This window comes from Sphingorhabdus sp., from assembly GCF_046596595.1.
Lineage (GTDB): Bacteria > Pseudomonadota > Alphaproteobacteria > Sphingomonadales > Sphingomonadaceae > Sphingorhabdus_B.
This window is the reverse complement of the sequence record NZ_JBKJMB010000052.1, coordinates 1-55,926: the sequence shown is the minus strand read 5'-3', so window position 1 is coordinate 55,926 and position 55,926 is coordinate 1. Positions and strand designations below refer to the sequence as shown.

The 55,926-nt window shown below is 55.7% G+C and carries 59 protein-coding genes, 1 pseudogene and 1 riboswitch (1 of these 61 only partly in view); of the genes and pseudogenes, 27 read left to right on the top strand and 33 right to left on the bottom strand.

All coding sequences use genetic code 11. The annotated features are described in order from the left end of the window. A protein-coding gene (locus ACLL9E_RS05120) for a TonB-dependent receptor (RefSeq protein WP_411290661.1) crosses the window boundary here: on the bottom strand, positions 1-1,640 show its 5' portion. The gene continues 634 nt to the left of window position 1, outside the view; only the first 1,640 of its 2,274 coding nucleotides appear in the window; the start codon lies at positions 1,638-1,640; the stop codon falls past the left edge of the window. 220 nt (positions 1,641-1,860) lie between these two features. Here ACLL9E_RS05120 and ACLL9E_RS05115 point away from each other — a divergent pair. Beyond that, positions 1,861-2,019 (top strand): annotated as a pseudogene (locus ACLL9E_RS05115) (DUF2171 domain-containing protein); the annotation flags it as partial. On the opposite strand, the gene polA reads toward ACLL9E_RS05115, so the two are convergent. The 3 genes from polA to ACLL9E_RS05100 form a co-directional block, all read right to left on the bottom strand. Then, positions 1,955-4,948, bottom strand: coding sequence for a DNA polymerase I (gene polA, locus ACLL9E_RS05110; protein WP_411290660.1), 2,994 nt, complete (start codon positions 4,946-4,948; stop codon positions 1,955-1,957). The pseudogene ACLL9E_RS05115 and the gene polA sit on opposite strands and share 65 nt — an antisense overlap. Before the next feature lie 63 nt (positions 4,949-5,011). Further along, positions 5,012-5,311: a hypothetical protein gene (locus ACLL9E_RS05105; protein ID WP_411290659.1), complete on the bottom strand. Its 300-nt coding sequence runs from the start codon at positions 5,309-5,311 to the stop codon at positions 5,012-5,014. Between the two features lie 85 nt (positions 5,312-5,396). Continuing rightward, positions 5,397-6,278, bottom strand: coding sequence for a DMT family transporter (locus ACLL9E_RS05100; protein WP_411290658.1), 882 nt, complete (start codon positions 6,276-6,278; stop codon positions 5,397-5,399). Between the two features lie 162 nt (positions 6,279-6,440). On the opposite strand from ACLL9E_RS05100, the gene ACLL9E_RS05095 reads away from it, so the two are divergent. Next, the gene (locus ACLL9E_RS05095; protein ID WP_411290657.1) at positions 6,441-7,988 is read left to right on the top strand and encodes a CpaF family protein; all 1,548 of its coding nucleotides are present in this window, start codon (positions 6,441-6,443) and stop codon (positions 7,986-7,988) included. Here the strand turns inward: ACLL9E_RS05095 and ACLL9E_RS05090 are convergent. Beyond that, positions 7,985-8,200, bottom strand: coding sequence for a hypothetical protein (locus ACLL9E_RS05090; RefSeq protein WP_411290656.1), 216 nt, complete (start codon positions 8,198-8,200; stop codon positions 7,985-7,987). The two genes, ACLL9E_RS05095 and ACLL9E_RS05090, sit on opposite strands and share 4 nt — an antisense overlap. 20 nt (positions 8,201-8,220) lie before the next feature. Beyond that, positions 8,221-9,045 carry a carbon-nitrogen hydrolase family protein gene (locus ACLL9E_RS05085; protein ID WP_411290655.1) on the bottom strand — a complete coding sequence of 275 codons (825 nt, stop codon included), beginning with the start codon at positions 9,043-9,045 and terminating at the stop codon, positions 8,221-8,223. A 209-nt stretch (positions 9,046-9,254) separates the two neighbouring features. Here ACLL9E_RS05085 and ACLL9E_RS05080 point away from each other — a divergent pair, with 209 nt between their 5' ends. The 4 genes from ACLL9E_RS05080 (at position 9,255) to hslU (ending at position 12,590) form a co-directional block, all read left to right on the top strand. Next, positions 9,255-9,512 carry a hypothetical protein gene (locus ACLL9E_RS05080; RefSeq protein WP_411290654.1) on the top strand — a complete coding sequence of 86 codons (258 nt, stop codon included), beginning with the start codon at positions 9,255-9,257 and terminating at the stop codon, positions 9,510-9,512. A 113-nt stretch (positions 9,513-9,625) separates the two neighbouring features. Further along, a complete protein-coding gene (galE, locus tag ACLL9E_RS05075) occupies positions 9,626-10,630 on the top strand; it encodes a UDP-glucose 4-epimerase GalE (RefSeq protein ID WP_411290653.1) in 1,005 nt (334 codons plus the stop codon). A 53-nt stretch (positions 10,631-10,683) separates the two neighbouring features. Beyond that, a complete protein-coding gene (gene hslV, locus ACLL9E_RS05070; RefSeq protein WP_411290652.1) occupies positions 10,684-11,241 on the top strand; it encodes an ATP-dependent protease subunit HslV in 558 nt (185 codons plus the stop codon). A gap of 47 nt (positions 11,242-11,288) precedes the next feature. Next, a complete protein-coding gene (gene hslU / locus ACLL9E_RS05065; RefSeq protein ID WP_411290651.1) occupies positions 11,289-12,590 on the top strand; it encodes an ATP-dependent protease ATPase subunit HslU in 1,302 nt (433 codons plus the stop codon). A 14-nt stretch (positions 12,591-12,604) separates the two neighbouring features. Here hslU and ACLL9E_RS05060 read toward each other — a convergent pair whose 3' ends face one another. Together ACLL9E_RS05060 and ACLL9E_RS05055 are read right to left on the bottom strand one after the other, a co-directional pair. Further along, entirely contained in the window at positions 12,605-15,478 is a 2,874-nt protein-coding gene (locus ACLL9E_RS05060) for a M16 family metallopeptidase (protein ID WP_411290650.1), read from the bottom strand. Between the two features lie 60 nt (positions 15,479-15,538). Then, entirely contained in the window at positions 15,539-16,297 is a 759-nt protein-coding gene (locus ACLL9E_RS05055) for a competence/damage-inducible protein A (RefSeq protein ID WP_411290649.1), read from the bottom strand. 62 nt (positions 16,298-16,359) lie between these two features. Between ACLL9E_RS05055 and map the strand changes: the two genes are divergently transcribed. After that, positions 16,360-17,187: a type I methionyl aminopeptidase gene (gene map / locus ACLL9E_RS05050; RefSeq protein WP_411290674.1), complete on the top strand. Its 828-nt coding sequence runs from the start codon at positions 16,360-16,362 to the stop codon at positions 17,185-17,187. Positions 17,188-17,314: 127 nt separating this feature from the next. On the opposite strand, the gene argC is transcribed toward map, so the two are convergent. The 3 genes from argC to ACLL9E_RS05035 all read right to left on the bottom strand — a co-directional run bounded on the left by argC (position 17,315) and on the right by ACLL9E_RS05035 (position 20,835). Next, positions 17,315-18,253, bottom strand: a complete 939-nt coding sequence (gene argC, locus ACLL9E_RS05045; protein ID WP_411290648.1) for an N-acetyl-gamma-glutamyl-phosphate reductase — start codon at positions 18,251-18,253, stop codon at positions 17,315-17,317. 160 nt (positions 18,254-18,413) lie between these two features. After that, positions 18,414-19,316 (bottom strand): NlpC/P60 family protein, encoded by a 903-nt coding sequence (locus ACLL9E_RS05040; protein ID WP_411290647.1) that lies wholly within the window; start codon positions 19,314-19,316, stop codon positions 18,414-18,416. Between the two features lie 130 nt (positions 19,317-19,446). Then, positions 19,447-20,835 carry a leucyl aminopeptidase family protein gene (locus ACLL9E_RS05035; RefSeq protein WP_411290646.1) on the bottom strand — a complete coding sequence of 463 codons (1,389 nt, stop codon included), beginning with the start codon at positions 20,833-20,835 and terminating at the stop codon, positions 19,447-19,449. Positions 20,836-20,883: 48 nt separating this feature from the next. On the opposite strand from ACLL9E_RS05035, the gene ACLL9E_RS05030 reads away from it, so the two are divergent. Then, positions 20,884-21,483: a hypothetical protein gene (locus tag ACLL9E_RS05030; RefSeq protein WP_411290645.1), complete on the top strand. Its 600-nt coding sequence runs from the start codon at positions 20,884-20,886 to the stop codon at positions 21,481-21,483. 30 nt (positions 21,484-21,513) lie between these two features. Here ACLL9E_RS05030 and ACLL9E_RS05025 read toward each other — a convergent pair whose 3' ends face one another. Beyond that, a complete protein-coding gene (locus ACLL9E_RS05025) occupies positions 21,514-23,031 on the bottom strand; it encodes a flavin-containing monooxygenase (RefSeq protein ID WP_411290644.1) in 1,518 nt (505 codons plus the stop codon). Positions 23,032-23,143: 112 nt separating this feature from the next. Between ACLL9E_RS05025 and ACLL9E_RS05020 the strand changes: the two genes are divergently transcribed. The 4 genes from ACLL9E_RS05020 to ACLL9E_RS05005 all read left to right on the top strand — a co-directional run bounded on the left by ACLL9E_RS05020 (position 23,144) and on the right by ACLL9E_RS05005 (position 24,499). Next, positions 23,144-23,455, top strand: coding sequence for an alkylphosphonate utilization protein (locus ACLL9E_RS05020; protein WP_411290643.1), 312 nt, complete (start codon positions 23,144-23,146; stop codon positions 23,453-23,455). After that, entirely contained in the window at positions 23,455-23,847 is a 393-nt protein-coding gene (locus ACLL9E_RS05015; protein WP_411290673.1) for a DoxX family protein, read from the top strand. Before ACLL9E_RS05020 ends, ACLL9E_RS05015 begins: the two co-directional genes overlap by 1 nt. A gap of 66 nt (positions 23,848-23,913) precedes the next feature. Beyond that, positions 23,914-24,066, top strand: coding sequence for a hypothetical protein (locus ACLL9E_RS05010; protein WP_411290642.1), 153 nt, complete (start codon positions 23,914-23,916; stop codon positions 24,064-24,066). A gap of 121 nt (positions 24,067-24,187) precedes the next feature. Continuing rightward, on the top strand, positions 24,188-24,499 hold the full coding sequence (locus ACLL9E_RS05005; protein ID WP_411290641.1) for a zf-TFIIB domain-containing protein: 312 nt from the start codon (positions 24,188-24,190) through the stop codon (positions 24,497-24,499). 66 nt (positions 24,500-24,565) lie between these two features. On the opposite strand, the gene ACLL9E_RS05000 is transcribed toward ACLL9E_RS05005, so the two are convergent. From ACLL9E_RS05000 to ACLL9E_RS04990, 3 genes are all read right to left on the bottom strand, one after another. Beyond that, positions 24,566-24,775, bottom strand: a complete 210-nt coding sequence (locus tag ACLL9E_RS05000; protein ID WP_295446162.1) for a cold-shock protein — start codon at positions 24,773-24,775, stop codon at positions 24,566-24,568. A gap of 198 nt (positions 24,776-24,973) precedes the next feature. Then, a complete protein-coding gene (locus tag ACLL9E_RS04995) occupies positions 24,974-25,450 on the bottom strand; it encodes a hemerythrin domain-containing protein (RefSeq protein ID WP_411290640.1) in 477 nt (158 codons plus the stop codon). 69 nt (positions 25,451-25,519) lie between these two features. After that, positions 25,520-25,897, bottom strand: a complete 378-nt coding sequence (locus ACLL9E_RS04990; RefSeq protein WP_411290639.1) for a VOC family protein — start codon at positions 25,895-25,897, stop codon at positions 25,520-25,522. Positions 25,898-26,086: 189 nt separating this feature from the next. On the opposite strand from ACLL9E_RS04990, the gene ACLL9E_RS04985 reads away from it, so the two are divergent. Beyond that, complete coding sequence (locus tag ACLL9E_RS04985; protein WP_411290638.1) at positions 26,087-26,245, top strand: hypothetical protein; 159 nt, start codon at positions 26,087-26,089, stop codon at positions 26,243-26,245. Between the two features lie 32 nt (positions 26,246-26,277). Here the strand turns inward: ACLL9E_RS04985 and ACLL9E_RS04980 are convergent, their stop codons facing one another. The 3 genes from ACLL9E_RS04980 to ACLL9E_RS04970 are packed head-to-tail and all read right to left on the bottom strand — an operon-like array spanning position 26,278 to position 27,734. Next, entirely contained in the window at positions 26,278-26,874 is a 597-nt protein-coding gene (locus tag ACLL9E_RS04980; protein WP_411290637.1) for a hypothetical protein, read from the bottom strand. 5 nt (positions 26,875-26,879) lie between these two features. Then, a complete protein-coding gene (locus ACLL9E_RS04975; protein ID WP_411290636.1) occupies positions 26,880-27,221 on the bottom strand; it encodes a hypothetical protein in 342 nt (113 codons plus the stop codon). A 54-nt stretch (positions 27,222-27,275) separates the two neighbouring features. Continuing rightward, the gene (locus ACLL9E_RS04970) at positions 27,276-27,734 is read right to left on the bottom strand and encodes a hypothetical protein (protein WP_411290635.1); all 459 of its coding nucleotides are present in this window, start codon (positions 27,732-27,734) and stop codon (positions 27,276-27,278) included. A gap of 180 nt (positions 27,735-27,914) precedes the next feature. Between ACLL9E_RS04970 and ACLL9E_RS04965 the strand changes: the two genes are divergently transcribed. From ACLL9E_RS04965 to ACLL9E_RS04940, 6 genes are all read left to right on the top strand, one after another. Continuing rightward, entirely contained in the window at positions 27,915-28,406 is a 492-nt protein-coding gene (locus ACLL9E_RS04965; RefSeq protein ID WP_411290634.1) for a hypothetical protein, read from the top strand. Between the two features lie 139 nt (positions 28,407-28,545). Next, positions 28,546-28,923: a hypothetical protein gene (locus ACLL9E_RS04960; RefSeq protein ID WP_411290633.1), complete on the top strand. Its 378-nt coding sequence runs from the start codon at positions 28,546-28,548 to the stop codon at positions 28,921-28,923. A gap of 203 nt (positions 28,924-29,126) precedes the next feature. Continuing rightward, complete coding sequence (locus tag ACLL9E_RS04955; protein WP_411290632.1) at positions 29,127-30,098, top strand: Stealth CR1 domain-containing protein; 972 nt, start codon at positions 29,127-29,129, stop codon at positions 30,096-30,098. Beyond that, the gene (locus tag ACLL9E_RS04950; protein WP_411290631.1) at positions 30,095-30,412 is read left to right on the top strand and encodes a GCN5-related N-acetyltransferase; all 318 of its coding nucleotides are present in this window, start codon (positions 30,095-30,097) and stop codon (positions 30,410-30,412) included. Before ACLL9E_RS04955 ends, ACLL9E_RS04950 begins: the two co-directional genes overlap by 4 nt. A 61-nt stretch (positions 30,413-30,473) precedes the next feature. Then, positions 30,474-30,941: a YaiI/YqxD family protein gene (locus ACLL9E_RS04945; RefSeq protein ID WP_411290630.1), complete on the top strand. Its 468-nt coding sequence runs from the start codon at positions 30,474-30,476 to the stop codon at positions 30,939-30,941. Positions 30,942-31,118: 177 nt separating this feature from the next. Beyond that, positions 31,119-32,897 (top strand): hypothetical protein, encoded by a 1,779-nt coding sequence (locus tag ACLL9E_RS04940; protein ID WP_411290629.1) that lies wholly within the window; start codon positions 31,119-31,121, stop codon positions 32,895-32,897. A gap of 341 nt (positions 32,898-33,238) precedes the next feature. Here the strand turns inward: ACLL9E_RS04940 and thiC are convergent, their stop codons facing one another. Together thiC and ACLL9E_RS04930 are read right to left on the bottom strand one after the other, a co-directional pair. Next, positions 33,239-35,194 carry a phosphomethylpyrimidine synthase ThiC gene (gene thiC / locus ACLL9E_RS04935; protein WP_411290628.1) on the bottom strand — a complete coding sequence of 652 codons (1,956 nt, stop codon included), beginning with the start codon at positions 35,192-35,194 and terminating at the stop codon, positions 33,239-33,241. A 1-nt stretch (position 35,195) separates the two neighbouring features. Then, a complete protein-coding gene (locus ACLL9E_RS04930; protein WP_411290627.1) occupies positions 35,196-35,375 on the bottom strand; it encodes a hypothetical protein in 180 nt (59 codons plus the stop codon). Positions 35,376-35,448: 73 nt separating this feature from the next. After that, positions 35,449-35,555: riboswitch (TPP riboswitch) on the bottom strand. A 79-nt stretch (positions 35,556-35,634) separates the two neighbouring features. Between ACLL9E_RS04930 and ACLL9E_RS04925 the strand changes: the two genes are divergently transcribed. From ACLL9E_RS04925 to ACLL9E_RS04915, 3 genes are all read left to right on the top strand, one after another. Beyond that, positions 35,635-36,333, top strand: coding sequence for a DUF6445 family protein (locus tag ACLL9E_RS04925; protein ID WP_411290626.1), 699 nt, complete (start codon positions 35,635-35,637; stop codon positions 36,331-36,333). Positions 36,334-36,497: 164 nt separating this feature from the next. Next, on the top strand, positions 36,498-37,133 hold the full coding sequence (locus tag ACLL9E_RS04920; protein WP_411290625.1) for a YqiJ family protein: 636 nt from the start codon (positions 36,498-36,500) through the stop codon (positions 37,131-37,133). A gap of 6 nt (positions 37,134-37,139) precedes the next feature. Next, complete coding sequence (locus ACLL9E_RS04915; protein WP_411290624.1) at positions 37,140-38,882, top strand: flotillin family protein; 1,743 nt, start codon at positions 37,140-37,142, stop codon at positions 38,880-38,882. 24 nt (positions 38,883-38,906) lie between these two features. On the opposite strand, the gene ACLL9E_RS04910 is transcribed toward ACLL9E_RS04915, so the two are convergent. The 5 genes from ACLL9E_RS04910 to ACLL9E_RS04890 form a co-directional block, all read right to left on the bottom strand. Then, positions 38,907-39,302: a hypothetical protein gene (locus ACLL9E_RS04910; RefSeq protein ID WP_411290623.1), complete on the bottom strand. Its 396-nt coding sequence runs from the start codon at positions 39,300-39,302 to the stop codon at positions 38,907-38,909. Positions 39,303-39,371: 69 nt separating this feature from the next. After that, positions 39,372-40,241, bottom strand: a complete 870-nt coding sequence (locus ACLL9E_RS04905) for a MipA/OmpV family protein (RefSeq protein ID WP_411290622.1) — start codon at positions 40,239-40,241, stop codon at positions 39,372-39,374. A 76-nt stretch (positions 40,242-40,317) separates the two neighbouring features. Further along, complete coding sequence (locus ACLL9E_RS04900) at positions 40,318-40,746, bottom strand: DUF2141 domain-containing protein (protein WP_411290621.1); 429 nt, start codon at positions 40,744-40,746, stop codon at positions 40,318-40,320. After that, a complete protein-coding gene (locus tag ACLL9E_RS04895; RefSeq protein ID WP_411290620.1) occupies positions 40,703-41,446 on the bottom strand; it encodes a sterol desaturase family protein in 744 nt (247 codons plus the stop codon). Before ACLL9E_RS04895 ends, ACLL9E_RS04900 begins: the two co-directional genes overlap by 44 nt. A gap of 24 nt (positions 41,447-41,470) precedes the next feature. Next, entirely contained in the window at positions 41,471-42,529 is a 1,059-nt protein-coding gene (locus ACLL9E_RS04890) for an MBL fold metallo-hydrolase (protein WP_411290619.1), read from the bottom strand. Between the two features lie 174 nt (positions 42,530-42,703). Here ACLL9E_RS04890 and crtY point away from each other — a divergent pair, with 174 nt between their 5' ends. The 4 genes from crtY to ACLL9E_RS04870 all read left to right on the top strand — a co-directional run bounded on the left by crtY (position 42,704) and on the right by ACLL9E_RS04870 (position 47,046). Beyond that, positions 42,704-43,870, top strand: a complete 1,167-nt coding sequence (gene crtY / locus ACLL9E_RS04885) for a lycopene beta-cyclase CrtY (protein ID WP_411290618.1) — start codon at positions 42,704-42,706, stop codon at positions 43,868-43,870. A 109-nt stretch (positions 43,871-43,979) separates the two neighbouring features. Continuing rightward, the gene (locus tag ACLL9E_RS04880) at positions 43,980-45,464 is read left to right on the top strand and encodes a phytoene desaturase (RefSeq protein WP_411290617.1); all 1,485 of its coding nucleotides are present in this window, start codon (positions 43,980-43,982) and stop codon (positions 45,462-45,464) included. Beyond that, complete coding sequence (locus ACLL9E_RS04875) at positions 45,464-46,045, top strand: TIGR00730 family Rossman fold protein (RefSeq protein ID WP_411290616.1); 582 nt, start codon at positions 45,464-45,466, stop codon at positions 46,043-46,045. The genes ACLL9E_RS04880 and ACLL9E_RS04875 overlap by 1 nt, the downstream gene beginning before the upstream one ends. A gap of 65 nt (positions 46,046-46,110) precedes the next feature. Then, on the top strand, positions 46,111-47,046 hold the full coding sequence (locus tag ACLL9E_RS04870) for a phytoene/squalene synthase family protein (RefSeq protein WP_411290615.1): 936 nt from the start codon (positions 46,111-46,113) through the stop codon (positions 47,044-47,046). 163 nt (positions 47,047-47,209) lie between these two features. Here the strand turns inward: ACLL9E_RS04870 and ACLL9E_RS04865 are convergent, their stop codons facing one another. The 7 genes from ACLL9E_RS04865 to ACLL9E_RS04835 all read right to left on the bottom strand — a co-directional run bounded on the left by ACLL9E_RS04865 (position 47,210) and on the right by ACLL9E_RS04835 (position 53,229). After that, entirely contained in the window at positions 47,210-48,010 is an 801-nt protein-coding gene (locus tag ACLL9E_RS04865) for a 3'(2'),5'-bisphosphate nucleotidase CysQ (RefSeq protein ID WP_411290614.1), read from the bottom strand. Then, entirely contained in the window at positions 48,003-49,349 is a 1,347-nt protein-coding gene (locus ACLL9E_RS04860; protein WP_411290613.1) for a TldD/PmbA family protein, read from the bottom strand. The genes ACLL9E_RS04865 and ACLL9E_RS04860 overlap by 8 nt, the downstream gene beginning before the upstream one ends. A gap of 46 nt (positions 49,350-49,395) precedes the next feature. Further along, positions 49,396-49,743, bottom strand: coding sequence for a hypothetical protein (locus ACLL9E_RS04855; protein ID WP_411290612.1), 348 nt, complete (start codon positions 49,741-49,743; stop codon positions 49,396-49,398). Between the two features lie 71 nt (positions 49,744-49,814). Next, a complete protein-coding gene (queE, locus tag ACLL9E_RS04850; protein WP_411290611.1) occupies positions 49,815-50,453 on the bottom strand; it encodes a 7-carboxy-7-deazaguanine synthase in 639 nt (212 codons plus the stop codon). Then, entirely contained in the window at positions 50,450-51,133 is a 684-nt protein-coding gene (gene queC, locus ACLL9E_RS04845; RefSeq protein ID WP_411290672.1) for a 7-cyano-7-deazaguanine synthase QueC, read from the bottom strand. Before queC ends, queE begins: the two co-directional genes overlap by 4 nt. A 445-nt stretch (positions 51,134-51,578) precedes the next feature. After that, positions 51,579-52,076 (bottom strand): DUF4411 family protein, encoded by a 498-nt coding sequence (locus ACLL9E_RS04840; protein WP_411290610.1) that lies wholly within the window; start codon positions 52,074-52,076, stop codon positions 51,579-51,581. 1 nt (position 52,077) lies between these two features. Next, entirely contained in the window at positions 52,078-53,229 is a 1,152-nt protein-coding gene (locus ACLL9E_RS04835; protein ID WP_411290609.1) for an ImmA/IrrE family metallo-endopeptidase, read from the bottom strand. Positions 53,230-53,549: 320 nt separating this feature from the next. Between ACLL9E_RS04835 and ACLL9E_RS04830 the strand changes: the two genes are divergently transcribed. Then, a complete protein-coding gene (locus tag ACLL9E_RS04830) occupies positions 53,550-54,182 on the top strand; it encodes a tyrosine-type recombinase/integrase (RefSeq protein ID WP_411290671.1) in 633 nt (210 codons plus the stop codon). A gap of 697 nt (positions 54,183-54,879) precedes the next feature. On the opposite strand, the gene ACLL9E_RS04825 is transcribed toward ACLL9E_RS04830, so the two are convergent. After that, on the bottom strand, positions 54,880-55,422 hold the full coding sequence (locus ACLL9E_RS04825) for a PEPxxWA-CTERM sorting domain-containing protein (RefSeq protein WP_411290608.1): 543 nt from the start codon (positions 55,420-55,422) through the stop codon (positions 54,880-54,882). Positions 55,423-55,926: the final 504 nt, after the last annotated feature.

The following is a 55,926-nucleotide window of genomic DNA, read 5'->3' as shown; positions in this document are numbered from 1 at the left end:
GGCGTGAAGTTTGCAACTGGACCAGCCGTAGTTGCACGCGCGCCAAGCTGAACAGTGGCAGAGCGGCGGCCCTTTGAAACCGTCGCATAGCCATTGAAGTTGTCCGAGAAACGGTAGAGCAAGTTGAAGCGCGGCAGAACAGCCTGGAAGCTATCCTCAGTGCGGAAAGTCTGGCCAGCAGTATCGACCTGCCCGGGGATAAGCGAAGCGCCTCCCGTCAGCGCGGAGCGGGGAACGCGGGCAAAGAATCCCGACCGCCGCTTTTCGATCAAGACGCGCGCGCCAGCGGTTAATTCAAGGCTTGGGGTTGGAATCCAGGTGCCGTCGGCAAACATTGAGTAGCTGTCATTACGTCCTTGGTTTTCGAACACCGAGCTGTAGGGCACTGGCGTCAACGCCTGCGCGGGGACGGTGCCATTTGGTGCAACACATTGCGCGCGCGTGGCTGCGGTGCTGGTTGCGCAAGCGAGGAACACGCGTTCGTTAGACGAGAAGGGTACGTTCTGAATGCTGTCTTCGTGAAAGAAATTGAACCCGAATGATCCACGGAATTTGTCGTCGGTGTAGGCAAAGCGTGTTTCATGATTAACCTGCTCGCCCTTGGCCAGTTCAGTGAATTCCAGATACCAAGCAGCCGACCCATCGGCGTCAAAGACTTCAAGCGAGTCAAACTTGCGGTAACCATTGACCATCGTAAGTGCCCAATTGTCCGCAAATTCGTAGTTCACGGTAAAATTCGCGTCATACACGTCGCGGGTCAACCCAAGCTTTTCCTGATACAGATCCTGCAACGAACGTGGCGAACCACCGAGGAACGCATCGCCGAACGGATTGCCTGGCCCCGTTGCTGTCGGCAATGCACGTGAGACAAATGCAGTCCCTGGATTTCGCTGACGGTCGTACGTCAGGATCAGGTCAGCGGTCAGCGCATCATCTGGTGTGAAGCGCAAAGAGCTGCGCACACCAAGCTGGTTCTGGCCGTTCAGGTCATCTTGACCCGGTGCCAGATTGTTTACGTAGCCGTCACGCTTTTTGAACGCGAACGCAACGCGTCCAGCCAGACTATCCGACCCGATGTTGACAAAGCCGCCGACCTGACGCTGGTCGAAATTGCCGATGCCCCCTGTCAACGCACCCGAAAAGCCGGGCTCGGGCCGCGCCGAGATGATGCTGATCGCGCCGACCGCAGATGCCGTGCCGAACAATGTCGCTTGCGGTCCCTTGATGACCTCAATCCGTTCAATGTCGTAAATGTCCTGATAGGAACCGCGCGACCGCGAAATGTCGACGCCATTATAGTATAATGTAACGCGCGCTGCCTGCTGCGCTGAACCAGAATCAGACGTGATACCGCGGATAACGACGCCCGGGTTGTTGGCGCTCTGCTCCTGAATGTTCAGGCCGGGGATATAATTGGCAAGCTCGTCAAGGTCACTTACGCCAAGCTCTTCGAGGCGCGCACCGCTGACAGCGCTGAGGGTCACGGGGACGTCAACCAGACGCTCTTCGCGTTTTTGCGCGGTGACGATGATTTCACCTTCGAAGGCCTGTTCTTCGCCTTCAGCCGTCTGCGCAAAAGCGGGCATCGCGGTGGATGCGCAAAGGATTGAAATAGCAACGGCGATATGTGGACGGCGCATAGCTTTAAACTCCGGTTGAACGAGAAGCCGCGCCTATGCGCAACGGAGGTGTCATTATTGCGAATGCACTGCGACAGTTTGAATAGGGTTATAAGAAAGTTTTGCGACAGTGACGGTCGCAGCGTCCTGTTGAGCGATGAAATTGCGATGCGAGGCCGAGGCGAGTGGACCTTCAACGCGGGTCGCGCGTTAACTACCCTCTCAATTAAAGGAACGAAATATGGCTGACCTATCGCAGATTCAGGAACATGCAGAAGTCATTGGCGCGGACGGCGTCCATGTTGGCACTGTCGACGGCGTTGAAGGCAACCGTATCAAGCTGACCAAAAAGGATTCGGGCGAAGGCACCCATGAAGGCCATCACCATTATATCGACGGTGGCCTTGTGGCGTCGGTCGAGGACGGCACCGTTCGTCTCTCAGCCAATGGCGACGTCGCGGTGACGTTTGAAACAGAAGAAGACGAAGCCTAATTTCAGGCGGGCGGCCACACCAGTGCGCCGCCCCCCAGCTTGGGCCAGTGCCGATCTCAATACCCAATGGCACAGTCAGCTTGACCAATGGTTCCGCTGCGTTCGCCATGACAGTCCGGATGATTTCGCTTGCAGCATCGACATCGGCCTCGGGCAATTCGAACACCAGTTCGTCGTGGACCTGAAGCAGCATTTTCACATGGCCCAAGCCAGCAGCGGCAAGCGCTGGCCCCATGTGCACCATTGCGCGTTTGATGATGTCGGCGCTCGTCCCCTGGATAGGCGCGTTGATTGCGGCGCGTTCGCTGCCCTGCCGTTCGGCCTGATTGGATGATTTGATGCGCGGAAACCACGTCTTGCGTCCGAATAAGGTGGTCGAATGGCCGCATTCGCGCACCGTGGCCATCGTTTCCTGAATATAATTGGAAATGCCGGGAAATCGTTTGAAATAAGCGTCAATGAGCGCCTGCGCTTCCTCTGCCGAGGATTCCAGCCGCTTCGAAAGTCCCCAACGCGAGATGCCGTATAGGATAGAGAAGTTTATCGTTTTTGCGCGCCCGCGCGTGTCGCGGTTGACTTCGCCGAACAGTTCAAGCGCGGTGCGGGCGTGAATATCCTCGCCCTTTTCGAATGCATCCCGCAACGGTTCGACATCGGCAAAATGCGCAGCGAGGCGAAGCTCAATCTGGCTATAGTCGGCCGACAATATAACATTGCCGGGCTCTGCGACGAATGCATCCCTGATTTGACGTCCAGTTTCGGTGCGGATTGGGATGTTCTGCAAATTCGGATCGGTCGACGACAGCCTTCCGGTCTGCGCACCCACGAGACTGTAGCTGGTGTGTACGCGGCCCGTTTTGGGGTCAATCTGCTGTTGCAGGCTATCGGTATAGGTCGACTTAAGCTTTGCCAATTGGCGCCAATCCAGCACTTTACGGGCGATGTCGATGCCTTGTCCCGCCAGATCCTCAAGTACCGTTACGTCGGTCGAATATTGGCCAGACTTGCCTTTCTTGCCGCCCTTATAGCCCATCTTACCAAATAATATGTCGCCAAGCTGTTGCGGGCTCCCAATTGTAAAAGGCTGCCCGGCAAGGCCATGAATTTCCTTTTCCAAAAGGTCCATCTGTGTGGCAAATTCAGCAGACAGTCGCGCGAGTACCGCACGGTCAACTTTGATTCCGGTGCACTCCATTTTTGAGAGCACAGGCACCAACGGGCGGTCTACCAGTTCGTAGACGCTGGTCGCCTTTTCGGGGCTCAACCGCAATTTAAGATGGTGCCAAAGGCGCAATGTTACATCAGCATCCTCGGCGGCGTAACACGTGGCATCGCTTAACGGGACGGCCGCAAAACCGATCTGGCTTTTGCCCGTGCCAGTGACACTTTTGTACGAAATGCACTCGTGCGAGAGATGCGCTTTTGACAGTTCGTCCATGCCATGCGCCTGGCGCCCTGCATCCAGAGCGAAGCTCATCACCATCGTGTCGTCATAAGGCGTGATGCGCACGTCATGCCGCGCGAGCACGGACATGTCATATTTCAGATTTTGGCCGATTTTCAGAACGCTTGAATCGCGCAACAATGGTCGCAACTTGGCCAGCGCCGCTTCCATCTCAATTTGCGCAGGCTTTTCGGCGAACATGTCAGTCCCACCGTGCGCCAACGGCACATAGCATGCTTCGCCTGGCGCAACGGCAAGGCTGAAGCCAACCAGATTGGCGCTCGCGGCCTGTAAGCTGTCGGTTTCGGTATCAAATCCAAGCGTGCCGGTTTCGTGTGCCCGCGTGATCCAATGGTCAAGCCGCGCAAGGTCAGTGACGCATTCGTAGACTGAAACGTCGATTGGGGGCATCGTTGCGGGAACGGCTGAGGCACCTGCGGGCGCGGCGCGCGCTGCCCCATCACCGGCATGCACAGCCTTTGGATTGCCTGCAATTGCCTTATTGGCAGCGGCTGTATTCGCGACATGCCCAATGCGCTTAAGCAGCGAGTTAAACCCGTGATGCTGCAAGAAATCTGCAAGCGGTTCTTCGGGAATCGCGCCCAGGGCCATATCTTCAATGGCGATCGGCAATGGGCAGTCCTCTCGCAACGTCACCAACACCTTCGAAAGCCGAGCCTTTTCGGCGTGTTCGATCAAATTGTCGCGCATTTTGGATGGCTTCATGTCTGGCGTTGCCGCCAATACGCTTTCGAGGTCGCCAAATTCCTGAATGAGTTTCGTCGCCGTCTTTGGGCCAACGCCCGGAACACCGGGGACATTGTCGACGCTGTCGCCCATCAATGCCAGCACATCGCCAACCTTGTCCGGGCCAACGCCGAATTTCTCGAACACTTCCTCAGTGCGGATACGTTCGTTTTTCATCGTGTCGAACATGTCGATGCATGGTTCGACCAACTGCATCAGGTCCTTGTCGCTACTGACGATCGTGACATGCCAGCCGGCGGCGCAAGCGGCCCTTGCATAGCTCGCAATCATGTCATCGGCCTCGACATCATCTTCTTCGATCAAGGGAAGCGAAAATGCGCGCGTCGCATCGCGTATCATCGGAAATTGCGGCTTCAAATCCTCCGGCGGGTCGGGCCGATGCGCTTTATATTGGTCGTAAATGCGGTTGCGGAATGTCTGGCTCGATTTGTCCAGCACCACGGCCATGTGCGTCGGGCCATCGGCTTGGTTCAGGTCATCCGCCAGTTTCCACAACATGGTTGTATAGCCATATACTGCACCAACAGGTTCGCCATGCTTGTTCGTAAGCGGTGGCAGGCGATGATATGCGCGAAAAATATAAGCGGAACCGTCAACGAGGTAGAGATGCTTTTGGTCAGACATTCCGATGCGATAGCAGCGGCACAGGCCTGCGCATACGGGGAAATTTGCCTTGATCAGCCCACTTTATTCGCCAGCCGCCGCTTTCGCCGCGATGCGCAACTTATACTCTGCATAAGCCTTGTTCAGGACTTTCATGCCGCGCTTGCAATAATATTGGTCATAACGCTTCGTGCTTCCACACAAATCACGCAACCGCGCCAACACCCTTGCGGCGCTGTAGCTTGGGTCGGCTCCATACGCCCATGACATGTTGCTGGTGCTGAAATCATATTGTGGTTGGGTAACAAAACCATTGTAGCTTTGGCCATAAGTTGGCGAAGACAGCAAAGCCCCGGCCGCTAACAGAAAAATTTTGACGCGCATCCAAAATCTCCTCGCTTTGACCCCATGGACGCTAATCAACTCCAGATGAGAACTGTTGTCAACGCGTTGTCGGCGTGAGCCGCTTCTACCGGCCTGATTTGCGCCACAACAAAAGGCCGCTTGCAATAATGATGCCCGACCCGGCAAGCGATGTCAGGTCCGGCCAGTCACCAAACAATATTATGCCCAGCGTCAGCGCAATCAACAATTGCACGTAAGTCATTGGCGCAATTTCTGCTGCGGAAGCGCGCGTTGTGCCCATGAATATCAACCAATGCGCAGAGCTTGCGGTGACAGCTACGGCAATGCAGCGCGCGACAATCGTCCAGTCTGGCACGCCGATCCGCAAAGCCGGAATACCGGAAAAATGCCCGAATGTTGCTGCTGTAAGGATGACCGGGACCGCTACCGAAGCCACCAGAAACTGCATGAGCAACGGCGTTCCGGCACCTGCCACCGCCCGGTTGCCGATCATGACAAAAGCCATGCTCAGTGCTGAGGCGAGCGGTAATATCGCCGCCCAACCCAGTTCTGCCACATTGGGCCGCATGATCAGCAATACGCCGCCAAAAGCTATAATCGTGGCGACCCATTTTGTCGCATTTGTGCGTTCGCGCAGAAAGATGGAGCTTAGGATCGCCGTGATCATCGGGCTGGTAAAGCCAATTGCGGTAGCCTCCGCCAGTGGCATCAAAAATATCGATGAAAAGAAACAAATGGTCGCGGTAGCAACAGCAAAACCTCTGAGCAGCTGCACTTTAGGCTTGGGTATCGCAAAGCCCTGCCATCCTTCCTGAATGAATAGCAATGTACCAAGCCCAATGGCGCCAACGGAATAGCGCAGTGCTGCAACCGCCGTGCCCGGCCAGGCACCGGCAATCGATTTGATAATTGCATCGCCGACGGACAACAAAGCGAAACCACAAAGCGCGTATAATAGGCCCGAACGAGCCGACGTTGATGTCACGTGATTACCCCGGTTGCTGCGCCCCCTTAATAAGCTTCGCCCGAAATAGAAAGCCGCAGATAGTTCAAGTCGAACACGCGCTCCATCGTTAGCATTACCTTTTTATTCACCATTTGTTTGTAGCAGGGCATTTGAAACAACAATGGTCCGGAGTTGGTTGGCGTGAGCGCATTTGGGAAAAAACCAGGCTTAACTGTAGGACGTCCATCTTTCGGCGTGGCCCGTCCAATGACTGGTGGGAGCTCATCCGCGGCCCAACAAGCCACAGCGCTGCAATCTCAAAAGGATTACATGCCACCAGCCGGTGGCGGCGAACAATTTCCATCTATTGATTCGGTTGATCTAACGGGCGCAAGTCTCCCCCAAACGCCGATGCAGGAGGCCATGTCTCGCCTGTCAGATCGCGCGAATAACGCTGCGCCTGTCGACGACGGCCCGCAAGGGTTCGAAGCCTCCGTTCACAAAATCAAAGAGCAGGTGCTTCCCCGCCTGCTTGAACGGGTGGACCCAGAGGCAGCAGCATCGCTGAATAAGGAAGAGTTGACCGAAGAATTCCGGCCAATCATTTTGGAAGTTCTGGCAGAGCTAAAACTTACGTTGAACCGGCGCGAGCAATTTGCGCTCGAAAAGGTACTGGTCGACGAACTGCTTGGTTTTGGCCCGCTGGAAGAATTGCTGAGTGACCCAGACATTACCGATATCATGGTCAATGGCCCATCGCAGACCTACATCGAAAAAAAGGGTAAGCTGATTATCGCGCCAATCCAGTTTCGCGATGAAGAGCATTTATTCCAGATAGCACAGCGGATCGTCAACCAGGTTGGCCGGCGCGTTGACCAAACCACACCGCTTGCCGATGCCCGCTTGAAAGACGGCAGCCGCGTCAACGTGATTGTACCGCCGCTGTCGTTACGCGGAACTGCCATTTCCATTCGTAAATTCTCCGAAAAGCCAATCACCATCGATATGCTCAAAGGCTTTGGATCCATGAGCGAGGCGATGGCGACCGCACTGAAGATTGCTGGTGCATGCCGGATGAATATCGTCATTTCGGGCGGTACTGGTTCGGGTAAAACCACCATGCTGAACGCTTTGTCCAAAATGATTGACCCGGGCGAGCGCGTTTTGACTATCGAAGATGCCGCCGAACTTCGGCTTCAACAACCGCATTGGTTGCCACTTGAAACGCGGCCACCGAATCTTGAAGGTGACGGCGCGATCACGATTGGTGACCTTGTGCGCAACGCTCTTCGTATGCGTCCGGACAGAATCATCCTGGGCGAAATTCGTGGCGCTGAATGCTTTGACCTGCTGGCCGCAATGAACACTGGCCATGACGGGTCGATGTGCACGCTCCACGCCAACAACCCGCGCGAATGCCTTGGCCGTATGGAAAACATGATTTTGATGGGCGACATCAAAATACCAAAGGAAGCTATCTCGCGGCAAATAGCCGAATCGGTGGACCTTATCGTCCAGGTGAAACGCTTGCGCGATGGTTCACGCCGCACAACTCAGATCACCGAAGTCATCGGCATGGAAGGCGACGTGATCGTCACGCAGGATCTTTTCAAGTTTGAATACCGCGACGAAGATGCCGACGGCAAAATCAATGGCGAATGGGTTGCTGGCGGCGTGCGGCCGTACACGCTCGAAAAAGCGCGTCAGTTTGGCTTTGATCAGCCATTTTTGGAAGCGTGCCTGGGCTAAAGCCCTTTTAAAGCCAGCGCCGCTGACAGCACGGTCCCGATTACTGAAAAAACGGTAATGAAAGTCCATGGCACAAAGCCGACATTGTTAATGTCAGCGCGCCTGTGACGGCGGCGGTCTGCAAAACTGCTGATCATCACCAGACCGGCGGACAGCAACGATACCGCAGTCCAGAAATGGTCCTGCCATAAAAATTTTTCGAACCACTCCATGGGTTCGCCCTAATGCTAAATCATTCGGCGACCAAGGGGGGTATGACGCGGCGATTTGCATGGACCGGAATTTGTTGGCGTATCTCGGCAATTTTATCGAGGCCCAGATCAACACACGCTAATCCCGGCGCTTCGCCCATGTCTAAAATGACTGTGCCCCACGGGTCGACCACCAGCGAATGGCCAAAGGTCTTACGGCCATCTTCGTGCAAACCGCATTGAGCCGCAGCGATGACAAAAGCTTCGCTTTCAATAGCCCGTGCCCGAAGCAAGCTGTGCCAGTGCGCCTCCCCCGTTGGAACAGTGAAAGCCGACGGAAGCGTGATGATATCCACGTTTGATTTGGCATAGACGCTGAATAGATCAGGGAAACGCATGTCATAACAGATGCCCAGTCCCATGAGGCCAAGCGGAGTCTGGACCACCACTGGCGTATTTCCCCCGGTATATGCGGACGATTCGCGCCATGATTCGCCTGAAGCCAGATCGATATCGAACAAATGCATTTTATCGTAGCGGGCTTTGACCTGACCGTCGGGCGCGATAACGATCGAACGGTTGGCAAGCTTGTCACCGTTTTCGTGGACAACCGGCACTGACCCAAGGTGTAGCCAGATGCCGTAGCGTGAAGCCTGTGCTGAAAAATGGCTCAAAGCGTCAGTTTGCGATTCGGATGCGAGCTGCAAGCGGGCGTGGGCGCGGTCGCGATCAAGTAAAATAGACATTTCAGGCGCAAAGTACATAATAGCGCCATCCGCAGCCGCTTTCGCAATCGCGGCGTCGATGTCCAAAACATTGCGCGCGAGATTCGTCCCACTCGTCATCTGGTGCAGCGCTATCCTCATGAAAAACCACGCGGATAGGCAATAGATGTAAATTTATGTCGAATTATCTTAGTCATTACAGAGAGCTCGCAGGTATGTAAGAATTTTGCAACACTCCGAAAAATAGTGAGAATTTCATACAATGTGGTAAGTGCGTGCTTGAAATGGTGACAGGAATGTGTAGGACACAACTCGGAGTGTAACGCACTTCATAATTAAGGAGCACAATAATGCGTTTCGGTAAGATCTCTCTCGCTGCTATCGCGGCCGCTTCACTTGTAAGCGCGCCTGTAATGGCTCAATCACTTTCGCCAGCAGCTAAGGCAGTTGGCGCTTCCAAGGTAAAGCGCGTAGGCGTTGCATCGAAGGAAGAAAGCAAGCTCGGTGGCGGAAGCGGCGTAATCGTTGCTGTCCTCGCTGCTGTTGCTGTCATCGGCGGTATCGTTATCGCAGCTGGCAACGACGACAACGGCCCAACCAGCCCCTGATTTGTTCAGGCATTAAGTTTAAAAAGGCGGCCTTTTGGTCGCCTTTTTTTTGGTATCATGCGTTGATAACTTGGAAGCTCCCCCGCTGGGCAGCATAAGAATTGGATTAGACAATGACACATAGGCTCAACGTTCTGGTCACAGGCGGTGCTGGATATATTGGTAGCCACGCCGTGCTGGCCTTGCTTGAGGCGGGTCATCACCCGGTCGTCATCGACAATCTCGTGACCGGTTTCCGTTGGGCAGTCGCCAAAGATGCTGTTTTTTATGAGGGTGATATCAGTGATACCGAACTCATCCAGCGGATTATCCATGAACAAGGTATCGATGCCATCATGCATTTTGCCGGCTCCGTTGTCGTGCCCGAATCCGTTCAAGACCCGCTAAAATATTACAACAACAACACTGTCAAAAGCCGGAGTTTGATCGAGTCTGCCATATCCCATGGTGTTCGGCATATGATCTTTTCATCAACCGCAGCGACTTATGGCATCCCTGAATCAAGCCCTGTGCGCGAGGATATGCCCACCATTCCCATCAACCCTTATGGTACATCCAAGTTGATGACGGAAATGATGCTGCGCGATGTCGCTGCCGCACATGATTTCAACTTTTGCGCATTACGCTACTTCAACGTTGCTGGCGCTGATCCGTTGTGCAGGACTGGTCAGTCAACAGTTGGTGCCACCCATTTGTTGAAAATTGCGGTGGAAGCAGCGTTAGGCAAACGCGCGAGTGTCAGCGTCTTCGGTACGGATTATGCCACGGCAGACGGCACCGGCGTCCGCGACTATATCCATGTAAGCGATCTTGCCTCGGCCCATGTCATTGCGCTTGAGGCGCTGGTTGCCGATCCGAAAACCAGCCACACGCTGAATTGCGGATACGGCCATGGCTACTCCGTGATGCAGGTACTGGACGCCGTCGACCGGGTGACGAACAACAAGCTTGAACGCAAAATGGAAGGCAGACGCGCCGGCGACCCTGATGCGCTTATTTCCGACAATAAAGCTATTAAAGCTACCTTTGGATGGGAACCGAAATATGATGATCTGGATCAGATTGTCCAACATGCGCTCGCGTGGGAACGGCGATTGACCGATATTCAGACAGCCTAGGCGCTACCTTGCCTTTTGACTGCGCGTTTCCCATATCGCCCTTCATGGAAACAATGTCTCACAATAACCCCGTCACGTGGTACGGCACCACCATCCTTTCCGTCCGCAAAAACGGCAAGGTCGTTATCGCTGGCGATGGTCAGGTGTCGATGGGCCAGACGGTCATGAAACCCAATGCCAAAAAGGTGCGGCAATTGCACGATGGCTCCGTCATCGGGGGCTTTGCGGGTGCTACCGCCGATGCATTCACCTTGTTTGAGCGGTTGGAACGTAAGCTTGAACAGCATCGCGGTCAGTTGATGCGCGCAGCCGTTGAACTGGCCAAGGATTGGCGCACCGACAAATATTTGCGCAATCTTGAGGCGATGATGATCGTTGCCGACAAGGATGTGACATTAATCCTCACAGGCAATGGCGACGTGTTGGAGCCTAATGATGGTATTGCCGCAATTGGCTCTGGTGGAAATTACGCTCTATCGGCCGCGCGCGCGCTTGCCGATTATGAGGCAGACGCCGAAAAAATGGCACGGCATGCAATGAAAATAGCGGCCGAGATATGCGTGTATACCAACGACCAGCTAACCGTCGAGACTTTGGCCAGCGCGTCTTAAAATAGCCGTCACTTGAACGCCGTTCGCAACTTCCCATCTAGGCGATAATGAAAAACGCATTGACCCCAAAAGCCATTGTGGCTGCTCTCGACGAACATATTATTGGCCAAGCGGACGCAAAGCGCGCCGTAGCAGTTGCGCTGCGCAATCGCTGGCGGCGTCAACGTCTGGGCGATGATCTGCGCGATGAGGTGACGCCCAAAAATATCCTGATGATCGGGCCGACAGGTTGCGGCAAGACGGAAATATCGCGCCGCTTGGCAAAGCTTGCCGACGCACCGTTTATCAAGGTTGAAGCCACCAAATTTACAGAGGTCGGCTATGTCGGCCGCGATGTCGAGCAGATCGCCCGCGATCTTGCGGAAGAAGCCGTGCGCCTTGAAAAGGAGCGCCGACGCGGTCATGTGCGTGAGGCCGCCGAAGCTGCGGCAATGGAGCGGATATTAAAGCCATTGGCAGGGGAAACAGCCAGCGAAGCAACACGCGAAGCGTTTCGCCAGCGCATTCGCGACCGCCATATGGACACTGTCGAAATTGAGATTGAGGTATCCGACAGCCCTGCCATGCCAATGGAGATTCCCGGAATGGGCGGCAATGTCGGCATGATTAATCTTGGCGAAATGATGGGCAAAGCCTTTGGCAAGGACAATCTAAAGCGCCGCAAGATGAAAGTTCCGGACGCGTGGACGAAGCTGGTTGAAGAAGAGTCCGAAAAGCGCCTTGACCAGGACGATGTCAATCGCGTTGCTTTGGCCGATGCTGAGGCCAACGGCATCGTGTTCTTGGACGAGATCGACAAGATCGCAGTATCCGACGTTCGCGGTGGCTCCGTTAGCCGCGAGGGCGTGCAGCGCGACTTGCTTCCCTTAATCGAAGGAACCACGGTCGCGACCAAATATGGGCCCATGAAAACCGACCATGTGCTGTTCATTGCATCCGGCGCTTTTCACATCTCCAAGCCAAGCGACATGCTTCCCGAATTACAGGGTCGGCTTCCGATCCGCGTCGAATTGCGGGCCTTGGAACATGCTGATTTCGTGCGCATTCTTTCAGAAACGCGGGCAAATTTGCCGGAACAATATCGGGCATTATTGGCAACTGAAGAAGTAACGCTCGAGTTCACAGACGATGCCATCGATGCCATCGCGCGGATTGCGGTTGACGTGAATTCCTCGGTAGAAAATATCGGCGCACGACGGTTGCAGACCGTCATGGAAAAGCTGCTTGAAGACATCAGCTTTGACGCTGAAGACCGAAAGGGTGAAACGCTCAAGATCGATGCGGCTTATGTAAGCCAGCAGCTTTCTGATATCGCGAAGGACACCGATCTGTCCAAATACGTCCTTTAATAGATAACCCCGCTTTAGCGCGCGCCGCTTGCTTGTCCGTCACCTGATTGCGGGGCGACCACCAGTTTCCACGCCTTGTCCTTTACGAAATAGCGCTTGGCTAAAGCCTGCAAGATCGCCGGCGTAACATTGTTATAGTCGCTATATAATTTACCCAACGCAGCAAAGCGTTCGGGTTCATATGTTGCCCCCTTGAGCTGGTTTAACCAGAATGTATTGCCCGATGCAGCCCGCTCGATGGCCTGTTTCGTAGGCTCCACCGCCCGCTGCAGTTCGTCGGCACTGACAGGGTTGGCAATAAGGTCCGCCGCCACGGCATCGGCAAAGGCATAAAAACGCTCGACGTCAGCTGGCTTAACCTGGGTATAAGCCATCAGATATCCGCCGCTGTTGAAGTTAAGCGGCCAGTTGGCCGCCATATCAGGGCTGTAACTGGCTGCTTGCTCCGCTCGGAATTTTTCAAACAAACGGTCGCGGAAAATTGCCGCCAAAGTTTCAAGCTGCCGCCCTTCGCTAATGCCTGCGATACCGCCACCCGTTGGCCATGCCACAACTGCCGCAGCCTGATCGCTCGCCCCGCGATGCGTAAGACGAATAGGCGTTGAAGTGGGATCCGGAAAACGAACGTCTCGCGCGGCCATCGAAGTGGGCAATGGAGCACGAGGCGCAATTGCGCCAAAACTTTTTTCAAGCGCCGCAATAGCCATGGCCTTGTCGAAATCCCCAAAGAGCATGACCTCAACCGGTCCCTGCGCCATCAACGGTTTCCAAAAAGATTCAAACTTCGCCGCGTCTATTTTTGCAACTTCAGCCGGTGTCGCAGCTTTCCAGCGGGGGTCTTTGTTGCGCAGCAGATATTCCAGGTCACGTTGCAGCACCGAAGTGGCTGACATTTCGAAACTGGCATAACCCGAAGTTGCCAATGCTTTGGCGCGCTCCACGGGCGCTGGATCCCAACCGGGATGCTCCAATTTGGTCGCAATCAATGTGAGCTGGTCGGCCAAATCATCGGGCCGGGTATTTGCACCAAATTGGAAAGCATCGTCGTCGACGGAGAAATTCAGCTCAATCCGCCGCCCGTTCACCATCTGGTCAATTTCGGTGCGTTTAATTTTTCCGATGCCGTTTTCCGGCAGGACCAGCGGCCCTGCCCACAACAAATTGCCCTGATCGGGGTTTACCGCCTGATAACCGCGACCGAAACGAACCAAAACGCGAATTTGTCCGCTCTCGGCTTTGTTCGGATAAAGAAGTGCACGCACCCCGTTCGAGAGCTCAAGCCTGGTCATCTGCAAACTTGAAACCGTATCCTGCGCGACAAGCTTCCCCGGCGCGCCCAATGTCGGCAACGCGGCAAAACCAAGCGTGTTTTCGGACAAGCGGGCTGCCTTATTCGCCGCGACCGACGCATTTAATGCCGCCAGCGCTCTTTTGTCCGCGTCCGGTACTTGTGTAGGTGATGACAGCATGAGCCGCGTCACATCGGCCTGAAACAGCTTTTGTGTCGAGGACAACAGCCGTTCCGGTGTGAACTTGTCCTTCATGGCCTCATAAACCCGAACAACGGTTTTGGGTGCGGCTATCGTCTCGCGGATGTCGACTGCGTTCACAATGTCGTCTGCTTGCTTGGCCGCCGCTTCGAATGGATAGCTATCCAGCATCGTGCGCAGCGCGTTACCGAACAAAGTCTTTTCCCGCTCAATGTCAGCAACGGACGGCGCGGTCATTATAGCGTCGGAAATAACGGCCCGCACATCGCGCGTTGCGGCTTCCCATTTATCGCCAACGGGTGTCACCGATACTAAAGTTGCGTCAGCGGTGCGTGAGATGTCTTCCTGCGCGATTTCGGCGAAAAGATAATTGCCGCCACCGCGCGCCTGTACCTCGAGACGGCGATTGATAATCTGAAGCGCCAAAGCATCGATAAGCAGTTGCTCATTATAGGCGATCGTGTCGTTTACTTTGCGCCATGGCCGCAAATACGCGATGCTCACCGTGGTCGGTAATGTCGGTTCGATCAAAACTCTGGCTGGCGTCCCCTGCGGCGTCGGGTCGCCAAAGGAAGGCTCGGGTGCAACGGGGCCTTTGCCTTTCCAGTCGTTGAAATATTTTTGTACCAGATTGGCAAGCTGCGCTGGTTCCATGTCGCCCGCCATGACGACCACTGCATTTTCGGGTCGATACCAGCGATCATGGAAGGCGTTCAAGCGAATGGCATCTGCGGCTTGCAGGGTTTCCGGTGTTCCGATGGTCGAACGGTTTGCCAATCGCTGACCTTGAAAAGCATGTTGGCGCAAGGCGTCGCTATAGACCATCTGCGCTCCGCTATTTTCGCGCAATTCGGCCAAAACGATAGCGCGTTCCGCATTCAGCGCAGTTGGCGAAATGCGTGGGTTACGGATCATACCCGATATGATTTTTACGGACTCGTCCAGCTTTTCGGTCGTCGCGTTGGGCAGATCGAGCTTGTATACGGTCTGGGTCGGTGTCGTTTGGGCGTTGCTGTCACTGCCAAAGGTTACACCGAACCTTTGCCAAATTCTCTTTGCTTCCCCATCGGGCACAAAGGTCGAACCGCGGAACGACAGATGCTCGATGAGATGGGCAAAGCCTTGCTCGTCATTATTTTCATGCAATGCGCCCGCATCAATCCGGACGCGGATAGACACTTGCCCTGCAGGAACATCATTCTTCTTTACGGCATAACGAAGCCCATTGGGCAGAACGCCAAAAGTCCACGAGTCGTCAACGGGAACGTCGCTGCCTTCATACAGCCAAGGCTGCGCAAATGGCTTTGCCGCTGTGGTCGCAACTGACGCAGTTTGGGCATAGACTGAAGTGGAAAGCAGCAAGGCTGCAAAAGCGAGAGCATTGGAAAGTTTGCGCATGTCACTCCTCATAACGGGCGTGCAGCTTGACCGCACATGAACGGGCCGACGAACCCCCGCTTAAATTCCACCATCGACAGTATCGTAACCCAATCCGCGCAGACCAAGTTGCAACGCCTCGACACATTCCGCCAATTTATTTGCGTCGGTGGTGCGCACGACGAAGTTTGCGCCAACTTTGCCTTCGCGAAAAAACGGATAGCTGCCAATCTGGCAGCCTTCATGGTGTTTTTCGGTGTCACCCAATAATTTGGCAACTTCGCTTTCGGCGACCCAGCAGCCGATCTGTTGCGACAAGAGCGGCGCGCCACCCTCAAGCGTGCCCGTGAGGGCGTCGAGCATACCGGCCGTGATGTGCGGAACGCCTGCCATGATGAAGATGTTGCCATGCCGAATTCCGGGGGCACCCGACATCTTGTTGGCAATAAGGTCAGCGCCATCGGGCACGCGCGCCATCCGCAGACGGCCTGGATTAATTCCGCCGCGTGTTTCATAATAAGCGTGCAGCACTGCGCTTGCCTCAGGGTGAATGACAACCTCCACGCCCAATGCAGCGGCAATCGCATCTACGGTAATGTCATCATGCGTCGGGCCGATGCCGCCTGTGGTAAACAGATAGTCGTTGCGGGCACGCAAGATGTTCACCGCTTCGACAATGGCGTCCATGTCATCAGCGACCACGCGCACTTCGCGAAGGCGAATGCCTTGAATGTTTAACCAGAGCGCGATCTGGCTGACATTCTTGTCCTGCGTGCGGCCAGAGAGAATTTCATCGCCAATGATCACAAGGGCGGCGGTGTAAATGCGGGAATCTGTCATTCCTACGCGATAGCATAAATCACCCTCTCGCAAAGTGGGGATTATTGCCTTATATCTCTCGTATGGAACAATATGTAAGCGTGACGCCCGAAGAGGCGATGCAGGCCCGCGACGGGGTCATTAAATTGCACGGGCCAGAGGGCTTTGACGGGATGCGCAAGGCCGGGCGGCTCGCCGCCGAAATCCTCGACGCACTTGTCCCGCATGTCGTGCCCGGAGTTTCCACCGAAGAATTGGACGATATCGTCCGCGAAATGACGATGCGCGGCGGTGCTGTGCCTGCCACCTTGGGGTATCGCGGCTATACGCATAGCTGCTGCATTTCGATTAACCATGTAATCTGTCACGGAATTCCGTCGGACAAGAGGCTCAAAGACGGCGACATCGTAAATATCGATGTAACGCCGCAATTGAACGGATGGCATGGCGACACCAGCCGTATGTTCCTTGTCGGCGACGTGGCCGTAAAGGCAAAGCGCCTCGTCGATGTGACCTATGAATGCCTCATGCTCGGCATACAGGCAGCAAAGCCGGGCAACCATGTCGGCGACATAGGCTACGCAATTCAGACGCATGCCGAAAGGCATCGTTATGGCGTTGTCCGCGACTTCTGCGGCCACGGTCTGGGGCAGTTATTTCATGACGCCCCGGAAATAGTCCATGTCGGCCGCCCCGGCACTGGCCCCGAACTTCGTCCCGGCATGATTTTCACGATTGAGCCCATGATCAACATCGGGAAGGCCGCAGGCAAAGTCTTGGAAGACGGGTGGACGGCAGTAACCCGCGACCGCAGCCTAAGCGCACAGTTCGAACATAGCATCGGGATCACCGAAGATGGCTGCGAGATATTTACGAGCAGCCCGAAGGGTTTTGATAACCCGCCTTATTGAGTCGTTTCCCCAAGCAGCGTTATGCTGAACTTGTTTTAGCATCCGTCGTGCCACGCATGCCGAAGATTAATGTGGCGAAATGAACCCTGAAATAAATTCAGGGTGACGACGGAAAATGGGGTCGGGACTACAGCCGCAAACCGCTCGTCTCGTCCAGCCCGGCCATGATGTTCAGATTTTGCACCGCTGCGCCGCTCGCGCCTTTGCCGAGATTGTCGAGCATCGCCAATAACCGTACCTGCGTTCCATCGGGCGACCCGAACACATAAAGGTCGAGCCGGTCCGAAGGGCCTTGATCTTGCTGGATAAGCAATTCAGCAGGGCGCGCGTCCTTGTGCACTTTAACAACTGCTGAATTGGCATAATGCACTGACAAAGCGGCGCGCAGCTCGTTTGGGTTATCGCTGCCGGGCATGAATGAGATTGGCAACGGCACTTCGACGACCATACCGCGAAAGGCACGCACGACCGACGGTGAAAAGATCGGCGCTAGCCCCAAGCCTGCATGCGCCTGCATTTCGGCAACATGTTTGTGGTCAAGAGCGAGGCCATAGCTGCGATAGCCGATATTTGCCCCGTCAGGCCCCTCAAACCGATCGATAAGTGCTTTGCCCCCACCCGAGTAGCCAGACACTGCATTGACGCTGTACGGCCAGTCTGCGGGAAGTAGATTGGCAGCCACCAAGGGTGCGACCAGCGCAAGGAACCCCGTTGGATAGCAGCCGGGGTTGCTGACGAAACGCGCTGAGGCAATCCGTTCGTGCTGTCCGTCGCGATACTCGGCAAAACCATAAACCCAGTTCGGATCCACGCGGTGCGCGGTTGATGCGTCAATGATGCGGGTGTGGCGTGACGAGGTCATTGCCACAGCCTCTTTCGCGGCATCATCAGGCAAGCAAAGGATGACGAAATCCGCCTCATTCAAAGCTTCACGCCGCGCGTCCGGGTCTTTGCGTTTGTCAGCATCGAGGGTGATGAGCGTGAACTCGGCGCGGCCAGCGAGCCGGTCGGCGATCTCGAGGCCTGTGGTGCCCGCAGCGCCATCGATGAAGACACTCTGTGTCATTGTTCAATCACCGTAGCCCTGAGCAGCATTTGCAAAGCAAATGCGTCCGTCGAAGGGCACCTCAAGGTTTGCGCTACCGCTGATAGGCGCCCTTCGACTGGCGCGATCGCTATGCGACCGCTGCTCAGGGCTGCGGTGTGGGACGGGTGCAGGCTGGTGATCATATCGCCACCCTTTTGCGCGCCACTAACGGCTCATCATGCTCGGCAAACCTTGCCGCAGCGTCCGCGAGCGGCTCGACGCTTACGGCCATCGCGGAGCCATTGGCGTGGATGATGTATTCGCTGTCTGCCATGATACCGACATGGCCGGGGAAAAACACCAGATCGCCGCGTTCGAGCGCTGCACCGTCTGGCAAATCTTCGCCAAAGTCCGCCTGCTGCATATCAGCATCGCGCGGCGCCATGATACCTTTGAGCCCAAACACCAGCTGCACCAGCCCCGAACAGTCAATCGCATCGCCACTTCGTCCGCCCCAGCTGTACGGGGTGCCGATTAGCTGCTCAGCCAAGTCGGCAGGCGACGCTTCAACAAAACCGATTTCTGACAAATGCGCCAAGGGCACAAAGCCGTTTTCACAAGCGAGATATTTGCCGCATTCGCTTGGGGCTCCGCACAGCAATTGGGCACCCATCGGATACCGCGCCAACATTGGCGCTTTGCTGGAGGGTGTCGCAACCAACAAAGTCGCCGAGACGCTGACAATATGGGTGGCATCGAAATCATCACCCAGCTCGGCAAAACGCACATAGCCGAGATAATTGTCATGCAGGCAATAACCCCATGCCCATTCCCCGGCCACATCAAGTACGGCGAACTCTTCGCCATGCATCAATGCGCTGACGGGCATCGATGTAGCATGCGCCTCGGCGTGAATTGCGGTGACAGGTGCGATGCCCGTGCGCAGCATCGGCACGGCATAATGCGGCGCGAACAGCTTTCCGGCGAGGCTGATGTCGGCAAGATCGCCCCGAATGGGAGTCGTCCGCTTGTCACCGACAAGGCTGTGCCCGCTTAATGTGTAGATAGGCCTGTGCCCCGCCTTAATCTGACCGTCTGCCAACTATGTATGTCCCTGATCTTGTAACATGTTCCCCGGCATAGGCCGGGGCCCAGTACCGAAACAGAGAATTCCCTGCTTGGGCTGGACCCAAGCCTGCGCCGGGAAGCACATCGAATGATGTTGCAGCACCCTAGCGCGCCGGGTATTTGTTGGCCAGATAGCCGAAGACCGCGCGCAATCCAAGCGCCTCTCCACCCTTTGGCCTGCCGGGCTTATTGGTTGGTCGCCATGCAAAAGTGTCGAGATGGACCCATGGCACTTCGTCAGGGACAAATTTCTGCAAGAACAAGGCGGCGGTCACGGCACCAGCAAACGCCCCGCCGCTGTTGGAGGTGTCGGCAATATCGCTGTCAAGCATCTCCACATACGGTGCCCAAAGCGGCATACGCCACACGGGATCGGCAACCGTTTTCGACGCGGTGAGCAGCCCATTTGCGGTATCATCGTCGTTGCTGAACATGGCGGGCAGATCAGGCCCGAGCGCAACACGAGCGGCACCAGTCAGCGTCGCGAAATCCACAATCAGCTCAGGTTTATCCTCAATCGCTTTTGTCAATGCGTCTGCCAATACCAATCGCCCCTCGGCATCGGTATTGTCGACCTCAACGGTCATGCCCTTGCGGCTTTTGATAATGTCGCCCGGCCGCATCGCGTTCCCCGCTATGCTGTTTTCGGCCGCCGCGACAATCATGTGCAGCCGAACCGGCAAATGCGCCGCCATGATAAGTTCCGCCAAAGCCAATGCGTGTGCCGCGCCGCCCATGTCCTTCTTCATCAGCCGCATGCCGGTGGCAGGCTTGATATCAAGTCCGCCAGTATCGAACGTAATCCCCTTGCCGACAATTGCAATTCGCGGGTGGCGTGGGTCGCCCCATTCAAGTTCGATCAAACGGGGGGCATGTTCGCGCATGGCTGCCTTGCCGACCGCATGAATAAGCGGATATCCGGTTTCCAAAGCCTCACCAGCGATCACTACGACCTCTGCCTTATGCGCCTTTGCAATTCTCTTCGCCTCGGCCTCCAGTGCGTTGGGCCCAAGGTCGCCTGCTGGTCGGTTGACAAGATCGCGCACAAGCGCTGTCGCTGTCGCCTGCAAGGCGGCAAGGTGAATGCGCGCCGGTTCCTTCACCAGCAATATGCGCGGCCCACTTAGCTTGGGCTCACTCAGATATTCATGATACCGATATTGGCCAAGCATCCAGCCGAACATAGCCTCGCTTGCGTCATAATCGGCCAACCGGTATGTCCCCTCGGGTAAGCTGTCGGCGGCCTTTGCAAGGTGCCAAAGGCCCGGTGCGGCGGAATCGGCAACGCCAGCTACTACAGCCCATTCCCCGGGTTTATCCGCAGGCAGGATTGCCATATCATTTGCGCTACCTTCGAACTTCTGTGCTTTGACAGCGGTGCGGACGGCATCGGGTTGGCCCGCAAGCCATGTTTCAAAGCTGCGCTTGTCCGTTAGATGAATCAGGGTGGCGGCCTGCCCGTTGTCAGGCTGGATCAAATTTTCATAGTGCATACCAACTGCGATAGCCCCAATGGCAGGAAAACGGGAGAGAATTTAGAAATGCCACGTATTTTGCTGATGCCTGTGATGGTTGTGATGCTTCTCTCTGCGTTCCTCGTATCAGGATGCGACCGGCACGCCGATGTGCGGGCAACTTTACCGACGGCAACGGCTGCCATTACGAAGCCATTTCTCGACGCCGTGCGCCGCGGCGACCAAAAAGCGGCGGAAAAATATGTCGCGCCGGAGTTCATTGACGATACCGGCGTCCAATTTGCCAAGATGTCCGCAATATTGAAAGATGCACCGCCCTTGGTTTCGGCAATTTACCAACGTGATACACAAGGGCAATTCATCATTTTCGTGGCAAAAGACCAAGACAAATGGGTCTCCTCTCAAGTGCAATTGGGTTCTATCAACGGCAAGCAAGTTATCCAATATTGGGATATCAAAAGCGAGGATAAGCCACCCGCATTGCTCGCTCATGTGCAGACAATGAAAGATGTGGTGAATTACGGCCTGTTGGGCGTTGGGTTTGCGGTGTTGGCTACGATTGCCTTGGTTATCTGGGCAATCCGCAACCGGACGCGCCGGGTATTGCCCAGTTCCCCGACGGAAATGCGCGCCCCAGCCGCAACCGTCCGCGATAATGAGAAGTGACGGGCGCTGTTACTGCCCGTCGGCCTAACGTCATTCTGCCGCGATCAAAGTCGGCGTATTCTCATTATGCGTTGCCACAAAATGCGGTGCCGAAAATACCATGACGCCATCGTCAACCGGGTCCTCGGTGAGAATCTTCTTCTCGGCAGCGTAATTCTGTAGAACGCGCCATGGGTGCCGGTCGCCATTTTTCGGCAGCTTGTCAAAACTACGGGCAAAATAGCCTGAACTGAAATCAGTTACAAATGGCAGCTTGGGCATGTCTGGGTCATCAAGCACTGGCGTTGCCACCAAGGCGTTTTTGTCGTCCATTTTCCAAAGCAACCGGCAAACATAATCTGCCACAATATCGGTCTTCAGCGTCCATGAGGCGTTTATGTAGCCGAACACGCTGGCGAAATTGGGGATGTTGCTGAACATCACGCCCTTATAATTGAAATGCTCGCCAAAATTGACTGCTTCGCCGTCGACACTGATCGCGGTTTTGCCCATCGTGACGAGATTCAAACCCGTCGCAGTGATGACGATGTCGGATTCGATGTGCTTGCCCGACTGCAACTGAATGCCGGTTTTGGTGAAATGGTCGATATGGTCGGTCACGACCTCAGCCTTGCCTTCGGTAATGGCAGTAAACATATCGCTGTCGGGAATGAGGCACAGGCGTTGTTCCCACGGCCCGTATTTTGGCACGAAATGTGTGTCGACATCGACCGAGGCCGGAAGCGATGCACGCGCCATGTTTACCAGCTTTTCGCCCAGCTTCGCCGGGTTGCGGCGGGCATACCAATAGGTGAAACGCTGCATGTTTATGTTACGCCAGCGGGTCAACGCATAGGCCAGCTTTTCAGACATTATTTTACGAACGAACTTCGAAAACGGATCGATTGCAGGGCGTGACACCATGTAGGTTGGCGAACGCTGAAGCATCGTCACATGCGCAGCTTCCTGTGCCATGACAGGGACTATAGTTACCGCAGTGGCGCCTGACCCGATAACCGTGACCTTCTTTCCCTTATAGTCCAAACCCTTTGGCCAATGTTGCGGGTGGACGATCTGTCCACCGAAGTCCGCCTCACCGGGGAAATCTGGCTTGTAGCCCTGATCATAGTCATAATAGCCAGCGCACATGAAAAGAAACCGCGCCGCAAAATGCCGTTCCGCGCCGCCGTCTACCGCCTGTGCCGTAATATGCCAGCGCGCGTCGGGACTTGACCAATTTGCCGACATGACTTTGTGGCCAAAATGAATATGCGGCGAAATCTTATATTCGTCAGCGGTTTCATGCACATATTGGTGAATAGATGGGCCATCGGCGATCGTCTTTTCATGCAACCATGGTTTGAACCGATAGCCCAAGGTGTGCATGTCGGAATCAGACCGAATGCCGGGATAACGGAACAGGTCCCAAGTCCCGCCCATATCGGCGCGTTGTTCAACAATGGCGTAGCTCTTATTGGGGCATTGCATCGTGAGATGCGCCGCAGCGCCGATACCGGACAGTCCAGCCCCCACAATCAGAACATCTACTACAGTCTCAGCCTGCGCCATATCACCCTCCAATTTATACAAAAATCTTACTGACATCGTTGCAAATTGCAACTGGCTTTCGCGCGAGAACAAATGCCGCTACGGCATCCAGAATGATATGGGATTACGCATCATGAATGACGGAACCGACGACGTTTATATCTATGATGAGGCTTCCGGCGAATGGGTCATCGCAACAATGACCCAGACCATGAGCGAGCCGGAAACCACCGTGGAAGTCCGTGATGCCGTTGGCAATCTCCTTGCCGATGGCGATCAAGTGACATTGATTAAGGACCTGGTCGTCAAAGGCGCTGGCCAGACTTTGAAACGCGGAACACTTATCAAATCCATTCGGCTTACCGGAGACTCGCAGGAAATCGACTGCCGTTTCGATGGTATTAAAGGCCTTGTGCTCCGCGCCGAATTTGTGCGGAAACGGTGATGATACGCTCCGGGCTACGGATAATCCTAGCGCTTTTCTATCTGGGGGCGGGTATTCTGCACATCATATCGCCGCGTGGGTTCTTGGCGATTACGCCGGGTTGGGTGCCCTTCCCTGAAACAGTTGTGGCCTTTACCGGAATTGCGGAAATTGCAGGCGCGATCGGGCTGATTATCCCGCAGTCGCGCAAATGGGCCGGGATTGGTCTGGCCCTTTATGCGTTGTGCGTGTGGCCCGCCAATTTCAACCATGCGATAAATGGCATTTCGCTTGGCGGTCAGTCCCTTGGCTGGTGGTATCACGGCCCGCGGTTGGCGTTTCAGCCGGTGCTAATCTGGCTCGCTTTGTGGGTGGGGAATGTTACCGATTGGCCATTTCGAAAATCGCGTTAGCTGCTTGCCATATTTCTGTTATCTTTCTCTTCGGAGGGTTTTGCAACCGGAGAGAGGATTCGCATCATGCATAAGGACGGAGAAAAGATTGACGTAACAGAGGTCGAAGCGAGCGGTGGCGTGAAGAATGTAGGCCTGCGCTATATGCTCGCAATATCGCTTTTCCTTGCGGTGATCATATTGTCGGCGATGTGGATGACCATGGCCGCTTTTAGCTAACGCCGAGCCTTCTTGAAAATCACCGCAGCTATACCCAACTGGGTCTAGCGGGCCGGGCCCCTCTGGTCGTCACATGGCGGCGATGTCGGACCGCTTCAAACATATGAAGAGGAGTCCCGATATGAACGCAGCCGTTGGAATGCCGTGCCCAGTTTGCAAGATCCCACTTGTCATGAGCGACCGCCAAGGTGTCGAAATCGATTATTGCCCACAATGCCGCGGCGTTTGGCTTGATCGCGGTGAACTGGACAAGATCATCGAGCGCAGCGCCGCTGCGGATTTGCCACCACAGCCTGCACCCGCACCGCAAGCCCCGCCGCCACCTCAGGGCGGATTTACGCCTCAGGGATATGGAATGCACCAGCAAGGCTATGGTCACGGATACCCTTACAAGAAACGCAAAAAGTCCTTCCTTGAAGAGCTGTTTGACTAGACATCAGCGTTACAGACAAAAAAAGGGCCGCCTTTCGGCAGCCCTTTTTTTTCGCACGTCGGCTGATTAATCAGCTGAAGACAGGTTAATGGCCGAAGCCTTACCGTTGCGGCCGATTTCAACTTCGAAATTCACGCGCTGTTCTTTGTCAAGCGAGTGCATGCCGGCTGCCTGAACAGCCGAGATGTGGACGAAGCTGTCGTCACCGCCGCCATCAGGCGCGATAAAGCCATAGCCTTTGTCTGCATTGAAGAATTTTACGGTGCCTACTGGCATAATGATGTTCCTTTCACGAAACAGGTGACCACCTGACAACAGCGCCAAGTGGGTAGCCAAGTCGTGGTAGGAAAAACGTTGCACGTTCCGATCGTTTGACCCGAGACGTGCCTCAAATTCCGTCGCGGTCGACGATAGCGTGCGGGACGTATACGCCAGAATTACGCAAACTGCAAACTCCAAGCACCTGTCAGCGGCTTATTCTTTGTCGCCACCATTTTCGACCGTTCCGGCTTCCGCCAATTCTACAGGTTTACGCCGGTCAAATATCGCACCCAGCTCTTTTGCTTTGGCCGTGTTAAATTCCTTTTCCGCAGTGGGAAACATTTCTTCCTCTTCTTCGTCAATATGATGCAAATAGCGGTGGCGTAGCGCCTTAAACTGCGCCATCCATGCCGCATCATCCATTTCGGCGTTCTGCAATATGCCCAAAAGATCATCGATCTCTTTATGCTCGGCTACCGAATGGCGTCCTTCTTCCTGAAGGTCGGGGTTACCCAGCATCGTTGCGTATAAGGATTGTTCTTCGGCCGCAGCATGCGCGGTCACTTCAATACGGAACGCCTCGAACAAATCGCGCCGCTCAGGCGAATCGCTTTTGATCGCTGCGATTTTGGACAGCATCTCGCGGTGCAAGTCGTGGTCTGATTTCAGGATGGAAAAAATGTCAGTCATTTGGGCCTCCGCTAAGTTTTAAACCTAACGCATGGCGGATGCCCCTGTTCCCTGAAACAACCCCGCCAATTACATCGGCATGGGTTGCCAAAGTTCGATCTTGCGGCCTTCGGGGTCCATGATGTGGGCAAAACGGCCATTGGCTTCGTCAGGAAATGTTTTGACGGGGTGGACGCCATGTTCGGCGCAGCGCACAAGGATTCCGTCGAGGTCGTCGACCATCAGGTTGAACATGAACTCTTTGTCAGACGGTGCGAAATAATCGGTGTCCCGTTTAAACGGGGAGAACACCGTCGCTGCTCCCGGATGTGCTGCCGCAGCTTCCGGTGTAAAGATGATGCCCCACGGCTTGACCTTGATGCCCAGCACGGAGGCATACCATGCGTTGGTTGCCTCGGGATCGTTCGATTTAAAAAATAGGCCGCCAAGGCCTAACACTTGAGGCATGATCCTACTCCTGATCGCAAATCCGCCTGTGCAGGATGCAGCGCTTTATCGGCTTCGTCCATCCACCAAATTGCAGCGGAGAAAAAGTGCAGTGTTTGCCGATTTGTTACCGTCAATTGGCGAAAAACCTGTATGCCGCGGCGGTCGTGCCGGAAACATCTCCTAAAAATGGCCGCGACCGGAACAATAATGGAAACCAGACTCATTGTCGCTTACGCGCTCATCGCGATCATGGTGGCGCTTGCCGTTTTCGGCAGCATAAAGCTATCGCAGCAAAAAAACCTACGCAAGCGCCGCGATCGCGGCGACGGCGCGCATATGCAAATGGACAAGGACACCAAAGGGTAATTACGCACGCTGGGGGCGATTAGCCACGCGGGTCACCTGAAATTGCAGCTGACCCCGCCCCACATATAGGTAATCTTCGCGGTCGATCCTTTGCCGTCGAGCAAGCCGAACAATGCACCAGCGGCAAATTCGGTGCCCAGGCTGGTTTGCGATATCTTTGCCGTGTAAGCACCCTCCAGATCGGCGCGGCTACTGCCCGGGCCAACGCCGCTTGCGGTCGTGACATCGCCGCGCGGGTTGAGGTTCCAGCCAACGAATTTGTCTTGCTGAAAAAACAAGCCAAGCCCGTTTGCCCAATTGGCAAAGTCGAGCGGACCAGCGCCGCATTCGCCGTTTTGGCCCGTCTCGGGCTTTCCCAAAAACTCCAGCATGCGCAGCACATCGTCGCGCGGTGTGCCAAAGGCAATCGGGCGCGCTGCACCGCTTTGCTTATTGAACAGGCGCAACCCTTCTTCTTCCACCACAAAAGCAGGCGTGTCGGTTGAAGCGGTCGGTGCGGGCTCAGCGGGGCGCACGGGCGCGCTGGCCTCGACAACCTCTCCCCGTGGCGCTGGCTCGGCCGTCGGGGCTTTGCTGTTGCACGCGGTGAGCGCAGCCAGTGCCGCAAATAAGCAGATGCGCCGCAACATCGTTGTTACTTGCCCAATCGTTTCCGGTTGGCGACTACGCTTTTGGAATAATGCGCGATGCTGCCGCTCATGATCGCCTCGGGGCTTGAGCCAAGTTTTCCGGTCATCAGGTCCAGGCCCAACGCCATGTTGGCCGCGACCTTCTCCGATACCATGCGTTCCGCCTCGCTCACCGCTTTTGGTCCGCCGAGCGCCATGCTGCCCATGCGCATCGCGATCACCATGTTGGATTCGGCGGCCAGCGCCCAAGCGTCCATGGAAATTTCAAGCCAGTTGGGGGTTTTCGTGTTTCGCGTCATGGCTGAAGTCTGAACCCACTGTGCGCGAATGTCACGCGGGGAATGCATGCCGCTGTCCCAAGCCCGCACGCATAAAGCGACAAAAGCAACGGCTCATCGCGATTATCGTCTCATTTTTGTCGCCTTAAAGTCCGAAAAAACATCCGAATTGCTCGGAAATCTGCCATTATTCGACAACAGGGCCGCATTCAGAAGTTTACGGTCAGGTGCGTTGGCGATCTCGATCGACCCGCCGCGCATTACGCGCAAGGTGGTGACACCATTGATCGCACGATCCATTGCTGCCTCAAATTGCATGTCAGCGCCCATGGCCAACGCAATGTCCCACGCCTCGGCGAAGCCCTCCGCCCCCGCCCGTTCGCGCAGACGATAAGCCGACGCTCGCCCCATCCCCACCGCCCGCGCCGCAGGGCCAACCGCACCCATTACCGACAGCGCAGTGATAAACCGCCGCTGCCGTTCTGCGCCCCAGCCATTGGCGCGAACGCGCTGCATTGGCACAGGGTCAAACGACAACAAATCGTCATTGTCGGCTGAGCCGGGATCATATGAATCGTCCATCCCGCGACTAAAACATAACACCAACATTGTAGGAAAGTCGTTTGTGCACTTTTGCGCAAAGCGGAACGTTATCGCCTGCCAATGGTTTGCAAGTCACTGAAAATGAAGAACCGCGGTAACTACCGGTGCTTCTTTAGCGTCGGCCCGATTTGGCGCCGACAGCAAATATGGAGAGAAATTATGAAAACGGCATTTTTATGGGCAGGTGCCTTGACGCTCTCAATCGCTGGCCCCGTTGCCGCCGACCCCGGCAAAAACAACGCCAAGGGCAAGGGCAATGCTGGTCAATCGACGATGCAGAATGGCAAGAAGTCCAGCACCGCCTCCGGCCGCAACAGCGATGTGCGCAACGCACGCTATGACCGCAACGACCGCAACCGCAGCACGGGCCGCTTATATGCGCTTGATGCGCGCGGCAATTGCCCCCCGGGCCTTGCGAAGAAGAACAATGGTTGCACCCCGCCGGGCCAAGCCAAGAAGCTCTATAATGTGGGTCAGCAGTATAACCAGAATTTCGGCAGCGCGTGGACCTATAACCAGATCCCCAATGATTTGCGGTCGCAATATGGTCTGAACGATGACGACCGTTATTATTATAATCAGGGCTATCTCTATCAGGTCGATCCAAAGACGATGCTGATCGAAAGAGCGATCAGCGCACTCTTGCGGTAATCGCCCACGCGTTCCGCAAAAGGCCGTGCCGCGAAACCCGCTGTGCGGCCTTTTTTTGTGGGTGCTGCGGTGGCGAAGCGCCGCTTGGTCTTGCCATTGTTGCCTATAATATGCGAACATCGCGAAGGGGGAATGCGTCATGAACAGCAAAACCGTTCGGATTATCGGCATCATTGGTATCTTATGGAACCTGGTCGGCGTCACCAGTTATCTGGCGCATGTCGGCGTTTTTGGGCCGGAAGCTGCTGCAACCCCGCCGGGTGCTCCGCTTATGCCACTGGCGATTACCGCCGCGTTTGCCATCGCGGTGTTCGGCGGCGTCGTGGGCAGCATCGGGCTGGCGATACTCAAATCATGGGCGAAGCCGATGTTGTGGCTATCGTTCGTGGGTTCCGTGATCGACTGGGTGTGGGTACTTGGTTTCAGCGTCGGCGGCCAAGTGCCGCTTGGCATCGCCGTCATCGTGATTTCGCTGGGGCTCGCATTAGTCGCTGGCAGAGCGCCATTGGTGCGTTGAGAAAGAAGCGGATGATTAGGCGGGCATCGGCTATCACGAAGTCGTCGCAGGGCACACCACAGCGGGCGAGTTGAAGCGGTTGGTGGAGAAGTTGGTGCCGGGCGGTTAGTTGGCCTTCATCTTCAAACTTCACTTATACTTTCCATTTCCCAAAACGTTTGCACCCTCCTAAGAGCCGCTATTACATTTTTGTGACGAGTGTTATGTTTGAAGTTGATGCGGTCATTACTTGGGTGGACGGGGCGGACCCTGTGCATCGCGCGAAACGCGACCATTATTTGGCAAGGGCGGAGGCTTTGGCGCCGTTGCACGACAATGGCACCAACCCGCATCGCTGGGTGTGCAGTGATGAGCTGAATTATTGCGTGCGCTCCATCGCCAATCATGCGCCATGGGTGCGGCGGATCTGGATCGTGACCGATGATCAGACGCCTGTGCTTGAACGCATCTCGCCCGAATTTTCCGCGAAGATCAGCATCGTCGACCATAAGGACATCTTTGCCGGCCATGCGGACGCGTTGCCGACGTTCAATTCGCTGTCGATTGAAACGATGCTGTGGCGTATTCCGGGCCTTGCCGAACATTTCCTGTATTTCAACGATGACGTATTCCTGACCGCACCGGTGACGCCTTCGGATTTCTTTGCCGCCGATGGCCCCGTGCTGCGCGGAAAATGGACCGACCACAAAGACCTTGCGGCTTGTGGCGCGAGCCGCGACGAGGCCAGCCTCCTCAACCATTATAACCAGATCAACGCCGCGCAAATGATTGGCTATACCGCCGACCATGTGTTCGAAAGCGCGCATGTCGTCCACCCGATGCAGCGGTCAGTGATGGCGGAGTTGTATGATGACTACCGCGACGCATTTGTTGCCAACGCCAGTTTTCGCTTTCGCGATGCCGGGCAGTTTCTACCGCAAAGCCTGCACAACCATGCCTGCTTGGCCGATAATAGCGCCGCGATCCTCGACACGCGCGACTATCTGCATGTCGCGGTGGGCGCGACGGACCAGTATTCGGCGGAGGATGTCAGCGGATATTTACGCGGGCCAGCGCGCGACGCGATCAAGTTCCTGTGCGTCAATGACTTGCCTTCGGTCGAGCGCAGCTTCCCCGATGCACGTTTGTGGATCGAAGATGCGATTGGTGCGCGGATGAATACGGCGACGGCATGATGTCGCGGGCAGAGCTAGAGGCAATCTGGCTTATGCTAACCCGCGAGACGTTGCCCGCGCTTGCAGCGCAGCGGCGCGCCACGGCCAGAGCATGGCCCGTAGTCGCCGATCACTGCTTTATGCGGATTATTCTGGATAGCGTCCACGGGCAACGTTGGGACGCCATCGTAACCGCGCGCCCCGCCTATCGGCATATGGCCGATGACCATTTGCATGCCGCAATTACGCTGGCACGACAGATAGCAGATGGCGCGGTCGATCTGTGGGCACTTAATGCGCAATCATTGGCATGGCGGGGCAAACTTGTGCGGTAATGGCATATGCCAATTGCACAGGATGGCAATGCTACCCAGTTTTGTTTAACGCACTCATTCTATGCCTTCCTCTACGCTCCCCGCCCCACGCATATTGGTCGATGCCGATGCGTGCCCGGTTAAGGACGAGATTTACAAGGTCGCCTGGCGCCGCAATGTGCCGGTGGTGCTGGTCAGCAATGCGCGCTTTCGCATGCCCGACCATCCGCTGATTACGCGGGTTATCGTATCGGACAGTTTCGACGCCGCAGATGACTGGATTGCGGCGCAGGCGGGGCCACGCAGCGTGGTGATCACCGCCGACATATTGCTTGCGGACCGCTGCCTGAAAGCAGGAGCCGTCGTCATCGGCAATAATGGCAAGCCGTTCACCAGCGCCTCCATCGGCGGCGCCGTCGCCACCCGCGCCATCATGGCCGACCTGCGCGCCGGAATGGACGGCATCACCGGAGGCCCCGCACCCTTTGCCAAAGCCGACCGGTCAAGGTTTTCACAGGCGTTGGATGAGGCGTTGGTTAGGTTGGGGTGAGGTGATTGCGCGACACATGATAGCGGGAGAGTCACTGCTGCCCGTAGAGACGTTGGTCGTTGTGAAATAGCACTCTATCAACTTAATCGCCTAAAATTCTGACATTGACATTTCGAAATCGGTGGAAAAATAACTTGTTTACTTAACCCAATTCTTGAAATGTGTTAAAAATTAACGATGAAAAAAGACAAAGCATGGTTTGACCTTACCAAGGACGCAAAGCGCCGTTACGCAAAAGCATCATGGATTCCTTTGAAGCTTTGGAACTCGGTGAAAACAGGTGAATATGGAAAGACCAATTACAGCGATATTTTTGAAGGAGTGCACTCAATAGCAGTGCCACTCGATTGTCGCGAAGCAGCAAGTAATTATGATTGGTCGGCGGATCACGAGCATATGCCTTGGTCTGATAACGGCATTTATCATCCAGCCGATCATTATGTTTTCGACGACGCTGTTGGAACGGGATTGCGATTAGTCCTCAGGCAATCGATCCCGGGCGAAGAAATTGCGGAGTGGCATTTGCATCAGGATTTTGTAATTGCTCTGGGGCTTCAGCGCATCAGCGATGTATGGACTCGGCCAGCAGAACGTAGCATCCAAGTTGCACGTCTAAGACGAAGCCCTGATGGCAAGCCCGTAGGTCTCGAGGTGCGAGCCGAATACTTGAGAGATTATCTTTGCGCCCGAAAATCAGCGCTCCGCATGGCTAGCTATCTGGAAAAAGACGCAATTGTAGATGATTTAGGAGACATCGACTTTTCGTCAGATGGTTTGGATGAAATTTTTGAAGACGGAACCTTGTCCAAAAGAGCTTGGGAAGTTGAAAAATCTGGCATGCCTTACGGTGGCGGCGTAGCCGTTTTCCGGTCATGGAGAACTGATGTTGATCATGATGATGATGTGCCTGTGATGGGCCCAGAAAACGATGATAATACCGATTTTGAACAGTATTCGTTCAAAAGAGAAGGCGAAAAGTTTTGGCGGGTTGTGACCGAATTCCGAAGAAATGAATGGGTGGAACCTGCTGACAAAAGTTTACGTGTCCTACATGACGATGTCCCATCAGAAGTTAGCTTTATTGTAGAGGCGGATGGCACTAAGATGAATGCCGACCTCTTGGATGATGAGGACATCGGTAGATGGCTTTGGTTCCAACCAAATGTGGTTCTTAGCCATCTCGCGCAACCTGGAGGTAAACTCCACTGGTATACGAAAGATACTGGTGGAATTTCAACTCCTTATGACCCAAATATTCATTTTGGTATAAACGAAAGTGAGTTAGTCACCGTGTATGCTCGCGACATTGCGAGGTTACCCGAATGGGAGCGTCGCCATTGGGCTGGGTTTAATGTTACACCCGAAGGAAAGGTTAGCGCAGAGTTGCTATTGGCGCAGGTGCAAGCGAAGGTAGCTGATACTCAATCACCCGAGCAGATGTTTTGGGAAATTCGCGAACGCGTGGCTGCCTCATTTGCAGGGAAATTCGGTGAACAATTGTTTCGACCAAATGAACATGCTCAAAATATTGCTTCTACCATCCATCGCTTCCGAAGCTTAGATGAACCTGGTTTTCTGGCACTTGCAAAAGACGTTGCTCGATTAACTGCTGACGCCATCGACTTATCATCGCTGCAGACTATCGTGGCTACCAAAAAGGAAGAGCGGCTTGGGAGTCTTAAAACTCTGGAGCTCGTTCTGGCGCAACTATCAGATCAGCATTTAGCGCACTATGTAATGGGACCGCTTTTTGCTGCTTACGATCTCCGGATTTCGGACGCTCACTTACCAAAATCTGACAGGCTTAAGGCGTATGAAACGCTTGGAATCGGTGAAAACGATACTTGGATGCAGCGTGGCTTCAAACTTTTGCATGACGTCGTTCTCACATGCTACCGAATTAACGCAGTTTTGACCGGACATCTTCCTCCCAATTTTGGAAGATCGCCTGCATAAATCGGCGATCTTCGCTTGAAGTACCCTCAATCAACGACCTCATACGGCCATTGCCACGGTGATTGAAGAAAAGTGCCGCCCCCGTTGATATCCGATTCTTTCACCCAAATGCGAAAACGGGTCCCGATTTTGTGTTGGTTTCGCGCCTGCTTTGAAAATTGAACCTTCATGTCAGGCGGAAACATCTGTCCTACGATTGGGCGAACTCTAACTTCCCCTACGCTACCAGACTTTCTGGCTTGGTACGACTCCACAACTATCTGATGATGATGTTCCCAAGGCATTGCCACGAAAAAGACCCTCTTCCATATCCTAGCGCTATTTTTACTCTAACATGGACATCAATCATGCTCCCGATCACCAGCGCCCATATATAGTTCGCGGCCGGTTTCGTCGTAGACCTTGCTCATATGCGCCATGCCGGCTTCTGCTTCTGCTTCGGTCATACCCTCTGCGTTCCCTGCGCCTCTGCGTGGGTCCCCTTCAACCGTCTCAGGCCCTCCCCCGGCCGCTCCCGCCTGCGGGAGGGGAGATGCGGCGATGAAGCCTTCGGCTGGCTGGTTCTGCAACCGCGCAAATTCGCGCACTTCCTGGCTGATCTTCATCGAGCAGAATTTGGGTCCGCACATCGAACAGAAATGCGCTGACTTGGCGCCTTCGGCTGGAAGCGTCTGGTCATGATATTGCTCGGCGGTGTCGGGGTCGAGGCTGAGGTTGAACTGGTCGCGCCAGCGGAATTCGAAGCGCGCCTTGCTTAGGGCATCGTCGCGGACTTGCGCTGCGGGGTGGCCCTTGGCGAGGTCAGCGGCGTGCGCGGCGAGCTTATAGGTGATAACGCCGACTTTCACATCGTCGCGGTCGGGCAGGCCCAGATGCTCCTTGGGCGTGACGTAGCAAAGCATTGCGGTGCCGTACCAGCCGATCTGCGCCGCGCCGATGCCGCTGGTGATATGGTCATATCCCGGCGCGATGTCGGTGGTGAGCGGTCCAAGCGTGTAGAAAGGTGCCTCGCCGCACGCCTCGAGCTGCTTTTCCATATTCTCCTTGATCTTGTGCATCGGCACATGGCCGGGCCCTTCGATCATCACCTGAACATCCTGCGCCCAGGCGCGCTTGGTCAGCTCGCCCAGCGTATAGAGTTCAGCGAACTGTGCTTCGTCATTGGCGTCGTAAATGCTGCCGGGGCGAAGGCCGTCGCCAAGGCTGTAGGCAACGTCATAGGCCTTCATGATCTCGGTGATCTCGTCAAAGCGTTCGTAGAGGAAGCTTTCCTTGTGGTGCGCAAGGCACCATTTCGCCATGATGCTGCCGCCGCGTGACACGATGCCGGTCATGCGCTTGGCTGCGAGCGGCACATAAGGCAGGCGGACGCCAGCGTGGATGGTGAAATAATCGACACCCTGTTCGGCTTGCTCGATCAAAGTATCGGCAAAGATTTCCCACGTCAGGTCCTCGGCCACGCCGCCGACCTTTTCCAGCGCCTGATAGATCGGCACGGTGCCAATGGGGACGGGCGCGTTGCGGATGATCCATTCGCGGGTGTCGTGGATGTTGCGGCCAGTGCTCAGGTCCATGACGGTATCCGCGCCCCAGCGGATCGACCAGACCATCTTGTCAACCTCGGTCGCGACATCGGATGCGACCGCGCTGTTGCCGATATTGGCGTTGATCTTCACCAGGAAATTGCGGCCAATTGCCATCGGTTCGGATTCGGGGTGGTTGATGTTGTTGGGGATGATCGCGCGGCCACGGGCGATTTCGTCGCGGACAAATTCCGGTGTGACATAATCGGGGATCGACGCGCCAAAGCTTTCGCCGTCACGCTTGTACTCGGCAAGCCGCGCGCGGCCCAGATTCTCGCGTTCGGCGACATATTCCATTTCGGGGGTGATGATGCCTTTGCGGGCATAATGCATCTGACTGACATTCATGCCGGGTTTGGCGCGCAGCACTTGTTTGCGGACATTGGGAAATGGCGCGACGCCGCCGCTGCGGTCGGGGCCAAGCTGGCCATTATCCTCGGGCTTTACTTCGCGCTGCGTGACATCGGTCACATCGCCGCGTGCGATGATCCACGGGCGGCGAATTTCCGGCAGGCCAGCCTTGATGTCGATAAGCGCGGTGGCGTCGGTATACGGGCCGCTGGTGTCATATACGCGCACGGGTGGCTCGCCCGATGACGGCTCCAGATAGATTTCGCGCATGGCGACGTTGAACGGACCAACATGGATTTTCTTGCTGCCGCGAATGGGGCCAGTGGTGACGCCAATCTCAGTGCGCGCGGGGATATCTGCCATGTTATGCGTTCCTGTTCTGAGAAAGTTGATCGACCGCCCAGTCGAAGCATTCTTTCACATGTTGTTGATGAGCGGCAAAATCGTCAAACGGAAGTGCCGGTTTGCGTAATTCAATCAGCGTCTGCGCCAAACGCGCCGCTGCTATCGCGATTGCATCATCGCTTGGTTTGATATTAGCCATCGTCTCTCTCCAAAGTTGCATAAGGAGAGCGATTGGCGTGAAGACCGGGCTCGGTCCTCGCCAGTCCCCCGGACTGGCTGCGGTCTCACCTCCCTACGCCCGTACAAACGGGATCAGGTTCAGCGGGTCGCGGGCATTGCAGCACCGCCTCTCAGTCGTTCGACTCCCCGGGGATGGATTCTTACTACGCGCTCGCGTTCGCGCTGTCGAGAGCCATGCTGTTGACTCCACTTGGCCATAACGGCCATGAGTCTGCTATATGGTCCACCCCAACCCGATACTGCCAGACCCGATTGTGAACGTCCGCCGGATGGGGCGCGAGGGCGAACCGCTTGTAATTATCGACGGATTTAGCGGACTGACAGGTGCGCTGTTGGAGGCGGCCTACGCGGCAGAATATCAACATGCAGGTGCCTCTTATCCCGGCATCCGCGCGTGGGCCGACCCAAGCTATCTAGACCAGCGCCGCGACCTGATGATGCAGATCATGCAGCAGGTGTTCGGCTTTACCAGAGGCATAAGGCTGGATGCGTCAACCTTTTCACTGGTCACGCTTGGCGTGCAGGCGTTGCACCCGCTTCAGCGCATACCGCATTACGACCATGCCAGCGGCGAGATCATTGCCGTCATGCATTATCTGCTTGGCCCTGAAAGCGGGGGCACAGCGTTCTATCGCCACCGCCGGACAGGGTTTGAGACCATCACGCCCGAACGTGAAGATGCCTACAACGCATCGCTGGCGATGGACGAACGGGCATATGGAATGCCGCCAGCGCAATTTTGTCACGGCGACACCGACTGGTTCGAAATGATCGACGAGGTCGAAGCCGCCCCCGACCGTCTGGTGCTGTATCGCGGGCGACAATTGCATTCGGGCGTTATCCCTGACCCGTCTGTACTGTCCTCCGACCCGCGTCAGGGACGGCTGACGATAAACATGTTCCTGATCGGCGCGTAAGTCCCCGAAGGCAGCGATTCAATTCAGCAGGATGAATATCGCAACTGTGATCACCATCAGCGCAAAACGGTCAAAATCGGACTCAACCCGTCCGATTCCGATTGACCGAATCTGACGCACTCATCACTATCCATCTGTCGCATACCGCGGCAGCAGGATAACAAGTGTTTGAATTTTGGCTAATTAATGAGAACCTGCCCTTTGCAGGGGCGGGATTCCTTTTAATTGGCCTGATGCTATTGCAGTTCAGCGGCCTTACCGATTTTGCGCCCGATCTCGACGCCGATATGGATGGTCAAGTCGATGGCGCGGGTGCCGCCGATGGCTTGCTCAGTTTCCTTGGGCTGGGCCGTTTGCCGCTCATGATCTGGCTTGCCTTGTTCCTTTTGCTGTTCATGGTCATCGGCTATGTGGGCCAGCAAACAATTCAGGGCATAACAGGCAGCTTGCTGCCGCCTTGGTTGGCGGCCACACTGGCCGGGCTTGTCGCTATGCCCGCGACTGCTATTCTGGCCAGACCGCTGGCACGGATCATGCCGAAGGACGAGACCACAGCAGTTTCAATCGACAGCCTTATAGGGCGGTTTGCAATCCTCGGAACCGGAACTGCAAGGCTCGGTGCGCCTGCCCGTGCCAAGGTCATCGACATCCACGGGCACCCACATTTCGTAATGGTCGAACCCGACAATGACGGACAGGAATTCATGAGCGGAGAAAAACTGCTCCTGGTTCGCCGCGATGGCAATTTGTTCAAGGCAATTTCGCAAGGCGGACAACATCTGCCGCGTTTGGAAGGATAAGCATAAATGACCGAGAATATGATTTCGACTTTAATTTACGCCGGTATGGTGCTGGTTGCGCTGATCATAATCGGCATGGTCATTACGCGGCTGTACAAACGCGCAACGAAAGAAATCGCGTTTATCCGCACCGGGCTTGGCGGTGAAAAAGTCGTTATGAACGGCGGCGCGCTGGTACTTCCGGTTTTGCACGAAACCATGCCGGTGAATATGAACACAGTGCGGCTTGCGGTCGAACGCAACAATGTCGATGCGCTGATCACACTTGACCGGCTGCGGATTGACGTAAAGGCAGAATTTTACGTCCGCGTCGCGCCCGATGCGCAGTCACTCGCCATGGCGGCCCAGACACTTGGCCTGCGCACAATGCAGCCCGAATTGCTGAAGGACTTGGTCGAAGGCAAATTTGTCGATGCGCTGCGTTCTGTAGCCGCGGGTATGACGATGAACCAGCTCCACGAACAGCGCGCTGATTTTGTGCAAAAGGTGCAGCAGGCATCGTCAAGCGACCTGGCCATGAACGGCCTTGAGCTTGAATCTGTGTCACTGACTGGCCTTGACCAAACGAGCATCGAGCATTTCAACGCCAACAACGCGTTTGATGCCGAGGGTCTGACCAAATTGACCGAACAGATCGAGCTGCGCAAAAAGGCGCGCAACGACATCGAGCAGGACACCCGCGTGCAGATTGAAACCAAAAATCTGGAAGCTGACAAAAGGTCGTTCGAGATCAGCCGCGACAGCGAATTTGCGCGACTTGAACAGGAGCGCGAAGTCGAAATGCGCCGCGCAACACAGGCATCCGAGGTTTCGCGGGAAAAGGCGCTGCGCGATCAAGAAGCGCAGGACGCGCAAATCAAATCGAAGCAGCAGGTGGATTCTGCGCAAATCGAGGCTGACCGCGCCGTTCAGCAAGCCCGAATTGCCCAGGAACAGGCCCTGGAAATTGCGCGGCAGGAACAACAAATTGCCGTACAGAACAAATCGCGCGAAGAAAGCCAAGCGCGGGCAGAGGCTGATGAAGCGCGCGCCAAGGCAGTAGCTGCGGAAGAACAGGTGGTCACAGCACGCGAGACCGAGATTGCAGACCGTGGAAAGCGCATTGAGCTGATTGAGGCATCAAAAGAGGCGGAAGTCCGGGCGATCGGAGTCAAGGTCGAAGCTGAAGCAGAAAAAGAGGCAGCCGCCAATCGTGCAGATGCCATGCGGGTGGTCGCCCAGGGTGAAGCCGAGTCGGAGAAATTGCGTGCCGAAGCGTCGCGCATTCGCTTCGAGGTTGAGGCGGCGGGGCAGCGTGCAATCAACGAGGCGGCGAACCTGCTGTCTTCGGATCAAATCTCGCTCCAAACCAAAATGGCATTGCTCAAGGTGTTGCCCGAAATCGTCCGCGAGTCCGCAAAACCTCTCGAAGCGATTGATTCCATCAAGATCGTTCAAGTCGACGGAATCGGCCAAAATGGCGGAGGCCGCAGTGGCAGTGGCAGTGGAAGCGGCAATCTGGCCAGCGATGCCGTGGCGGCTGCATTGTCCTATCGTGCGCAAGCGCCGATTATCGATGGCCTGATGAAAGAACTTGGCCTGGATGGGTCTTCTCTCGACAAAATGATTGCAAGTGGCACTGGATATCAAGCCCCGGTCATCACCCAAGAGCAGGAAGACGACGTTCCATCGGAAATCTCGCCCAATGCCAAAAGCCGCGCAAATGCTCAAAAGAACCTGGTGATTCCGGGAGCAGAAGTCGCCAGCTAATGCAGACCGGCTAATCGAAGGAAGTCATCCCCTGTTGTGAGACTCAAGCGCCGCCCAGAATACCAGTGCACTGCCGAGGTGGAGAAACCGCTCCGCCACGGCAGGCGCAAGGCCCTGCCCGCTCGCTAATTTAACCGCTGCAATCGCGGCCTCTGCACCGTCATTGGCGGCAACCTGTTCGACCAGCATCGCAACCGCCAGAATATCGACGGCGAGCTGGTCGGTTTCGTCGCGCGGGGGTACAGGCGCAAGTCCATCCTGCAAGATCCGCATCCACAACCGGTGGTGAAGTTCGTCCAGCCGGTCAGTGTCGGTGCACAGTGACTGCGCCAGCTTCGAACTTATCCAGCTAAGGCGCGCTTCACGGGTAAGTGCTGGTTGTTTGGCATCGGATTTGAACTGGTTTTGCGATGTATGCACGACAGGCGCCCTTTTGTTGAACAGGGCGCCTGTATGGGGCTATCATGATTTCAAAGTCGTTAAGGACGATCAGAATGTATAGCTAATTCCACCTGCGAGAAACCACTGGTCAGCGTCGCCGCGCAACGAGGTTACAGGTGATCGTTTGGCATCACCCGTCAATCGCGAATAGTTAACAAAGCCATAGATGCCCCAACCGCCGTCACGCGCGTCGCCGGACAAATCTACGCCCCCCAGCAGGCTTGCACCATAATTTTTCCAGCCGCCATCGGCATCAAATGTCGGCAGGCCACTTGCGGTGCTTCCCGCCGGATCGATGCTGAAATAGGTGTCGGCATAATTTCCATCGACATGTGTTGCAGACAGGCTGACGCTCGTAAATATCGCTGTCGAGAGCGGCGTTGAGTAACTGATGCTCGGGCTAATCAGGCGGCCCTTGTGCGCGCCGGCAACGTCCCACTGAATATCGCTGGAAATGGTCAGCGAATCGAAAGGGTTGATAACCTTTGAAAATGAAACGCCGGCGGTCGCCCCGACTTCAATCGCGACATCCTCTTTACCAAGCAAACGGACTACCGGGTCTTTGATATTGCTGTTGCGGTCCAGCCGCACGCGGACAAGTGGACCTGCAAGAAATTTCACATTGCTGTCGCTATTGCCATCGGCGATCAGGTCTACATAAAGGCCCGGGCCGCGTGCACCAAATTCAAAACCTCCTATGCTGCCCTGCGCGAGCGGCGCAGGAAAAAGCACATAGTCGTCCGAACCATCGTAGCTGGGTCCATAGCCTGCGCCAATTCCGACGGTTACCCAATCACCTGCAAACACACCGCGGTCTGGCGCCTCGACGGTTGGTGCTTCGCTGTCCTGCGCAAAGGCAGGTGCACAGATGGCGGCACTGACAAACAGCGCGGCTGCGCAGCTTTTAACAATTTTCATGAATTACTCCCGCTAAACCAACATGGGGAACCAGCCGAGTATCAGTTAGTTCCTGAGTTGGCGCAGGTGAGCCAATTCACAGCATATATTTCATTTTTACCCGCTGGCTGACATTTGCGTCTTCAACTGCAAAAGCTGCTGATTTGAACTTTGGTGGGCCAGCCATGACAACAGGGTTACGCGAAAAGCCAAAGCCTTCTTTTGGCAAGAACACCGCCATGTCCATTTTGCTGTTGGAGTTTTCATCATGCACAAGCGCAACGGCGTATGTGCCGGGGTTCAGGTCGGCGAACAACACCTGCGATGAATGGTTTGCAGGCACGTTAGCGCGGCGGCTTCTGGGGTCTTTGCCGCAATCGGGGAAGAAACGCGGATTGGCGGTGACGCAAACAAGAACATTGCCCTTCATATTGCGCAACCCGTCAATATTGACTTCAAGCGTTGCCGTGGCAGCGACTGTCTCAGCCGCGTTTGCTTGGGCGGCGATCCCAATTGCCAAGGCCAAGGTCAGTGCCGCACATTTTGTCCCAAAACCTGAAATATAGTCCATAATTCCCCCGATACGCATCATGATGCTTCTGGTGATGCGTTGCTGTTATCAGCCATTGCCCTAATTTGCCGTTAACTATGAATTTTGGAAAACATTCCCATCCCATATGGTTGGTCACGCCCATGATCGTCATGATCGCTAGCACAGCACCCAAAGCTGTAACATGAATGGGGATCACAAATACCAGCGCCGGAATGACAAAGGCCCCCGACAATGCTTCCCAAGGGTGAAACGCCATTGCGGCCCATGCGGTTGGCGGGCGGCTTTCGTGATGTACAGCGTGCGCCGCCTTGAACCAGAACGGGCGATGCATCAACCGGTGCGTCCAGTAAAACCAGGTGTCATGTGCAAAAAGGTACAAAAGGACGGACACAGGCAGATACCAAAAAGGAAATGCGCCAACGTCGCTGTAAATCTGGGTCCAACCAAAATTGTCCCATCCCCAAGCGACGATGCCGGCCGGAATGCCATATATGGCGGCGCTGGCGAGGCTCCAGCCAATTTCGCGCTTAATCTGCTGATCGAGGCCGTTGTAAAGCCCAGGCTCGCGTATTTTTGTCGCCCACGCAAATGCGCCGCTCACCAGCATGTAGCGCGTGGCGACAATCGCGGTCATCGCCGCGGTCGAAATGATCAAGACAAGCAAGCTATCCATGCGTGGCCCTTAGCCGTTTTGATATCAGTTTAGCAAATTGCGTATTTTGAACTCACCGGCCCCGCTTATACTGATGATATCGCCATCATGCATTATAGCAATTCCCCCATCATATCTGTTACTTGCATCGCCAATAAGCGCAAACTCCAGCGGCTTTGGCACCGACGGCACGATATGCGTAAAAGCGAGCATGCCGACGCCGGCTGTCTTCGCGACGTCAGCCGCCTGTGCGGGGCTGATATGGTAGTTCTGGATATCGTTGAATATCTTCGCGCGGTTGGTCATGCCTGCTTTCTGCGCGCGATTTGCCAGGATGTTGACAATGCGCGGGGACAGCATCTCGCTGACCAACAGGTCGCTGCCCTTCGCCGCAATCGCCAGTTTAGGCGTAAAGGCGGTGTCGCCAGTGATTGTAACGCTTTTGCCCTTGAAATCGACGCGGTACCCAAAAGCGGGTTTGATCGGGTCATGGTCCACAGCAAATGCAATAACCCGCACGCCATTCGAGTCATAGGCAATGCCCGGCTGAATCGCTGCGCCAGTCATGCCAAATCCTGACAGAGGCACAACCGCCGGGCCATGATGGGCGACGCGGTATGTTGCGTCGATGCGGTAGGCAGCGTTCAGGCCTGCGGTTATTTCGGTAACGCCGTCAGGGCCGGAGACCAGCAGCGGCGTTTTGGCGCTGGTCCCCGCCCATCGTTGCAAGGTGAACGGGCCAAGGCCTTCGAAATGGTCGCTGTGCAAATGCGTGAGCCAGACACCCTCAATCTTGTCCAGCGGCATTCCCATCAGCGACAATGTTTTGCCCGAGCCTTCGCCCATATCGAACACGAACAGCCGGCCACCCGCAATCACAACTGTGCACGCGGCAGCACGGTCGCGGTTGGGTAGCGGCGATCCCGTCCCGCAAAAACCGACGTGCAATTGGTCGGCGGGTAGCTCCGCCATAACGTTGCGCGCCATAGCACGGTCGGCTGCGCGCGTTATGAGCGCCATCGCAATCGCGTCGCGTTGTTTATACGCAACGCCACCTGCAACCGCCAATATCCCGAGACCAACCAAAAGCCATTTTTTCCGCATGTTGCTTCCCCCCCAACTGCTGCAATATTATTCGATGTCTATCCTCCATCGGGGCCAATAGCTTATAAAATATTTGCCCTGTGCCGCTGGTGCGGGATTGCAGAGCAGATAAAGCTGTGCATTTCCTTGGCAAGGGCCCTTTCCCTTGCAAAACGGCTGCGCTAGGGCAGTGGCGTGACTCTCGAAAATATAAAATGCGATTTGGCTATTGTCGGCGGCGGTCTTGCGGGTGGCCTTATTGCGCTCGCGCTCGCCAAGATGCGGCCTGAGCTCAAGGTCGTCCTCATTGAACAAGGTCAGAGCTTTGGCGGCAATCATATCTGGAGCTATTTTGCGAGCGATATTCTACCCGAACATCGTTGGCTGACAGCCCCATTGGTGACCTATGGCTGGTCGGGCTACGAAGTTCGTTTCCCTGCGCACAGCCGGTCGCTCGACAATATTTACTACACAATTGAGTCTGAACGGCTTGATTGGGTATTGCGACACAATCTGCCAGCGTCGTCGTTGATGCTTGGCCGCGAAGTGAAAGCGGTGTCGCCCCGTCTTGTGGTGCTTGATGGTGCCCAGCGGATTAATGCAGGCGGGGTAATCGATGTGCGCGGCGCAGGCGATTTGAACCATCTCGACTGCGGCTGGCAGAAATTTACCGGGCAACTGATGCAATTGTCCGAGCCGCATAACATCACCAAACCAATCGTCATGGACGCGACCGTTGACCAGCATGACGGTTATCGTTTTGTCTATGTCCTGCCCTTTGGCATGGACAAGGTGTTCGTTGAAGACACCTATTATAGCGACAAGCCTGACCTCGACCCGCGCATATTGCGGCAGCGCATCGCTGCCTATGCCGATGAAAAAGGCTGGAAAGTAGAGCGCGTGCTGCGTGAAGAGAACGGCGTTCTGCCGGTGGTCATGGGAGGTGATCTGGAAAGTTACTGGGCAAGCGGTAGTGGCCGGACGGCAAAGGCCGGGGCACGCGGCGCATTTTTTCAGGCGGTGACGAGCTATTCCTTGCCCGACGCCGTACGCAACGCGATTTTCATTGCTGAACAGCCGGACCTTGATGGTGACAAGCTAAACCTGTTGTTGCGGCAGCGTGCAGACGAACATTGGCACCAGGGCAAATTCTACCGTATGCTTAACCGCATGCTCTTCCGCGGAGCAGATGGCACCGACAGATACAAGATATTGCAACGGTTCTACAGATTGAACCCCGGATTGATCGAACGCTTTTATGCCGGAAATACGACCATAAGTGACATGGCACGAATCCTTACCGGCAAGCCGCCAATTCCAATCGGGCGAGCTATCAAGGCGATCCGGAGCAAGAAAAAATGAACATGGCGCCAAACGCTTTGGTTATCCTGAATGCTTTTCGGGACAGGAACTCAATTTCGCCTGTTATCCTGAAACAATTCCAGGGTGACGAATAATCGTGGCAGTTGCGATGGCTAAGTCAGCGGCAATTATCGGTGCCGGCTTTGGCGGACTTGCGCTTGCGATCCGCCTGCAATCCGCCGGCGTAACCACCACATTAATCGAAGCGCGGGACAAGCCCGGCGGCCGCGGATATTATTGGGAGAAGGATGGCTTTACCTTTGACGGAGGGCCAACGGTCATCACCGACCCGCCCTGCCTCGAAGAATTGTGGGCGCTGTCAGGTCACAAGATGGCAGACGACATTGAACTGATGCCGGTATTCCCCTTTTACCGTTTGAACTGGCCCGATGGCACCAACTTCGATTATTCGAACGATGCGCCGGGTTTGAAGAGAGAAATAGCAAAGCTGAACCCCGACGATGTCGAAGGCTATCGCAAGTTCCTTGAATATTCGAAGGGCGTGTATGAGGAAGGCTATAAAAAGCTTGGCTCGGTGGCGTTTCTTGATTTTGCATCGATGATCAAGGCCGCGCCAGCTTTGATGAAATATCAGGCGTGGCGGTCGGTATATTCCATTGTGTCTTCATATGTGAAAGACGAAAAACTGCGCGAGGCATTGTCCTTCCATACATTGCTGGTGGGCGGAAACCCAATGAACACCAGTGCGATTTACGCGCTCATCCACACGATTGAAAAAGAAGGCGGCGTCTGGTTTGCCAAAGGCGGAACCAACCGGCTGGTCGCGGCGATGGTGACGCATTTTGAACGTCTGGGCGGGACGGTCCGGCTGAATGATCCGGTCGAGGAGATCGAAACGCGCGGTGACAAGGTTATTGGTGTGCGCACCAAATCTGGCTGGCGCATGGATTGCGACATGGCGGCATCCAACGGCGATTTGATGCATAGCTACAACGACCTGTTGACCGGCAACAAACGCGGCGAACGCGCAACCAGAGCGCTGCGCCGTAAAAGCTGGTCGCCATCGCTTTTCGTTCTGCATCTGGGGATCAAGGGCACGTGGCCGGGTATCCCGCACCATATGATCCTGTTTGGCGCGCGGTATAAGGGCCTGCTGGACGACATTTTTAACAATGGCGTCTTGCCAAAGGATTTCGCCCTTTATTTGCACCATCCGACGGTGACCGACCCAAGCCTTGCGCCGGAAGGTTGTTCGACTTTCTATGTTCTTGCGCCAGTAGCGCATCTGGGCAAGGCCCCGTTGGACTGGGATGGTGATGTTGGCGAAGCGATGACGGAACGCATCCTTGACGAGCTGGAGCGCCGCTTGATCCCCGATATTCGCAGCCGCATCATGACTCAGTTCCACTACACGCCCGCTGATTTCGGACGTGACCTATCGGCCCATCTGGGTAGCGCATTCAGCCTTGAACCGGTTTTGTGGCAATCGGCATATCTGCGGGCGCACAACCGCGACGACGCCATATCTAACCTATATTTTGTTGGCGCAGGCACGCACCCGGGTGCCGGTATTCCAGGTGTGGTGGGAAGCGCAAAGGCAACAGCGGCATTGATGATTGAGGATATAAATTAATGAAGCGTATTGCTGTCTACTGCGGCTCAGCCACGCCTGAAAATCCAGTCTATATCGACGCCGCACGCGAAATAGGCAGCGCGCTCGCAAAACGCGGGATCGGCGTTGTTTACGGCGGCGGACGGCTGGGCTTGATGGGCGCGGTCGCCGACAGTGCGCTTGAGGCAGGCGGCGAGGTCATTGGCATCATTCCTGAGGCATTGGTTGGCGCCGAAGTCGCGCACAAGGGATGCACCGAATTGCATGTTGTTTCCGGAATGCATGAACGCAAGGCGCGTTTCACGGATCTGTCCGATGGTTTTATCACTATTCCGGGCGGCGTCGGCACAATGGACGAATTATGGGAAGCCATCAGCTGGTCACAGCTGGGCTATCATCAAAAACCCGTTGGCGTTTTAAACGTCGCAGGGTTTTACGACCAGTTAATCGCGTTCAACAAAAATATGATCGATGTCGGTTTCATCCGGCCGCAACATGCCGGAATCATGATTGTCGATGACCATCTTGATAGATTGCTCGACAAGATGGCAGCTTACGTCCCGCACAAGACAATTTTTCAGATGAAAGCGGATGACCTTTGACAGACCGCAACGTCGGCTTCGGTCATGCCATTCCCGCGCAGGCCGGAACGGCGTAGGATATTGCAGTGGCTGATCTGAACCGACCTGCGCTTGTCGAATTTGCTCAAGAAAGCATTTCGCGTGGGTCCAAATCCTTCCGTTTTGCCAGCCGCCTGTTTGACCGCGTAACCCGCGAGCGCGTTTGGCTGCTCTACGCATGGTGCCGCAAATGCGACGACATGGCCGATGGTCAGGACCATGGCGGCACTATGGAAGCAGTCGACGACCCGCAGGCACGGCTAGCTGCCATACGCGCGTTGACCGCTGCTGCGCTTGCCGGAGAACCAACAGGCGAGCCAGCATTTGATTGCCTCGGCATCGTGGCACGCGAATGCGGCATCACGCATCGCATGGCTGAGGACGTGATCGAAGGCTTCGCTCTTGATGCTGCGGACTGGCACCCTCGCCGCGAAAGCGACCTCTACCAATATTGCTACCATGTCGCAGGCGCGGTCGGCGTCATGATGGCGGTGGTGATGGGCGTGTCGGCGCAGGATGACGAAACGCTCGATAGGGCATGCGACCTGGGCCTTGCGTTTCAGCTTGCCAATATCGCGCGCGACATTGCCGAAGATGATGCCGCCGGCCGCTGCTATTTGCCCGATGACTGGCTGGCGATGCTCGATATCGGACCCGGTGAGCATATGAAGCCGCATAATCGCAAGAAACTGGCACTCATGGGCCGCTGGCTTGCCGATGAGGCGGAGCAATATGAAGCGTCGGCGCGCGTCGGCGCCAAGCATTTGCCATTGCGCGCACGCTGGGCGGTGTTGTCTGCGGCAGGCATTTATGGCGAAATCGCGCGCAAAGTCCGCGCCGCCGATGCGCACGCATGGGACCAGCGGATATTTACCAGCCGGCCCGAGAAATTCCGCTGGGTCCGCAAGGCATTTGTTGACGCCATTGCCAACAATCCCCGCGACATGAACCGCGATACGTTGTGGACGCGCACGAGTGCGTAAATAGTCAGGCACCCCCTCCGTCATCCTGAATTAGAGGTAGTAGTGCCCGTCCCCATTATTCGTCATCCTGAACTTGTTTCAGGATAACATGCGACCGTTGTTCGTTATCCTGAAACAAGTTCAGGATGACGAGAACTTTAGGGCTTATCCTGCCAAAGCAAGTTCAGGATGACGAAAGGATTTGCGCCGCCCGCTCCGCCAGCCGGTCCACAGCGGCCTGATGAATCCCGGGCGCGCAGCAGATCAGGCCGAAGTCCAGCGGTTCGCGTTTGTTGTACAAAATGGGTCGCCCAAGTGCGTCGCTGACAATTCCGCCAGCCTCCTGTGCAACCAGATGCGCCGCTGCGATGTCCCATTCATTTCCCCAACGCAGTGTCGCCACCAGGTCGGCGCGGTCGCAGGCGACCATGGTCATACGCATGGCGATGCTGTTCGGTTTGTTGACGATCACCAGATCGGAATCCACGCGCGGCACGTGATCAGCGGGAACGCGTGCACCCGAAAATTCCTGCCGCGTGCTGCCCGACAACAACGCGCCATTACACGTGACACCTTCGCCAACTGCGGCAACCCAGATTTTGTCTTCCGCAGGGGCAGCCATAACCGCAAAGACTGGCAAGCCGTCGGCTATCAAAGCTACCGATACGCACCAGCCGCTGCGGCCGCGCACATAATCACGCGTGCCGTCGATTGGATCGACAAGCCATAGCAACCGCGCATCCAACCGCGATGGGTCATCAACTGTTTCTTCAGATAACCACGCTGCCTCGGGCAATATGGCCTGCAAGCGTGTGGTGAGCAAAGCATCGACCGACATGTCGATATCACTGACCGGATTATTCCTGCTTTTTTCCCAGACCTTGGTGTCGGGCGCAGCGCCAGCGCGCCAGCTCGCAAAGGCCAATTCTGCTGCCTCCTGCGTCGCAGCTACCACGGCGTCGCGGTCAAGTTGCCGTTCAGGCACCTGCGATCATCATGCCGTCGATGCGCAGCGTCGGCACGTTCATGCTGCGGATAAATTCAAGGTCGTTCGCTGCGGTCATGGCCGCAAACATATCCTTCAAATTTCCAGCGATGGTGAATTCGCTCACGGGACCGGCAAGTTCGCCGTTGACGATAAGGAACCCCGCCGCGCCGCGACTGTAGTCGCCCGTCACGGGGTTAACGCCCTGCCCTGCAAGCTCATGCACATAAACGCCATGTTTGATATCAGCGATCATTTCGTCAACGGTGACGGTACCGCCCTCCATATGGACGTTAGACGGGCTAACACCCGGCGCGCCGCTGATGCCGCGGCTGGCATGGCCAGTGGGTTCAAGCCCGAGCTGCCGCGCCGATGCGCTTTCCATCAACCAGCCGGTGAGCACGCCGCTTTCGATGATGGCACGCCGCGCGGTGGGCAGGCCTTCGCCATCAAAAGCGCGCGATCCAAGCCCGCGCATGCGGTGCGGGTCATCGACAATCGAAATGCTGCTGTCGAACAATTGAGCGCCGAGTGATTCCAGCAGGAAGCTGGTCTTCCGTGCAATCGACGACCCGCCAATGCCGCCGAGCAGATGCCCGACGAACGAGCTACCGACGCGGGGATCAAAAACCACCGGCATCTGTCCGCTTTTCATCGTGCCAGGGTTCAATCGCTTGACTGCGCGCACGCCGGCTCGGGTGCCAACGCTATCCGGGCTGTCGAGGTCAGCGAGATGCCGCGCGGAACGCCAGTCATAATCGCGTTCCTTGGCGTCATTATCGCCCGACAGCACGCTGGCGGATATGCCGTAGCCGGAGCCTGACTTGACCCCTGCAAAACCGTGGCTGGTGGCGAGCGCAAAAATTGTTCGTCCAGCGCTTGCTCCAGCGCCTTCGCTGTTGGTGACGCCCGTGACGGCGCGCGCAGCGTCCTCGCATTCGAGCGCAGCTGCGCGCAACATCGCAGGATCGGGGTCCAGACCATCGTCGCTGTCAAAGTCAGGCGCATCGCCCTTCATCAATCGGTCCACGGGCGCAAGGCCTGCATATTTGTCCTCCGGCGCTTCTTTCGCCATGTCGATGGCGCGTGTGACCAGATTGGCAAGGATGGCGGGGTTCATATTGGACGATGAAATGGTCGCGGAGCGTTGGCCGACAAATACGCGAAGGCCAATATCCTCTCCTTCGGACCGAGCAACGTCTTCCAACTGGCCAAGCCGCACCTGCACTTCGGTCGAAGCATCGCATACGTAAACGGCATCAGCGGCGTCGGCACCGGCCTTTATAGCTTGGGAAACGAGATTTTGCGCGCGATCAAGCGCTTCTTGAGGTTTGAGCATGATTCCCGCTTAGGCGCGGGCAATTACAGCGTCAATCAAGCCGCTTTTAAAAAACGGTAAAAAGCACCGCCAGCACCGCAGGAATACCTATCGCGGCGACCCACAATTTGACCCGATCAGCAAAATACCGGGTTTCGAGTCCATCGCCCGGATGCGCGTTGGCATCCAGTGCCTGCCATCGCCGCTCAAGGTTACGGCATGGCGGAATGACCGCACCAACAAACAGGACCAGAACGAAATACGGAAAAATCGATGTGCCCGATGACTCAATCGTTGGTGTCACCAAAAAGATCAGCGCCAATGTGTACACGACCAGCGCAACGGCAACATGGTCAGACATGCGTTTCGAATAGCTTTTATACGCGCGCAGATGCGCTTCTTCGGCCTTTGCCATTTTCAGCTCTCCTCTATCCCGTCACAAGACTGTCATTTTCGCACGCAGGATTCAAGCGAATTTACTGAATCTTAGGGAAGGCCAAGAATCTTGTGATTTTGCAAGGACAAGCGCCATTTCGGCCGCTCCATGACGAATTGCGTGGCCGCCGCGACGCTGGCTTCATTCAGTGCAGCATCCCCTGTATCCATTGGCTGGATCAGAAAATGGGCAAATTGCCATTTTTCCATCGAATCAATGTCGTTTGCAGGTTGCGGCCAGACAAGCTTCAGTTCGTCGCCGGTATGCTGGATAACATCCGATCCTGCTTTAGGGCTGATGCATACCCAATCGATGCCCGGATGCACCGCAATCGTCCCGTTGCTCTCAATTGCGATTTGAAACCCCTGCGCATGAAGCGCGTCGACGACGCGGTCATCCACCTGCAACATTGGTTCGCCGCCTGTGACGACGACGTAGCGGTTGTCTAAACCCTCGCCCCACAATGCCCCAACCTTGGCCGCAAGCGTGTCAGCGTCGTAGCGGCCGCCATTTTCGCCATCCATGCCAACAAAGTCCGTGTCGCAAAACTGGCAGATGGCACTCGAGCGGTCTTCTTCGCGCCCGGTCCAAAGATTGCAACCAGTAAAGCGCAAAAACACGGCGCGGCGCCCGGCGTGAACGCCCTCGCCCTGCAACGTCAGGAACATTTCCTTGACCGCGTAGCTCATGCGTAAATGGTCGGGTCAGGTAGGCCCGCATCAGCAAAACCCTTGGCGCGCAAGCGGCACGCGTCGCATTCTCCGCATGCCTTGCTGTCCGGGCTCGGGTCGTAGCAGGACCAGCTCATCCCCGCATCCAGCCCAAGCCGAGCCGCTTCGCGTGCAATATCTGCCTTGGTCATATCAAGCAAAGGCGTGTGCACCGTAAAGTGATCGCCCTCGACCCCCGCCTTGGTCGCCAGATTGGCGGTCGTTTCAAAGGCGCGGATGAATTCTGGCCGGCAATCGGGGTAGCCGGAATAATCCAGCGCATTAACGCCGATCCACAAGTCGCGGGCATCGCGCGCCTCGGCAAGGCCAAGGCATAAGGACAGGAATATCGTATTGCGCGCCGGCACATAGGTCACAGGTATTGCGCCTGAATCAACGCCTTCTTTCGGCACATCAATATCCGCAGTGAGCGCCGATCCGCCAAAGCGCGTGAGGTCAAGCGGCAGGACGATATGCTCTTTCGCGTCCAGATGCCTGGCAATGCGCGCCGCGCATTCAAGCTCGACACGGTGGCGCTGGTTGTAATCTATGGTCAACGCAATCAGGTCATAGCCAGCCTCACGCGCCAACCCTGCCACGACCATAGAGTCGAGGCCGCCGGATAAAAGCACAATTGCGGATTTGGTTGCTGTCGTCATGCCGCCCCCATAGCCGTTCATCTCGGCAAAAGTCGAGACTTCGATAGCGCACACGATTCAGGCCCGGTCTGCCACTGCACATGAAGCGATCCGTTTTCGCAAAAAGAGGAAAATGGTGCACCCGAACTGATAAAGGTGGGCACTCAAATTATTGGGAAATTTCGGTACCAACGCCTATGTGAACGTATGGCAGCAATGTTGGACGTCCTGTCAGTCTCGTTTTAGGCCCAATATGCAGTTAGCCGACATTCGTTCATCAGTCAAAAGAACGGTCGCTAGGTTAGACGAACTCGTTAATTCGTTATTGGTAGGTTATTGGGATAATCCGACATTCCCATCCATCCAAGGTGACGGCATCAAGACGTCCCGCTTGTCATCATTCGGGTCCGACGTCGGCGATCCCAAGAACAGTCGTTTGGTTAGGCCGTGGTTAAATATCGGTCCATTACGGGTGCCAGTTGGTTGTAAAGTCGAGTGCGTGGATTAAACGTGTCAGATTGCAACATTGGATGCCGAAAGGGGCGCAAGTATCCGGTATTTTGCGCTTTCCGCGCCGCTGATTCGGCGCGGCGACCTCAAACGTCACGACAGCGCGGTTCGAGGGGTCACTGAGCGCGTAAGATATTAAGAATGGGTCTCTGCCGAGAAGCTCGACTTCGTCTTCATTGAGGTTGTTTCCGTAGCCCATCGAGAGCACCGTGCCGATGACGTCAGGGTCCGCTTCCTCATTGAGGACAAGTGCGTCTTTCACGTCGGCCTCGCGCAACCAATCGACTAGTTCGCCGTTGCCGACGGTAATTTCTTCGTACTGCTCTATCGGAATCTTGGCTTGGCCAGTCTCGCCTTGATACAGGAGCCAGCGCCAAAAGACCGGGAACCGCTGGAGCGGATAAAACTCGCGATCGCCACGTATCAACGTATCGGCATCGAGCAGGTACAGCATGTTAGGCAGCTCGCTCGGTCATTCGCCCGACCGCCGTCGGCTTCACGCCCAAGACCCTGCCCGCTTTGGTGGATGTCAGCGCCCCGCCGGCGACCATTCTGTTCACGAGTTGAATTAGCCCTTGCCCGACGCGATGCCCCCGAACGACGTAGTAGTTCGGTTGCCCCTTAGCCCGTCCAGCGGCCGCTTCGGCTCGCTCGGCGTCAAGCTGCGCGCAGATTGTCTGATACTTGTTGGCTGTGATCATCCCCTCTCGAAGCAGGTTATAAGCTACCATCTTACGGCTCAGGTGTCTTGCCTGTGCGAATTCGCCTACCGCCTCAATTAGGGGTGCGATCGGCGCGCCGGCTGGCAGCTGTTCCAATTCGCCCGGCCGAAGCATAAACGCCGCGGCGGCGCGATCACAGAGGCGCTCAATGTCGAGATCAGCACGATAGCCGCTAATGCCGCTCTGCCCTAAGAAGACGTGCCCAAGCTCGTGGAGAAGGGTGAACGGCCAGGCCGCGCGCGCATCATTTTCGCTGATAATGATGAAAGGCGCGATCGGATCAGCCATTGCGAAGCCTCGAAAGACGTCGGCATCGATGGCCGTGTGGAAGGTGCCAAGATTCCCCATCAAAATGACAAAGACACCTGCGCGCTCGGTTGCGTCCCGAAGCAGGCGAAATGCGTCGTCTTTGCTTCGCGCTGCGCGGAAGTCCTCACGACTGACCCCGAGGGCTTGCATCATCATGTCAGCGAGACGAGCGGGCCCATCCTGAAGTCGCATAGGTCCGACGATGTCCAGAGGCTCGGCCTCTTGCGCATCTTCGAGCGCAGTAGCAACGATCGCCTGACGCGCCTTCACGTCTCGCACCAGTGCATTGACCAAGGATTCGCTACCGAGACGCTGTTCGGGGATCGTGCGGAAGTCGTGCGTGGTTGAACCCGGCTTGGGCGGCCCTTCGAGGTAGAACGTGAGCAGGGGACGACGATACTTCTTCGCCATCTCGGCCAACTGCCGGCGGCTTGGTTGCCTTTCGCCCGCCTCCATTTCAGTGAGCGCATCGACGGCGTTTGTGCCCGTCAGCCCGATTGCTCGCGCTGCTTCGGCGACGTCAAACCCGGCGCTTTCGCGGGACCAAGTCAGAATATCTGGGTTAACTTTTGGCATAGTTCACCGGCAGGTAAGCACTATTTCGCGGAAAGCGCACCGCTATTTTATAAGCAAGAGCAAAGCACGTGTCCCGAATGGTGTGTGGACACGTGTCCGAGGAACAGTCGCGAATGACTGAAAAGGCCAGTGATAGCCCTGCAAACTAACGGGGCCATTCAAGCGGAAAGGGCAGACCGCAGGTTTTGTGTAATCACAAATAATGTCTGTCAATCTGCATGCCGTGTGTCAACTCCGACGGACTGAAGGCGGCGTAAAGCATAATGAAGGCACTGTTTCATAATCTCTCCTTTGGCCATTCAGGCCAAAGGAGTTGTGATATGGGAATTTCAGATCTTGATCCTGACGCACATGGTCGTCGTCCTTGGAACGCTGGCAATATGGTGGGCGCTAAGCGTCCACTGAAGCCTCGCGATGTTTGGGCTATTCGGTTCTTTCTAGACGAGCATCGGCGACTGCGCGACCGCGCACTATTTGATTTGGCAATTGATAGTAAGCTGCGCGGCTGTGACATCGTAAAAATGAAGATCGGTGATATCGCCGCTGGTGGGGCAATCCGAAATCGGGCGACAGTCGTGCAACAAAAAACTAAGCGTCCCGTCCAGTTCGAGTTCATGACTGAGGCACGCCAAACTCTCCTCACATGGCTTAACCGTCGTGGAGGCACTCACGACGATTTCATCTTCCCAAGCCGTGTCAATTACACGGGCCATCTCAGTACGCGCCAATATGCAAGGTTGGTTGATGAGTGGGTCGGGGCAGCCGGTCTTAATGTGCATGAATACGGGACACACTCAATGCGACGAACGAAAGCCTCGATGATCTACAAGGCGACGGGAAATCTCCGGGCTATCCAAATATTGCTGGGTCACTCAAACATTGAGAATACCGTCCGCTATCTGGGCGTTGACATCGACGATGCGATTGCCTTGGCAGAACGGACGGAGATTTGAACGGGATGGCTCCTCGCGCAAATTGGGGAGCCATTCTCCGCCTCGTCACCTTTTTACGATCGTAATTTCGCTGCCGAATGGCATGAATTATGGCGAAGACAGCCACTCCCGCTGCGAGCGACTTGAATGTCAGCTTTCCGCTTTTTTGCCCTGAAACCTGCCTGTCAGGACACGACAACATGCCTGCCGTCCGATCGGGTCTCTGCCACCATTAAAAGCGGACATTCGTATTTGGCCAAAGGTTAGCCTGCTTAATCACTCCATCGACTTTTAAAAAGCGTTGCCGTGGGCCCGAAGTGTTTAGTCGAGGCCCTCCAAATCGTGACCGACATTTCGCTGTTCTACATCCACGAGGAACAGACGCGGGCAACGCTGTGCGCATGGCTTTACGTCTGTTAGCATATCGGGCTGACGGCGGGTGAGGTCTATGACGAGGTCACTGAGCGGGCGCTGGGAGATGCCGAGGCGGTAATGGTGCTGTGGTCGAAGAAGTCTGTCAAAAGCCGCTGGGTGCGCGCCGAGGCGACATTAGCATACCGCAACTAGATGCTGGTGCCTGTGATGGTTGCGCATGTCGGCCGTCCCTGTTCATCGACGCGTGTCCCAATAAAAAAGGGCACCAAGATAACTCGGTGCCCAGTTCCTCGGTATCGGTTCATTGGCTGCCCGTTAAGGCAGCCAATGATGACGGACAAAATTACGCGTAACGTACGCGCAACGTCGTGTCTTTCTTGCGGCGCATTGAGAAACCAATGCCCGCCATGCCTAAGAGCATCAGCATCCATGTTGTTGGTTCTGGGACTGCTGCTGCAATTGGTGACGATTTTGCATTTACATTACTTGACGACCCAAACGCGCCGAAGGTGTTCACGCGATAAAGCCCAGTGTTGCTCTGCTGAAAAAAGCGAACGTCAATTCCTGAGGCTGTGAAAAACCTAGTGCCAACTCCGTCGAGAAAGCCGCTGCCGGTGATAAAATAGTTACCGTAAGTTGTGCCCGTGTTCGGGGCAACTATAGCCGAGCCGTTAACAAGCCCACGAATGGAAATAATAGAGAATGCAGTCTGCCCCTCAACCGTCGTTGGCGTATCGGACGTGGTAAAAACCCCGCTACCTGAGACTGCCGGTCCAAACAATCGCGTAGATGGACTGAAGTCGAACATAAACTCGGCCGCAGTTGCTGGGGTGGCCATCGCGCCGAGGGCAATTGTGCTCACTACAAGATAACATAATTTTTTCATGGGTTGCTCTCCATTTGGCATTTTCAATGCGAGGGGTATTCCAGCGCACGGACGCACTGGGAATAGCTAGCAACGTCAAACCCTAACGTTCGGATGCAGTTTGGTTAAAGAAACATTAACTTGCTCGTCCCATTTTGAGACAATCACCGCTTCGATGAAGAGGTAGGCGGGTCAGTTTTGCAACCATGGGTCGTTACGTACGTTCCTGCCGTATTTATTTGCAACAAGGTTGTCTTTGTTGGCAGTGAAAGGGGCGGCCTACGCGCCCGTATTTGTAGGTCGCCCCGACTACAGCAGCGGCACTGGCGCCGAGGCAACGCTACAGGCGCGACACTTGCCAGCTTGCATGAATACTTGAGCATACTTACTGTCCAATCGACACGCCTGATGCTCCCCCCAGTGTTCTGGGCGTGTAGGGGCGGCTTTTCGCAAGGGGCCGCCCCAATCTATACGAAATTTTCTGACGAAGGACAGTGCAGCAACAGCGAATCTTCTGCAAACGGC

Coding starts and splice junctions, on each gene's coding strand:
- polA (WP_411290660.1), bottom strand. CDS start 4,948: ATGTCTGACCAAAAGCATCTCTACCTCGTTGACGGTTCCGCTTATATT.
- ACLL9E_RS05105 (WP_411290659.1), bottom strand. CDS start 5,311: ATGCGCGTCAAAATTTTTCTGTTAGCGGCCGGGGCTTTGCTGTCTTCG.
- ACLL9E_RS05090 (WP_411290656.1), bottom strand. CDS start 8,200: ATGGAGTGGTTCGAAAAATTTTTATGGCAGGACCATTTCTGGACTGCG.
- ACLL9E_RS05085 (WP_411290655.1), bottom strand. CDS start 9,045: ATGAGGATAGCGCTGCACCAGATGACGAGTGGGACGAATCTCGCGCGC.
- ACLL9E_RS05080 (WP_411290654.1), top strand. CDS start 9,255: ATGCGTTTCGGTAAGATCTCTCTCGCTGCTATCGCGGCCGCTTCACTT.
- galE (WP_411290653.1), top strand. CDS start 9,626: ATGACACATAGGCTCAACGTTCTGGTCACAGGCGGTGCTGGATATATT.
- hslV (WP_411290652.1), top strand. CDS start 10,684: ATGTCTCACAATAACCCCGTCACGTGGTACGGCACCACCATCCTTTCC.
- hslU (WP_411290651.1), top strand. CDS start 11,289: ATGAAAAACGCATTGACCCCAAAAGCCATTGTGGCTGCTCTCGACGAA.
- ACLL9E_RS05060 (WP_411290650.1), bottom strand. CDS start 15,478: ATGCGCAAACTTTCCAATGCTCTCGCTTTTGCAGCCTTGCTGCTTTCC.
- ACLL9E_RS05055 (WP_411290649.1), bottom strand. CDS start 16,297: ATGACAGATTCCCGCATTTACACCGCCGCCCTTGTGATCATTGGCGAT.
- map (WP_411290674.1), top strand. CDS start 16,360: ATGGAACAATATGTAAGCGTGACGCCCGAAGAGGCGATGCAGGCCCGC.
- argC (WP_411290648.1), bottom strand. CDS start 18,253: ATGACACAGAGTGTCTTCATCGATGGCGCTGCGGGCACCACAGGCCTC.
- ACLL9E_RS05035 (WP_411290646.1), bottom strand. CDS start 20,835: ATGCACTATGAAAATTTGATCCAGCCTGACAACGGGCAGGCCGCCACC.
- ACLL9E_RS05030 (WP_411290645.1), top strand. CDS start 20,884: ATGCCACGTATTTTGCTGATGCCTGTGATGGTTGTGATGCTTCTCTCT.
- ACLL9E_RS05025 (WP_411290644.1), bottom strand. CDS start 23,031: ATGGCGCAGGCTGAGACTGTAGTAGATGTTCTGATTGTGGGGGCTGGA.
- ACLL9E_RS05020 (WP_411290643.1), top strand. CDS start 23,144: ATGAATGACGGAACCGACGACGTTTATATCTATGATGAGGCTTCCGGC.
- ACLL9E_RS05015 (WP_411290673.1), top strand. CDS start 23,455: ATGATACGCTCCGGGCTACGGATAATCCTAGCGCTTTTCTATCTGGGG.
- ACLL9E_RS05010 (WP_411290642.1), top strand. CDS start 23,914: ATGCATAAGGACGGAGAAAAGATTGACGTAACAGAGGTCGAAGCGAGC.
- ACLL9E_RS05005 (WP_411290641.1), top strand. CDS start 24,188: ATGAACGCAGCCGTTGGAATGCCGTGCCCAGTTTGCAAGATCCCACTT.
- ACLL9E_RS05000 (WP_295446162.1), bottom strand. CDS start 24,775: ATGCCAGTAGGCACCGTAAAATTCTTCAATGCAGACAAAGGCTATGGC.
- ACLL9E_RS04995 (WP_411290640.1), bottom strand. CDS start 25,450: ATGACTGACATTTTTTCCATCCTGAAATCAGACCACGACTTGCACCGC.
- ACLL9E_RS04990 (WP_411290639.1), bottom strand. CDS start 25,897: ATGCCTCAAGTGTTAGGCCTTGGCGGCCTATTTTTTAAATCGAACGAT.
- ACLL9E_RS04985 (WP_411290638.1), top strand. CDS start 26,087: ATGGAAACCAGACTCATTGTCGCTTACGCGCTCATCGCGATCATGGTG.
- ACLL9E_RS04980 (WP_411290637.1), bottom strand. CDS start 26,874: ATGTTGCGGCGCATCTGCTTATTTGCGGCACTGGCTGCGCTCACCGCG.
- ACLL9E_RS04975 (WP_411290636.1), bottom strand. CDS start 27,221: ATGCATTCCCCGCGTGACATTCGCGCACAGTGGGTTCAGACTTCAGCC.
- ACLL9E_RS04970 (WP_411290635.1), bottom strand. CDS start 27,734: ATGGACGATTCATATGATCCCGGCTCAGCCGACAATGACGATTTGTTG.
- ACLL9E_RS04965 (WP_411290634.1), top strand. CDS start 27,915: ATGAAAACGGCATTTTTATGGGCAGGTGCCTTGACGCTCTCAATCGCT.
- ACLL9E_RS04960 (WP_411290633.1), top strand. CDS start 28,546: ATGAACAGCAAAACCGTTCGGATTATCGGCATCATTGGTATCTTATGG.
- ACLL9E_RS04955 (WP_411290632.1), top strand. CDS start 29,127: ATGTTTGAAGTTGATGCGGTCATTACTTGGGTGGACGGGGCGGACCCT.
- ACLL9E_RS04950 (WP_411290631.1), top strand. CDS start 30,095: ATGATGTCGCGGGCAGAGCTAGAGGCAATCTGGCTTATGCTAACCCGC.
- ACLL9E_RS04945 (WP_411290630.1), top strand. CDS start 30,474: ATGCCTTCCTCTACGCTCCCCGCCCCACGCATATTGGTCGATGCCGAT.
- ACLL9E_RS04940 (WP_411290629.1), top strand. CDS start 31,119: ATGAAAAAAGACAAAGCATGGTTTGACCTTACCAAGGACGCAAAGCGC.
- thiC (WP_411290628.1), bottom strand. CDS start 35,194: ATGGCAGATATCCCCGCGCGCACTGAGATTGGCGTCACCACTGGCCCC.
- ACLL9E_RS04930 (WP_411290627.1), bottom strand. CDS start 35,375: ATGGCTAATATCAAACCAAGCGATGATGCAATCGCGATAGCAGCGGCG.
- ACLL9E_RS04925 (WP_411290626.1), top strand. CDS start 35,635: ATGGTCCACCCCAACCCGATACTGCCAGACCCGATTGTGAACGTCCGC.
- ACLL9E_RS04915 (WP_411290624.1), top strand. CDS start 37,140: ATGACCGAGAATATGATTTCGACTTTAATTTACGCCGGTATGGTGCTG.
- ACLL9E_RS04905 (WP_411290622.1), bottom strand. CDS start 40,241: ATGAAAATTGTTAAAAGCTGCGCAGCCGCGCTGTTTGTCAGTGCCGCC.
- ACLL9E_RS04895 (WP_411290620.1), bottom strand. CDS start 41,446: ATGGATAGCTTGCTTGTCTTGATCATTTCGACCGCGGCGATGACCGCG.
- ACLL9E_RS04890 (WP_411290619.1), bottom strand. CDS start 42,529: ATGCGGAAAAAATGGCTTTTGGTTGGTCTCGGGATATTGGCGGTTGCA.
- ACLL9E_RS04880 (WP_411290617.1), top strand. CDS start 43,980: ATGGCTAAGTCAGCGGCAATTATCGGTGCCGGCTTTGGCGGACTTGCG.
- ACLL9E_RS04875 (WP_411290616.1), top strand. CDS start 45,464: ATGAAGCGTATTGCTGTCTACTGCGGCTCAGCCACGCCTGAAAATCCA.
- ACLL9E_RS04860 (WP_411290613.1), bottom strand. CDS start 49,349: ATGCTCAAACCTCAAGAAGCGCTTGATCGCGCGCAAAATCTCGTTTCC.
- ACLL9E_RS04855 (WP_411290612.1), bottom strand. CDS start 49,743: ATGGCAAAGGCCGAAGAAGCGCATCTGCGCGCGTATAAAAGCTATTCG.
- queE (WP_411290611.1), bottom strand. CDS start 50,453: ATGAGCTACGCGGTCAAGGAAATGTTCCTGACGTTGCAGGGCGAGGGC.
- queC (WP_411290672.1), bottom strand. CDS start 51,133: ATGACGACAGCAACCAAATCCGCAATTGTGCTTTTATCCGGCGGCCTC.
- ACLL9E_RS04840 (WP_411290610.1), bottom strand. CDS start 52,076: ATGCTGTACCTGCTCGATGCCGATACGTTGATACGTGGCGATCGCGAG.
- ACLL9E_RS04835 (WP_411290609.1), bottom strand. CDS start 53,229: ATGCCAAAAGTTAACCCAGATATTCTGACTTGGTCCCGCGAAAGCGCC.
- ACLL9E_RS04830 (WP_411290671.1), top strand. CDS start 53,550: ATGGGAATTTCAGATCTTGATCCTGACGCACATGGTCGTCGTCCTTGG.
- ACLL9E_RS04825 (WP_411290608.1), bottom strand. CDS start 55,422: ATGAAAAAATTATGTTATCTTGTAGTGAGCACAATTGCCCTCGGCGCG.